The following is a 57,671-nucleotide window of genomic DNA, read 5'->3' as shown; positions in this document are numbered from 1 at the left end:
ACGCCGATATATCACAAAAGCAATGTCCTTTACGGTATTCATTTAGCCAAAAACAGCATCATCAGCCAGAATGAGTGCTATCTGGTGGAAGGCTACATGGATGTGATTGCCATGGTTTCGGCGGGTATAAACAATGTGGTGGCATCTAGCGGGACCAGCCTCACCGGCGAACAGATCCGCATGATACGCCGCTATTCCACCAATGTGTGTATTTTATACGATGGTGATCTGGCTGGCATCAAGGCCTCTTTCCGCGCTATCGACATGCTGCTGGCCGAAGGGCTGGATGTGCGTGTGATTTTGTTCCCTGATAAGGAAGATCCGGATTCGTATTCACGAAAATATTCCGCCAAAGCGCTGATGGATTTTCTGGCAAACAACAAAAAATCATTCATAGAGTTTAAAGCTGAAATCTTGTTTTCTGAAGCTGGAAATGATCCTTTAAAAAGAGCTAGTGTAAGAAAAGATATTGTTCAAAGCATTTCTCAAATACCGAATAGTTTTGCACGACAAGAATTAGTTGATAGATGTTCTACAATATTAAGTGTTGAAACAAAAGATTTAGTTGGAGAATTGAACTACATTCTAACCAACAAGGAACAACGTGTAAACAAGCAGCTATTAAACAACTTAGAAATTGAAGAAGAAGCTCCTGAAAGGCAACAACCCATTTCAGGAACAGACCGTCAGGAAGAATCGGAAAAAAACATTTTACGAATGATCCTTCTTTTCGGTGATAAAACCCTGCGTTTTCAGGTAGAAGACCCAGACCTGAAGATTACTGAAATTGTTGAAAAAACTGTTGCCCGATATATTTTTGAAGAGCTTGAAGATGATTCCATGAAGCTGACCATTCCAAAGCTCATGCGTATTTATGATATCTGCAAAGTTCAGACACAGACCGATGGAGTGAGCAATACAAGCCGGGTTCTGAACATGCTTGACCCAAACCTGACCAACTCTGCTGCCGATATTATGAATAGTGTTTATTCACTCAGCCCCAACTGGGAGAAAAAACACGGTATTTATATTCAACACGCCGAAAACGACAATAGCATTCTAATCAGCGAAGTTGACAGCACCATTCTGGAATTCAAACATCTGATGCTTATGCGTGAAATGGACGCAATCAGACGTAAGCTTCAGGAAAAAAACAGTGAGGAAGATGAGATTTTACTTGTTCATCAGTTTCAACTCTACAAAATAATTGATATAGAGATCGAGAAACGAATCCGGCAGCGTGTTATCAATAAATAATGAGTGATGGTAAATGAGGAAAAAAGCTTAGTAATGGAAGCCAAGAAAGCGCTTCGTCGTCAGATGCGGGCTGTGAAAGCCACTTTGAGTGATGAAGAAAAGATTTCTAAATCAAAACTGATTTTTGAATACATCGAAAAACAGCCATGGTTCATCGATGCGGGGATTGTGATGTGCTACTGGAGTTTGCCCGACGAAGTCATTACACATGAATTCTGCAAAAAATGGATGAATAAAAAAATCATGTTGCTTCCGCGAATGGTTGGACCCGACATCATTCCGGTAGTCTTCGACGGCAATCTGATTAAAGAACCAATTCTCGGTGTAGAAGAGCCACAAGGTTTAGAATACAGACAGACTGACATGATAAATGTCATTATTGTTCCCGGAGTCGCTTTCGACTCTTTCGGAAACCGCATGGGCAGAGGAAAGGGGTACTATGATAAATTTCTCCGTAAAACTAAGGCGCTAAAAGTTGGCGTATGTTTTGCGGAGCAGGTCGCCGCTGAAATACCAACCGATCATCATGACCTTCCGATGGATCTGGTTATATCGTTTTAGTATATTTACATTTTAAATTGCCAAGCATGAAATCTTTTGCCGGACTATTTTTAATTCTCTTCTTCGTTTTTTCTGTCAATGCTCAGGTTAAAACGAAAATCAGCGGATCTTTTACCGCTGCGACAACAGCAACAACCATAACCCTGGAAAATTTTCTTACACCTGCTTCTTTTTCGTTAAGCGCGGATATCAAAGATGGAAAATTTTCGATGGAATTCGATTGTGAGCGCGAAGATATTTTCAAGCTACAATTCACGCAGAAAAACTATGTCGCCATTATTATTAAACCTGGCGATAAAATATCCCTAAAACTCAATCCTGAAGCACTTGGGAGCAACCCTGAAGTTGAAGGATCCGAACAAACAAAGCGGATATATAACACCGAATCTCAGCTTTCCAAAATTGCAATAAGTCAGGACAGTCTGAACACTGTGTATGGCACATTAAGTCCAACTGATGCCGTTCGAAAAAAAGAAGTTGAAGACCGTTACAACCAACTTGATCTCCAAAAAAACACCTTGCTTTTCAATGTAGTTTCAGCCAACAAGGGCGATCTGGTGAATATGTTTTTTGTTGAACGTTTGAATATTGATCAATACTATGAATTGTATGCCGCAGTTGATTCAGCTGTATATGAAAAGTACAAATACAATCCGGCTGTTGTGGGCCTCCATAGCAAAGTGAACTCAAATAAAATTACTGCCGTTGGCTCGAATGCTCCCGAAATCAAACTCCCCAAACCAGAGGGCGACACGATGAGCTTATATGATGTACAAGGAAAAGTAATTATTATTGATTTCTGGGCATCATGGTGCCGTCCATGCCGCATGGAAAACCCCAACATGACCAGTCTTTATGCAGATTATCATGCTAAAGGTCTCGAAATTTTCGGAGTATCTCTCGACAAGGATAAAGCAGCCTGGATCAAAGCCATCGCCGACGACAAGCTGATCTGGCATCATGTGAGCGATCTGAAATACTGGCAGAGCGAAGCTGCGAAACTCTATGGAGTTGGCTCCATTCCAGCTATGTTTGTGCTCGATGGTGATTTTAAAATCATTGCAAAGAATCTGCGCGGTGATCAGCTGAGAGCTTTTGTAGCATCGAAGCTGAACTAATGTTTGTTCTCGCGCGAAAACAAAACTATAACTAAAAAAGCACGGACAAATCATCCGTGCTTTTTAGTTGCTCAAAGATGTTATCTTATTTGAACAATCCTGTCAAGGCGCTCAGATCAAAACCTGAATTATCGTCTTTATCAACTTTTCCGTTTGGTGTAAGTTTATCTACCACCTGAGGCAGAATTTCCGATATTTTTGAAGATGCCGTTTTCGGATCAATACCTGCTTTTTTTGCAATCTCTGCGATTTTACCATCACCAAGCACACTGCTGATCTGATCGGCCGAAACAGGTTTGTTTTCGCCTTTACCGACCCACGAGCCAACAATATCGCCCAGCCCGCCGGAGGTGAATTTTTCAACCAGCCCACCCAATCCTTTATTGTTTCCGCCAACGAGGCCCATAATTGAGTCCATCAGACCGCCACCCTGCGAATTGCCTTCGCCACCGGTTACGGATTTTAAAAGGTCATCTAATCCCATGATGTAAATTTTTAATGATTAAAAAATAATTGTTCCTAACAAATATACAAAAAAATACTGTGAGATCAAACAACCAAAAACGTCTGTAAATCAAAGATATTGTATTTGAAATTTTCAAATGCAAATTCGTTCATCTAAGCAAATTTGATTTTATGAGCCGACACATTGTCAAAATTCTGATTATCGTTTTGTCTGCAGCTGCATTCACAATATTGTTTTACAGAGCCGGACTGGGACTCAATCTTGTTGTTTTTGAAGCCATAATGGCCTTGATGAGCTGTTTTTTATTTCGCAAATCAACGAAGCGTAATCATGTATGGTATCTCTTTCAGCTGTTGTTGCTGATCTCTGTTGTTTCCGTCCTGATCACACACACCGCTTACGCAATCACAATAAACATATTTCTTTTTCTTCAGTTCATGGCCATGCAATTATGGCCGGCAGCCGCCCGGATACATCTCTTGTCGCTTATTACACCGTTGAATATTTTTCCGTCTTTGTCAAAAGGATTTCTTGCAATCACAAAAATCAGAAAACCAACCATCTTCCAAAAATGGCCGGGAGTGTGGCTTACAGTGGCTTCATTACTGGTTATCTGGCTTTTTATTTCACTGTATTCTGCGTCCAATAATTATTTTTCAAAACTGGTCGGAAAAGTTTCCTCTTTTGTTTCTGATATTTTCAACACACTTTTCAATTTCGAAAATGCCGATATATTAATATATGTTTTAATGGGGTTGATCATCGCAGCAGCATTACTTATCAGAACAGACATTGCAGAGAAACTGAATATTACCAATCATCCTGGAATAAACCTCATCAGAAAAAAAGGAAATATTCTGTTTAAAAGTTCATTCAAAGGGTTTATGAAATGGTTCAGGACCGGCGTTTTTCTAATGTTTGCTCTGAATTTCCTGATTCTCATTTTCAACTATCTTGACCTCCGTCATGTCTGGTTTGGTTTTGAATGGAACGGACAACTGCTTCGCGAATTTGTTCATGAAGGCACATGGACATTGGTCTTCTGCGTGGCTCTGTCGGCAGTTCTTGCACTGCTGTTTTTCAACGGCAAAATTCCTTTTTATTCAAAAAACAAAATTCTGAAATTGCTCGTAAAAATTTGGGTAGCTCAGAATATTTTTATGATTGCTTCCGTATTTATCCGTAATCTGCGTTACGTCGAATACTACAACCTGGCTTCGCTAAGGATTGGTGTATTCATTTTTCTGATAATTGCCGTTTTTGCTCTTATCGCGCTACTGATGAAAATTAATTATGGCAGAAACATGTTCTGGCTTTTAAAAAATGTGTTTGTATTTACTTCCATAATTCTCACTATTTCGTCAGCGCCCGACTGGAACCGCGTGATAATGCGATACAACATCAGCCATAGGAATTCCGCCTACTTTCATCACGATTACATGGTTATGCTCCCTCACTGCATCGACATTCTGCATGAAAACAGAAACCTCTTTGATTATCCATACAACTGCAGTCGTTATCATTCATACACCGGAGACATATATGGATATAATAGTGTTACTAATTATGATGAAATCATTGACCTCAGAATGGAGGCTGTTCACACAGTAATCAGTGATAAAGACTGGCGTGAATGGAATTATGCCGATTTCAGAATCTTGCGATATCTCGAAAATCACTAGAACATACTGCATAAAGCAGCAGACAGCTTCTTAATCGCAGTTATTCGGCCATCCTCATCCAGATTGGCCGGCGGGCCATATGGAGTGTTGTTGACATCAACCACATAAATGCGGCCATCATCGCGGTTGCGCAACACATCCACTTCTCCAAAATCGAGTCCGATGATTCGTGCAAATTCAAGAATTTTCTGCTGTTCATCTGCACTGAGAATTTCATCCGGCTGCTTTAGCAAAACTTTGTTTGCCTTCGTTTCAAACCGGCTCTCCGGACTTTTCAGCTTAATGTACACAAACGGAATTCCGCCTGCAGCAACAGGTACACGAATGTCTTCGAAAAAGCCATCTTCCGTTTTATTGTTGATGACAATCTGATAAATACAATTTTCTTCAACTTTTTCAACCGGACATTGCACAATCTCGCCGCTGTGGGTGGCGTTCCATTCGCTTTTCAACACAGCAGGACCATTGTGCAACACAGGATTGATGCGGGTTTTGAAACCGAACACTTCATATACAAATTCATCAATGTAGGTCTTCATGATGTTGTTTGAATGAAGATTCAACACAGGAATATTTTTTGAATGTTCGATCAAAACCGGAAAATCATCACGCAGGGTGCTGTCCTGCCACGCCACAGCAAAGTCACATCTTTTTTTTGGATTATTAGTTAGTACCCAACGATTGTATTTCGCAATTTTATAAATAATGCTTTTGCTTCCAGGCAACTCAGGATACGTCAGCACACGCGTAACCCGCCCTGAATAAGCGATTCGCGACTTTAATCCTGCTACACAATATCTGAACTCCTTTCCGAGGGCTTCGAAGAAGGAGAGTTTGGTGGGGTAATAATTATTCAACAACTTTTTCATTCAATCACCGGAATAGAATCAATCAATGTTTTTGTGTAGTCCTGCTGCGGGTTTTCGATGACTTCGCGGGTAGCACCCGATTCGACAATTTTTCCTTTGTTCATAACCATAATGCGGTCGGACATGTAGCCAACCACGTTCATATCGTGCGAAATGAAAACATAGGTGAAACCGAATTCATCTTTCAGATCGTTGAACAGATTGAGCACCTGCGCCTGCACACTCACATCGAGGGCAGAGACCGATTCGTCGCAGAAAACTATTTCAGGTTTGAGCACGAGTGCGCGTGCAATCACAATTCGCTGTCGCTGTCCGCCACTGAACTGATGTGGATATTTTTTTAAATCATCGGCCGAAAGTCCGGTTTTTTCAAGAATATTAACCGCATAATCTATCCGCTCACGCTTATTTGAAAAAATGCGATGTTCCTTCATCGGCTCCAGCAGCGCATCTCGAACAGAAAGCGTTGGCGTAAGCGACGAATAGGGGTCCTGAAACACAATCTGCATGCGGGTTCGCAGATGTCGCATTTTGTTACCAGAAAGTTGTGTCAGATCCAGCCCATCAAATAATACTTTTCCCGAAGTGGGTTTGATCAGCTGCAGCATGGCGCGAATCAGAGTCGATTTACCGCATCCCGATTCGCCCACAAGGCCCAGCGTTTCACCTTTAAACAGGGACAAAGAAATATTATCATTGGCGCGGAACCAGGCATCGGAACTGCTTCGGCTGCGCCTTCCCAATGCATAATGCACACTGAGATTTTCAACTTTAAGAATTTCTTCATTGCTAAATAACCGCTCGGGATGCAGCGTTGAAGCGTCAACATCGGATTGCCGGACATAATCGCTCACTGTTGGCAGTCGCACCGGGTTATTTCCAAGCTTAGGCCTGCAGGCGATCAACGCTTTTGTATAATCGTGTGCGGGATTGGAGAAAATATTCTCCACTTCGCCCTGTTCAACGGCAACTCCTTTATTCATCACCAGCACATGATCGGCAATGGTGCGAACCAAAGCAAGGTCATGCGAAATAAAAATGACCGATGTGCCGGACTCACTTTGCAGATCGCGGATCAGTTGAATAATTTCTTTCTGCACCGTTACGTCAAGTGCTGTGGTTGGCTCATCGGCAACAAGAATGCGCGGATGTGTTGACATGGCCATGGCAATCATCACGCGCTGTCGCTGACCGCCCGACAACTGATGCGGATAAGATTCGAATATTTTTTGCGGATCGGGCAATTTTACTTTTTCGAACAGCTGCAGTATTTGTCTGGCAGCTTCACGTTTCCGCAAGCGCAAATGATACCGCAACGGTTCGATGGCTTGCAGTCCGCATTTCATGGACGGGTTAAGAGAACTGAGCGGATCCTGAAAAATCATTGAGATTTCATTTCCGCGGATTTTATTGAGTTGTTTAATATTCAATGCAGCCAGATCGGTTTGCATTGCATTATTTCTGGAATATAAAATCTTCCCTGCCGCTGTAATGTTTTTGACTTCAGGCAGCAGACCAATCAGCGACAGAGCTGTTAAAGACTTTCCCGAGCCACTCTCACCGACAATTCCCAACACCTGGCCTTTTTTGAGATTAAATGAAACGTCATTGACCGCTTTCGCATTTCCGAAAGAAACAGTTAAGTTCCGAACACTGAGCAACGGGATTTCCATGCCTGCAAAAATAAGAAAGGGCTGCGAGCAGCCCTTTTATTTATTATCCTTTATTACGTTCCTGTTTGTAGCCGAACCAATCTCTGAACCAGCGTTTTACGAAGAACTCTTTTTTGTGATCACGATTCCGCTTGGCTGAATGAAGCGCCTGTCGCATAGATTTGCGGGTATCCTTGGTCTGCGACTTCATGTGGTTCTTAAGTGCTTTCTGATACAATACCGTATCATTACGCGAACGCTTTTTCTTCTCGCGCTGAATCTGCCGCTCCCTGTTATTGGTGTTCGAAGTGCGACATGATTGAATTGTTGCAGCCGGAGCCAGCAACAATAACATTAGCACAATATATTTCAGAATTCTCATGTGTGAAAAGATGCTGATGAAAGAACTTCAAAGGGCGAAAATACAACTTTTTTTTCTATTTGACCGGTTATGGGAAAGATTTATGAAAAAGTTTTTCACTATCTTTGGTGTATAAATAATGAACGGAATCCGGGCATGAAATATTTTGTCGCTTTAGTATTAATTGCTTCATTTATTTTTTCTTCGTGTGAAAAAGACGAAGACCGAATTCCGTATGTACCTGTAAATATATATATAGACATTAACAATGCAAACTACAACGACCTGAATGCAATCGGAGGCTATATTTATCTGACAGGCGGCTACAAGGGACTTATCGTCTACCGCGCTTCCTACGAGTCATTTGTTGCCATAGAGCGGGCCTGCCCCTATCACCCAAATGGTGATTGTGAAAGGCTTGTAGTAGAATCCTCCGGGCTGACTATTTCCGATTCTGTTTGCGGGTCACGTTTTATCATCACCGATGGCAGCGTTGTGAATGGTCCGTCAAAAAGACCAGCCCTGACCTACAATACGTTGTATGATGGATTTTACATCCGTATATATAATTGAATCCGGTTTGCATATTGTTTAAAACTATTCAATCCGGTTTTTTTGTGCGGAAAAAATTTGCTGTACTTTTGAACCCTCAATGCTTTACGATTTTGAATTTAATCAGCATCCTGTGTGGATGATCGTTGTGGGAGGAGCTCTGGTTCTATCCCTGCTGGTTTTTTTAATTTACTATTGGATATTTTTTCGCCGTTTTGCTTTTTACAAGCCATCACGCAAAGTAACCGATGATAAGAAACTGCCTCCGGTTTCCATAGTCATTGCTGCAAAAAACGAGTATCTGAATATCCGCGAAAACCTGCCATTTCTGCTGAATCAGGATTATCCCGATTTCGAAATACTTGTGGTAGATGATCATTCACAAGATGACACCTGGGATCTGCTTTGTGCTTTTAAAATTCACAATCCGAATTTAAGAACCATTCGCCTGACTGACTCTGTCGTTGTTTGCGCTGGCAAAAAATTCCCGCTTTCTGTTGGAATCAAGGAAGCCAATAATTCCCTGTTGCTCCTTACCGATGCTGACTGCCGTCCAACTGGTCCATACTGGATTAGAAAAATGGTTGAACAACATAATTCCGGAATAGAAATCGTGGCCGGCTATGGAAAATATTATCGAAGCAAGACATTGTTGAATTTGCTGATCCGCTTCGACACCATGCGTATTGCACTGCAATATTTCTCAGCAGCACTTTCCCATTTCCCATATATGGGTGTCGGCCGCAATCTTTCATATAAAAAAGAGCTTTTCATCAACAGCAACGGGTTCACCAATCATTACGATCTGAGCTCTGGCGACGATGATCTGTTTATTGCAGAGCATGCGAAACGAAACAACACCGCCATCTGTATTGATTCCGATTCCTATACATGGTCGGAGCCCAAACACGGCTTTTCAGCCTGGTGGCATCAGAAAAGAAGACATCTGACAACTGGCAACCGGTATCGTTTTAAACATAAGGTTTATCTTGGATTATATCAGCTGAATCTGTTACTCTTTCCCGCTCTTGCGGCAGTATTACTGGCAGTTCAATATCAGATTCTCGCGGTTGCTTCTATTGTTCTTTTGAAGTGGATAACTCAATGGATAATTTTTTCAGGAGCAACAAAAAAACTGAAAGAAAAAAAATTATTATTAATTTCGCCTGTTCTTGAAACAATAATGGCGGCACTGAATGCGCTAATATACTTATCGAACATCATCAGAAAACCCGGCACATGGAAGTGAGTCCGAATTTTACCGAAAAAGCAAAACGGGACTATGAACTCGTATTACGCGCGTTGAATTCGGGTGACCAGAAGGCCTATACGGAACTGATGAAAAATTATCGCGAGGCCATTTATTTCATGATGCTTAAGATGACCAATGACTCAACCGATGCCGACGATCTCACCATTGAAGCATTCGGAAAGGCATTTCGTAATCTCCCGCAATACACACCTGATTTTGCTTTCAGTACCTGGCTTTTCAAAATCGCATCCAACAACTGCATTGACTTTATCCGCAAGAAACGGCTGGTTATGACGTCCATCGATCAGGGCGTAAACAACGAAGACGGAAGCATGGCTCAAAATATTCCCTGCGAACATCCAGATCCGGAGGAAGCCATCATCAAAAAACAAAAACACATGGCCCTGCGCGAAGTGGTTGAAAAGCTCAAACCGCATTACCGCAAGCTTGTTGAATTACGATATTACAAAGAATACAGCTACGAAGAAATTGCGGAAGAATTAAATCTTCCTTTAGGCACCGTTAAAGCACAGCTGTTTCGCGCACGTGACCTTCTGTGTCAGATATTATCCAAAGATCAGGAAGCAATTTAATGGCAATACAATTACACACTTTTGTTTTCAACGGTTTTGGCGTAAACAACTACATTCTCGAAGCCGGGAATGGCGATTGTATTATTGTTGATGCCGCTTGCTCCAACGATTCCGAAAAATCACAGCTGAAGAATTTTTTCGCTGACGGAAAGCGTAAGCCGGTTATGCTAATCAACACGCATACACATATCGATCATGTGCTGGGCTGCGCATTTGTTCAGAAAGAATTCGATATTCCATGGCTGATGCACAGTGAGGCTCTGTCTACGCTGCGTGAAGCTCCTGTGTTTGCTTCGCTTTTCGGCATAAACAACATGGAAATGTCGAACCCTGATCAATTTCTCGAAGACGGACAGGAACTGACATTTGACAAAAACACAATAAAAATTCTTTTCACTCCCGGCCACGCGCCCGGATCCATCTGCCTGTATATTCCTGCTGAACGGATGGTTATCACCGGCGATGTGCTTTTCAACGGCAGCATCGGCCGCACCGATCTCACCGGAGGCAACTTCGATGTGCTTATGGAATCCATTCATACAAAGCTGCTCACCCTGCCCGACGACACCATCGTGTATCCCGGTCACGGCCCAGCCACCACCATTGGTGACGAGCGCACAGGTAATGCGTATTTGGGCTGATTTGATTGTTTGCTTTAAACAAAACAATTACCTGAATCATATTTATCAATCCACATAGAAATAACTTTTTATTTCAGCAACTCTGCCTTCGCTGAAATAAATCTGCCTAAGTCTGTAATGGGTGCTCGACGGACTTTCACTATATTGAAATCCAACATAATCATTTTTTTCAGGGAAATACTTGTTGTTCCTATAGGGAAGCCACTTGATTATAGGCACACCTAGAATATCACCCACCTCATCCTCTGTCATACCAATCCTAATCGAATTGAATTTTTTATGAGAATATTCCGGCGAGTATTTTGTGTCTGCTCCCCGCATAACACCTAACAACTCACCTTCAATCCCATCCAGACAAACCCGGTTGAAATGACAAGTCAGATATATTATAATCACATTTAATAAAAAAATTATCACTATCCATTTTCTTTTCATTGCAATTGATTTTTTCAATTACTCATATTTCACTGCCAGAAAATATAGTTCTGATGAGTGCATTTGTCAAAAACGAAAGAAAAATTATTTTAGTATTCTCTCAATAAAACCATGAGCAACCATTTCGTTCTACCGTATCCTTAACCTCAACCTTTACCTTAACCTCTACCTCGATCTTGAACTCGACCTTTCACAACAGAAATATTTGTATTTTTGTTTCAACTCTTTCAAATGCTTCAATCCATTCACATACAGAACTACGCACTGATACGTCAGCTTGATGTTGATTTCGCATCGGGGTTCACGGTCATTACCGGAGAAACCGGCGCCGGAAAATCCATTCTGCTTGGAGCCATTGGATTGCTTGTGGGTCATAGGGCCGATCATGGCGTATTGCTGAATGAGCAGCAGAAATGCATTATTGAAGGACATTTCGTTCTTGAAACAAATGCGTTTAAAAAATTCTTTTCGGAAAACGAAATTGATTTTGACGGTGAACTCATCATCCGCCGTGAAATAAGCCCGGGAGGGAAGTCTCGAGCATTTGTAAATGACACACCCGTGCAACTTACAGTGCTGAAAGACCTCGGCGATCAGATCATGAATATTCATTCGCAACACGAAACATTACTGATTTCCGGTAATCGTTTTCAGATGCAAACACTCGATTCGTATTGCGGAAATAGCGCGCTGTTGGCCGAATACGGAGATTATTTCAAAAAATACATTGATTGTCAGCACCGCATAAGTGAGTTGACAGAATTGATAGAACGCCGTCTGTCAGACGCTGATTATTTTGGTTTTCTTTTTAAAGAGTTGGATCAGGCTTCGCTTTCTGCAGAAGAACTGGCATCGCTGGAACAGGAACAGAAAATGCTGATGAACGCCGAAAAAATTGGCGAGGGTGTTTTTGGTTCTTTACAGATTTTATCAGAGAGCGATGATAACGTACAAACCGCATTGCGCCGTGTTGAGCAACATTTGCAGAATGCATCGCAATATTTACCCGAGCTGAGTGAATTGGCTGGGCGCATCAATCAATCACTGATCGAGATTTCAGATATTTCCGACACACTGAATCGCATGAGCGGCAAAGCTGAAATCAATCCGGCGAGACTCGAAAAAGTAAACGAACGTCTGGATGAATACAGCCGGTTGATGCATAAACACAAGGTTTCGGAAATAAAACAATTGCTTTTAATCAAAGACGAAATCGACGCAAAGCTCGAAGACAATTCCAACCTTGAGCAAAAACTGGAAGCTGAGCAAAAAATTCTTGACGGGCTTGACAAACAGCTTCTGCAAATTTCAACTGAACTCGATAAAAAGCGAAGATCGGCTGCACCAGCGTTCCGCGATGCCATACTTGAAATTCTGAACAACCTGGGTATGCCCAATGCCTTATTTGAAGCGGCTCTTGAAAATACTGACACCTACAAGTCCGATGGCACAAACAGCATCCGGTTCATGTTCACCGCCAATAAAGGAGAAAAATTGCAGGATCTCGGCAACGTGGTTTCAGGCGGAGAAATGTCGCGCGTGATGCTGGCCGTCAAATCGATGACTGCACAACGCAATATGCTTCCAACCATCATCTTTGACGAGATTGACAGTGGTGTATCGGGCTTGATTGCAGCAAAGATGGGCAACATTTTGAAAAAGCTTTCAGAGAATCATCAGGTAATTGCCATTACGCATCTGCCACAGATTGCGGCACGCGGCGAAGATCACATTCATGTTGAAAAAAATGATGCCGGCGAAAAAATGCAGACCGTGCTGCGCCAGCTTGACTCAGACGCTAGAGTAGAAGTAATTGCCCGCATGATCTCCGATGAAAAAATGAGTGACTCTGCGCTGGAAATGGCGCGGCAACTGCTTTTCAATTAACAAATCAAAACACATTTATATGCCGTCAAAAAATTACTTTCTGGATAGGGAAAATAAAGAAACGCTTGGATTAAGCTGGAAAGCCGGATTTCGCACAGTGACCGTATCATTCAACGGTGTTCTGCTGTCAACAATGAACCGCGAAGAAGTCTCGGCAGGAAAAGCCGTTGAACTTCCAGACGGACGCAACGTTGATATAAAACTTGAAGGAGGATTTTATGCATCACTCACTGCGAAAATAAATGGCCGACACATTCCCGGCACACAAGGCGATCCAAAATATCAGCTAAAACAGGTGTTCTACCTGACGATTGTGCTTGGCATTCTGAACATCATTATCGGATCGATATTTTCAATTTCAAATATTCAAATCGACGGACTTGAAAGCATCGGATACATCAATGTTGCCATCGGCCTTGTATATATTGCCCTCGGATATGCTGTTATGCAAGGCAGCATGATTGCATTGATTCTGATAACACTGATTCTGTTTGGCGATCTCATTCTGGCAGCTATGTATTCGGCTCAATCGGGTATGACAGCGGGAATAATTATGAAAGTGTTTTTCGTGATTTTTGTCGTTCGCGGATTCAAATACATGAAAGAATTCAGAGCGGAGAAAAACGAGCTTTAGGGTGTATGTGCAAAGTTGAAACTTTGCACAGCTAAAACGACAAAGGGCTGCAAACAATTGCAGCCCTTTGTCGTTGTGGTTTTCCGGAGATTAGTAAACGATGATGTTTTGTTCTTTCGGAAATTTCACGGAGTATTTGATGGTGAGTTTTTTCGTTTCACCCGGCTTCAGTTTTAGATTCCATGTGACTTTTCCGGTGTTTTCGTCAACGGTGCCTCCGCTGAATTCTATCTTCTCGATTTCAATTTCCTTATTGGTAGTAATCGGGAACTGATCATCAATCACAATATCAATTTCCTTGCTTTTATTGTTGCGTACTGTGATCTCCCAGCCTTTGGTGACTTTTCGCGATGTACCAATAAATTTATCGCTGGTGTAATCTTTGACCATTTCACGTTTAATCGAAATTGATTTGTCGCGACCGAGCGAAACCTCGAGTGTATCGAGCGCTGTGAGCGGATTTACATAAGACTTGCCTACATAGGTTTCCTGAAAAAACACATTGGATTCACCAGGTAAAAGATTGTATTTTTCCCAGCCAGTTACACGGGCAAGCAGAAATGCATCGTTGTCGAGTTTCGGTGCCGAATAGTATTGATACAACGCTGCCAGTTCGTATTCCTTCACCTGCACTATGCGCGCCTTTCCGCTTGTTTCAACACTATACGGAAGATCGATAACATATTCAAAATTGATTGGATATTCTGTCACGCTTGTGTAGGCAACTGCACTCTCAAAATTTTTCTCCTCATCATAGGCTCCACCAGCTTCGGCCTTGCTATCAACAGCTGACATCGGCACTGCAGATCTGCTTCCTCTGAAATCTTCCTTAACAACATAATTGTTATAGTAAAGGTACCACGGACTCATGACCGGTTTATCGTTGCTCTGATTCGGATTGGCAGTTGATAATGTGAGCTTCACCTTTTCCCAGTTTTCGCCAGTGCTCTGGTAAATTCCGGCTTTGAAAGTGAGCTTGATCGGATTGCCAAAATCGGTGGCGCGGATATCATACATGGGCGCCCAACCTGCATTCTGCACATTGTAGCGGGTAACAAAAGTTGCATTTCCGGCCGTATTGGCTATAACACGCACAACAATTTCGCCCGACGGTTGATTTTGTTTTGCATTGAGTTCATTGAGTTGCAGCTGTATGCGCGAAATTTCTCTATTAAGTTTTGCAAGCTTGATTCCAATTTCAAGTTGTTTGATTTTAATATCGGTCAGACGAACACGATAGAAGTCAGCATTGGCCTTCAATGCAGCGATATCGACACCATTGTCGTTTCCGCCAATTTCTTTATTGGCCAGAATCATGGCTTCTTCGCTGCTATAAACGGTGAGCATCGCATTCTGATAATTGATCTGTCCACGCAGCAATTCAAGCGAGTCTTCGAGAACCAGAACATTTTTTGGTTTAATCTGCGATTTCAGATAATTGATTCTGTTTTCAACAGAAAGCACGGTGATATTTCCTTTCCCAGATACCTGAATCGTATTCGGGTTTATGGTTATTGGCAAATCCTGAATGACAACATCGTAATTTCCGGCATTCAGATAAATAGTTCCGGTGCGCTCGACCTGAGCACCGCTCAGAAACACAGTAACATTGCTTATGTTGGTTGTCAGAACTTTTTCGTCATCGGCAAAAACTGAAATGGCCGACAACAGCATCGTAAAAAGCAAAACGGTTTTCATGGGCTTATAGTTTAAAAATTAAAAAAGTGCGCTTGTCAAATATCCTGCCATCGGCTGGCAAAATTTTCATAAAGCAAGGAGATGCTTGGCAATGAAAAATTCACAAATCAGCGGATCTATTATTTTTGGAAGCACCGTTCCCCCGATTATTAATAAATCACTTTGACACAAATATAGAAAAATTGCAAATCACTAAATAAAAATATCTGACGAGTTGAACTTTATTTTATTTTTGTTGCAATTGTTTTACTATGAAAAAAATTGCACTGGTTGTTCTCATCATCGTTACTGTTCTAAATACTTATTCACAGAGCGACACATCAAAGCCTGACCCCGGGAAGTTCTTTGCCGATATTCATACATTTTTTGTTTATGACGTGAATGAGAACACTACTCCGCATACTGGCTTTGGTATTAACACTGCGATAATCGGTTACAAAAAATCCCTTTCGCAAAAAGTAAATGCAACCATCATCTATGATGTTACCCGAACCACAAACTTCACTTTTCCAGACACTATCGGAATCTCATCATACTTTGAAGGCAGCAAGTACACCGCATTTCTCAAGATGGCCGAAATTGACTGGAAAGTAAAACCCTGGGCTGAATTGTGTTTCGGGCAACTTTTAAATGAACAGTATCTAACCGTGCAGGACAAACACTGGGGATTGCGCTATGTAAACACAACCATGCAGGAATACTTCCGCTTTGGAAACCCGGCTGACTTCGGAGCCAGAATAAAATTCTTCCCCACTAAAACTTTGATGCTAAGCGCCACTGTCGTGAATGGGGAAGGTCCTTTCCGATATCAGGACAATGAGTCGTTGTTTCAGTATTGCTTCAATGCCGAGTACAGGCCAAAAGAGCATTTGATTTTCAAAGTTTACGCAGACTATCAGCCTCATTCACAGTCAGGCACGCTTGATCGCAGCGCTTTCAGCATTTTTTCCGGATACAAAAAAGGGAAATGGATGGCCGGAGCCGAATATAATCTCGTGAAAAACAATTCATATAATGTCAGTACAGATCTGAACGGCTTCAGCCTGTTTTCCTCCTTTAAGACAGGCGAGAAAACAGCTGTTTTCGCACGCGCAGATTATCTTCTGGAATACGGAAATGTTGAAAACGAAATATATTTTATGGCTGGAGCAGAGTACAGGCCGGTACCCGCACTGGGACTGGCTGTATCAATAAAGCGCAACACCTGGCTCAACACTTTTATGCCCGGTCTGAATGCCGGCATCCGATTATGAGAAAAAAGTATAATTCCTGTTTAGAAAACCCTTGAAGAGTTCGGAACTCTTCGAAGGTTAATTGAACAGTTAACTGTTATGAAAAAATTTTATCTTCAGTCATGCAACATTTTTTTTAAAAATCGCTCTTATTCTGTAAAACAAACAGGGTGATGAAACAAATTATACTAACGGGCTTAGCAATAATCGTTGCCATTGCGGCTTCAGCACAAACAATTCGAATTCCCGTGCAGGGAGAAGAAACAAAAATGAAAATTGAGTCAAACAAGGGTTTGTCTTTTACTGCAGCACTCAATATCAGTGAATTTTCATTAACAAAAGTTGAAACTTCTGCAGGAAATTTCACGGTTGTAGATTTTCCCAAGTTCACCAAACGTTTCGATGACGGACGCCCGGGTATTCCGGTTTTCAGCCAGCTGATTGAAGTGCCAACCAGCGGTCCGGCAAAAATCAGCAATATTTTATTTGATGTCGCAGAATTCGATCTCGACGATCTTGGATTTAGCGACAAGGTAATTCCGGCTCAGCCATCGTGGTCGAAAAGCGCGGATCCGTCAGAAATAGTGTTTCTTTACGATCAGGCATTTTATGGCATTGATGCATACTCGAACAACCCGCTCATCCGCATTGTTGAAGGAGGTGAGATGCGTGGGGTGAATATGGGGACCATTGAAATTGACCCAGTATCCTATAATCCGGTCAGTAATAAAATCGAAATAAAATACAACATCCGCTTCACGGTTAGTTTTGACGCAGCCGGATATTCTGAGTATAACCAAAGAAAAGCCAACTTTTTCAGTCCGGCTCATGATGGCTTTTATAAAGAACTGGCCAATTATACTGAACCGGCAACAAAGGATTTAATCACAACTTATCCGATAAAATTTGTCATTGTTGCTGATCGCATGTTCGAAACGGCCTTGCAGCCATTCATTCAATGGAAAACTGAAAAAGGATTTCATGTTGTAGAGGCTTATACCGATCAGGCCGCGGTTGGTACAACAACAACTACCATCAAAAATTATTTACAGGGATTATACACTGCCGGTACGCCAACCGATCCGGCTCCTACCTATGTTTTGCTTGTCGGAGATGTTGCTCAGATACCTGCATTCAACGGAGCTTCGATGAACGCTCATGTCACAGATTTGTATTACGCATGTTATGGCGGCGCCTCAGACAATATTCCTGACATTTACTACGGCCGTTTTTCAGCACAGACTGTAGCGCAGCTTACACCGCAGATAAACAAAACACTGATGTACGAAAAGTTTACCATGCCTTCTGCTGACTATATGGACACGGTGCTTATGATTGCAGGAGTTGATGGTTCCTATGCCCCGACCTACGGAAACGGACAAATTAGTTATGGAACAGACAATTATTTCAATGCGGCTCATGGCATTTATTCTCACACCTATTTGTATCCGGCCAGCGATGGGGGCACAGTTCCTTCCGAAATAATTTCCATCATTGGTGATGGCGTCGGATACGGCAATTATACAGCGCATTGCGGATCATCCGGATGGTCTGACCCTGCATTTTCAACTACCGGAATTGCCAGTCTGAACAATGCCAACAAATATGGACTTCTTGTTGGGAACTGCTGCCAGAGCGTAAAATTCGAAGACAGCAATTGTTTTGGGGAAGCCCTTCTGAGAGCTGTAAACGAAGGAGCCGTTGGATACATTGGCGCATCGGACTACAGCTATTGGGATGGAGACTATTGGTGGGGCATCGGCAACACATCAAGTATTACCGCTAATCCCACCTATGCAGGATCAGGGCTAGGCGCTTATGATAAAGTTTTTCACGACAATGGTGAAGCAACAACCGACTGGTTCATTACAAACGGGCAAATGGTTGTTGGAGGTAATATTGCCGTACAGGCCTCGACTTACAGTACAACATTCAAAAAATACTACTGGGAAGAATATCACCTTTTGGGCGACCCATCTGTTATGAATTATTTCTCCAAACCGGATCCGCTCACCATTACCTATAACAACCCGGCTCAGATTGGAAATACTTCGCTGGTAGTTAGCACCGAACAATACACCTATGTCGCCATTTCCCTCAATGGAGTTTTGCTTGATGCGCAATACACCGGCACAAACACGTCTGTCACACTGACTTTCCCGGCATTTACTTCAGTGGATACAGCGCTTGTAGTGGCTACCAAGCAGAATAAAATTCCGCACATTGGCAATCTTCCGATAAGTGATTTCGCCAGCACGCTTGATGCTCAATTATTCAGCATTATCACTCCCGGTGGCTCTTATGCGGGTAATGACATTCCGGAAACTCCGGAAGTAGTCATTAAAAATAATGGAACGATCAATCTAACTCAGGTCAATGTTAATTACAGGCTAAATACCGGCACACTGCAAACGACGGCTTGGACCGGAAATCTGGCGACCGGACAAAGCGACACTGTTGTACTTAATGTCATTATCATTTCAAATTCGAACAATACTTTTCTTGCATATACTTCTGAACCCAACAACTCAACAGATATAAATACAGCAAATGACACCGCATCTGTCAATTTCAGTGCCTCCATTACTGCACTTGAGGAAGTTGACAAACTAACAGCCCTTTTCCCGAATCCAGCTCAGAACGTCATAACTGTAACGAGTGCCGAAAAGATTCAGCGGGTTGAAATTCTTGACACCAAGGGTTCAATTGTATTCAGCGAAATTTATAACGATAATGTTTTGAACATAAGTGTTGCTGCGCTTTCCGAAGGACTATACTACATCAGGGTAACCACAAAAAATGGTACGGATATAACTTCGCTTGCCATCGACAAATAAACACTACAACTGCAAAGAAAAAGCTCTGATTTACTCAGGGCTTTTTTTATGATTTTTCAGGTATAGTTTGTGATTACCCAAATGCCCAAAAAGTCGTAACTTTGCAAAAAATAAAAACTATGCGTTTGTTGGTTTTTGTTCTGATAACAATATCCACCTTTACTTTTGCCCATGCACAGGGAAGAGTGACCATCCTCGGCGATAAAGGCGTAGAGACGCTCGTAGCCAAGCATATTGCATTTAATGAAAATGTAAAAGGCTTCCCGGGTTACAGAATCCAGATATATTTTGAATCCGGAAACTACTCGAAAAACAAGGCTTTTGGCGAAAAAGGAAAATTCATGTCGCGCTTTCCCGAAGTATCGGCCTATGTTGTTTTTCAGGAGCCTTATTATAAAGTCAGAGTGGGCAATTTCAGAAATAAGCTCGAGGCAGAAGCATTCAAGCAACGCATAAAAGAGCAGTGGCCCGAAGCATATATTATTAAAGACGATATTGAGCTTCCCGGCATTTTCCCTCCAAAGGAAATTGACTAAAGCAGTTTTATCAAAAACCGCTACAGAAGCGACACACGAATCCATCATGAATTTTCCGGAACTCGACATTAAGGATTACGATTACCATTTACCTGAAGAAAATATTGCGCAATTTCCTCCGGAACAACGAGGCGGTTCAAAGATTTTACTGGCACACCGGAAGCCATTTTCTGTGAGCGACTTTAATGAACTGAAGAATTTCATTCCAAACAATTCGCTGCTCATTTTCAACGAAACAAAAGTGATTCCGGCAAGGCTTGTATTTAGCAAAACAACCGGGGCACGCATTGAAATATTTTTGCTTCAACCCGATGGAGATGCCGATTATCAGCTAACGCTGGCCTCAAAGCACACCTGTCAGTGGACTGTATTGATCGGAAATGCTGCAAAATGGAAGAATGGAAACCTCCGCATTGATTTTCCACTCCCCGACGGAACCAATTCGATATTGACAGCTTCAAGAATAGCCGCCGACACGGTGTCGTTCGAATGGAACAACGATTTAATATTTGCTGAAATACTTGATTTGCTGGCACGCGTTCCGCTCCCACCCTACATTCACAGAGATACGGTGGACGAAGACCGTGATCGGTATCAGACAGTTTTTGCCCGCAACGAAGGATCTGTAGCGGCGCCCACTGCAGGGCTGCACTTTACCGAAAGCCAGTTGCAGGACCTTGACAGGAGTGGAATCACGCAGGTGGCATTAACACTACATGTCGGGCTTGGCACATTCAGACCGGTAAAAGGAAATATTGCAGATCATGAAATGCATACAGAACCTTTGTTTATTTCGAGGCAACAATTGAAAATCCTTGCCGAAAATGCGGGCAAACCCTGGGTCGTGGTTGGTACTACAACTCTTCGGGCGCTTGAAAGCATGTATATTTTTGCAGAAAAAAACAAGTCCGGTATTAGCGCTACTCATTCAACATTTACAATTCATCAGTGGGATAAATGGCATGCTGAAAATTCACTTTCGCGCAGTGAGGCATTTAATAATCTGCATCAAATGGCGGAAAAAAAAGGGTCCGGACTAAGTGGAAACACGTCACTCTTCATTACCAAAGGCAGGCCTGTACGAACCGCCGACTATCTGATTACCAATTTCCATCAGCCCAAAAGCACCTTACTGATGCTGGTCGATGCATTTTCGTCAGAAAACTGGCAGGAAGCCTATGATTTTGCGAAAACAAATCAATTGCGGTTTCTGAGCTATGGCGACGCCTGCCTGTTTAAAAACAAAATTCTGTAAGTCAGACTGTTAATAATTTACTGCCATTAAATCAGTTTTGATTACTTTTGTTCCTTTAAATAATAAGATAAACGATGGATCCGTCCACACTAAAGTTGGAAAAACTGGACCGGCTAATGCCTGCTGATTTCACACCCGGCCAATTGGCTGAAGCTCAAACTATTTTTCTTAAAAAACTTTCAGAACTGGCACACCATCACTATGGTGGTAAAATTCAGACTGTGCCGAAAGCCCCTGTTCCCGGTTTCAACTGGTTCAACGTCTGGTACACGCCTGGTGTTTCTTCTGTTTCAACCGGAATCCGCGACAACAATGATTTGTCGTTCGATCTTTCAAACCGCGGAAACCTGGTTGCTGTTATCAGCGACAGCACCCGCGTTCTGGGCGACGGTGATGTCACTCCTTCAGGTGGACTTGGTGTAATGGAAGGCAAGGCTTACCTTATGAAATATCTGGGGGGCGTTGATGGCGTTGCTCTTTGCATCGACAGTAAAGGCAAAGATGGTAAAAACGATCCTGACAAAATTATTGAATTCGTAAAAATGGTTCAACACAGCTTTGGAGCTGTGAATCTCGAAGATATAAGCCAGCCGAATTGCTTCAAAGTGCTTGATGTTCTGCGCGAGGAATGCGAAATTCCTGTGTGGCACGACGACGCACAAGGCACTGCCAGTGTAACGCTGGCCGGAGTGATAAACGCCCTGAAACTTGCCGGTAAAAAAATGAGCGAAGCAAAATTCGTTCTTTTCGGCGCTGGCGCTTCAAACACAACCATTGCCCGCTTGCTGATTACCGATGGAGCTGATCCGAAAAAAATCATCATTTTCGACAGTAAAGGCTCATTGAATAAGAACCGCAAAGATATTGAAGCGGACACACGTTTTTACCGCAAATGGGAATTATGTTGCAGCACCAATCCGGATTGTACCGGCACCATGGAAGAAGCCATGAACGGCGCTGATGTGCTGATATCGCTTTCAACCCCGGGGCCAGACACCATCAGAAAAGACTGGATCAAACTGATGGCGCCGAAGTCGGTCGTTTTCGTATGCGCCAATCCGGTTCCTGAAATATATCCCTATGCAGCCAAAGAAGCAGGCGCGTTCATTGTTGCCACCGGCCGTGGTGATTTCCCAAATCAGGTGAACAATTCGATTGGTTTTCCGGGCATTCTGAAAGGAGCCTTGATGGTCAGGGCCCGCAAGATAACCGACAACATGGCCATTGCAGCAGCACATTCACTGGCCGGTTACGCCGAAAAACGCGGAATAAATCCCGAAAACATTGTCCCTACCATGGACGAAGCCGATGTTTTTCCGTTCGAAGCAGCCGATGTGGCCATGCAGGCCATCAAGGACGGCGTTGCAAGAAATACACTTTCGCGTGAAAAAGCCTACGAATGGGCAAAGCGTGATATAGACTATTCAAGAAACCTCGTAAAATCAATGTCTGATGGAGGATTTTTACCCGACCCTCCTTCGGAAATTATTGAACAAGCCCTTCAATTCGCAATCAATAAGGTTAAAAGCACGTTATGATTCATTTCCTCCATGGCAAAGTTGCTGAAATAAATCCTGCCTTCGTTGTGGTTGAATGCAACGGAGTCGGTTATTTTGTCAGCATTTCGCTCAATACTTACGAAAAAATTCAGAGCCAGGAAACGGTAAAACTTCTGACTCATCACATATTCAGAGAAGATGGCCAGTTTCTATTTGGCTTTCATTCCGAAGAAGAACGCGTTATTTTCAGACTCTTGATTGGCGTTTCTGGTGTTGGAGCCAATACTGCGCGTGTTATTCTGTCGGCTATGAATCCTTCGGGAGTTGTTGAAGCTGTTAGCAACAACAATGTGGCGCTGCTTCAAAAAGTGAAAGGGATTGGCCAAAAAACAGCCGAAAGAATTATTGTGGATTTGCGAGGCAAATTTGAGAAGGGGAGCTATGTTTCAGAAAATGTTTCGCCGCAACACAATACAATCCGGCAAGAAGCGTTATCTGCATTGGCTCAACTCGGCTTTGCCCGGCAGGCTGCCGAAAAAGCTGTTGATCACGCATTGAAGTCCGGCGAACTGACTACTGTTGAAGATGTTATTCGCTTGGCATTGAAATATTTGTAGAACAAACAAGAAGGATTAGGTGAAAGGTCTTGTATATTTCCCTGTTGTTACAACGATTGCTCTGGTTGCAGTGCAGATGTTTTCGCCTGCCCCGCAAAAACGAGAAACCGTTTTCAAACCCCAGCAAGTAATGACTATGCCTGCGGATACCGACTCTCTGGTCTATCCGTTCTACGACGATCCGTACTACTCTACCGAAGACAAAGATCATCCGCTTTTTCTGAGTGATCCGAAAAACATTAGTGATACGGTAGAATTTGATCCCGAAACCGGAGAATATATATTCAAAAGACAGATTGGCGATATTGATTACAGACCATCGTATCGAATGACTCAGGATGAGTATTTTCAATATGATTTCGACAAGGCAATTAAGGATTATTGGAGCGAACGATCGATGGCATCGGGCAAAAGAAATGGCGCCGGTGGAATTTCATTCAACATTCCAGGCATGGGGGGCGAAGGAATTTTTGGTTCAAACACCATTGATATCCGCCCATCAGGAACGGCTGAACTTATTTTTGGGGTTAATGCCAACCGCCGCGACGATCCGGCCCTTAATGTGAAACAACGACGCACCGCCAATTTTGACTTTCAGGAAAAAATACAGATGAACGTGCAGGCCAAGATCGGCGACAAAGTTGATTTTGGGGTGAAATATAACACTGAATCTTCGTTTGAGTTTGAAAATAAAATGAAGCTTCAGTACGAAGGCAAGGAAGACGAAATCATCAAAAGTATCGAAGCCGGAGATGTCACTTTGCCGTTAAATACTACACTCATCAACGGAAGTCAGAGTTTGTTCGGCATCAAGTCGAAGCTTCAATTCGGCAAGGTGACCGTTACTTCGGTTGTATCACAGCAAAAAAGTCAGACTTCAAACATCACTGTTTCCGGCGGCGCTCAAACAAGTGAATTCGAGCTCTACTGCGATGAGTACGAAGAAAAGAAGCACTTCCTTGTTGCGCATTATTTCAAAGACAATTATAACAAGTGGCTGGAAAATCTCCCCATAGTCGGTTCTCCCATTAATATCACCAAAATGGAGGTCTGGGTAACCAACATCGGAGCTGCCACTCAGGAGAACCGCAACATCGTCGCTTTGATGGATCTTGGTGAAAAAACTCCCTACAATCCCGTCATCCCGACTTATGTAACTCCGGAAGCGGTTTTTCCAGACAACGAATCAAACGGACTTTTCGATATAGTCAACATCAACCAGATCCGTGACATCAACAGCGTGAATTCATATATGAATGGTACCGGACTTGTTGCTGGAACCGACTATGAAAAAATTGAAAACGCGCGTCTGCTCTCACCTACCGAATACACATACAATTCAAAGCTTGGTTTCATCTCGCTGAATTCCACCCTGAATGATGATCAGGTCCTTGCCGTAGCTTTTCAATACACCATTCTCGGCTACGACAGTGTTTTTCAGGTCGGCGAATTTTCCAACGGAGGTATTGCAGCTCCCGGCTGTCTGGTGGTGAAACTATTGAAGGGAACAGCTCAGAACACCAAAGTTCCGCTCTGGGGACTGATGATGAAAAACGTATATTCCATCGGCGGCTATCAAGTCAATCCGGATGATTTTCGCCTTGATGTGCTTTATAAAAGCGATGCCCTCGGCATTCCCGCTGGCTATTTCACCGAAGGTGATCTGCAGGGTATTCCGCTGATACGCGTCATGAATATGGATAACCTGAATGCCAACAGCGATCCTGAACCTGACGGGTTTTTTGACTTTATTGACAATGCTGCTACCAATGGCGGAACAATCAATTCGAAAAACGGACGAGTGTTTTTCCCGCTGCTGGAGCCATTCGGCAAAGATCTCCGTGTCCTTTTAGGAGACCAGGCATTAGCCGATAAATATTGCTACGACTCGTTATACACCATGACAAAAACCGGCGCCAGACAGTTCCCCAATAAGAACCGCTTTACCATTGCCGGAGAATTCAAATCGTCGGTCGGAAATGAGATTTCGCTCAATGCCATGAATATTCCGCAAGGAAGTGTTAAAGTGACTGCCGGTGGCATTTTGCTGGCCGAAAACGTTGATTACACGGTCGATTACACACTTGGACGTTTGAAAATCATTAACGAAGGTATTCTCAACAGCGGTGCTCCCATCAATATCAGTCTTGAAAGCAACTCCCTGTTCTCTATTCAGACCAAAACATTTCTCGGTACCCACATCGATTATGATGTAAACAAAAACTTCCTGGTCGGTGCCACCATTATGAATCTTACTGAAAGACCTTATACCTATAAAGTGAATATTGGTGAAGAGCCAATTTCCAACACCATGTGGGGTCTTAATCTTTCTTATCAGACCGAGTCACGGCTTATCACCAAGTTGGTTGACTTCCTGCCCATGATTGAAACCAAAGCTCCGTCACGTGTGACAATTGATGCCGAAGTAGCCAATCTGATTCCGGGGCACGCCCGGGCAATCGGAAAAACAGGAACAGCCTACATCGACGATTTTGAGGGCAGTAAATCATCGATCGACATAAAGAATATCGGCACATGGTTTCATGCTTCCATTCCGCAGGGACAAGCGTCATTCTTTCCTGAAGCCACCAATGACACTTCGCTTATCAGTGGTTTCAACCGGGCCCGGCTTGCGTGGTATGTCATAGATCCACTATTCTTCCGCGACAACAACCTTACTCCCGATCACATCGCCAATGATCCGGCTATGCTTTCGAATCACTACATGCGCGAAGTGCTCGAGACCGAGGTTTTCCCGAAAAAAGAAAACGTAAACAACATCGTCACCAACATTGCGGTGCTTGATATGGCCTATTATCCAGGGGAAAAAGGTCCATACAACTTCGATGTCAACCCAACTACTGTTTCTGCCGGTATCGATGCCGACGGAAATCTGGCCGATCCTTCGACACGATGGGCAGGCATGATGCGCAAAATAGAAACACCGGACTTTGAGGAAACCAATGTCGAATACATTGAATTCTGGATGATGGATCCTTTCATCTACAATCCGGCTCACACTGGCGGTAAAGTGATTTTCAACCTGGGCGATATTTCCGAGGATCTTCTCCGCGATCACCGTAAAAGTTACGAAAATGGTCTGCCTACATCCAGTGTTATTGAAAACGTCGATACAACCCAATGGGGTCGCGTGCCTTTGATGCAAGCGCTGGTCAATTCTTTCGATAATGACCCCACATCGCGTCAGTATCAGGATATCGGACTCGACGGATTATCGGATGCTGATGAAACCTCGTTTTATGCCACTGCATATCTGAACGCGATTGAAACTATTTTTGGCACATCCTCTCAGGCATACACCAAAGCAATCGACGACCCTTCAAACGACAATTTCCATTATTTCCGTGGCACGGATTACGATGCTGATGAACTTGATATTCTTGAAAGATATAAACGATACAACGGAGTTGAAGGTAACAGCCCAACCAGCGACCAGTCACCCGAAGACTACCCGACATCATCGACCACCCTGCCCAACGTAGAGGACATTAACCGCGACAACACACTCAACGAATCGGAAAGATATTTTCAATATGTAATTGACATGCAGCCATCTAAAATGGTGGTAGGTCAGAACTATATTACCGATGTTTTCAATGCTTCTGCCAACCTGAATGACGGGACTACCGCTTCAGTAAAATGGTACCAGTTTAAAATTCCGGTAAAAGATCCGGACCTGGTGGTTGGCGACATTTACGACTTTAAATCGATCCGATTTATCCGCATCCTGATGCGCGAATTTTCCGAACCCATAGTTTTGCGTTTTGCAACCATGGAGCTTGCCCGCAGCCAGTGGCGAAAATATGAAAACGCCCTGCTCTACCCGGGTGAATACATTCCCGGCGACGATCAGAACGGAACTTCGTTTGATATTTCTGCAGTCAACATCGAAGAAAACGGCAGCCGCACGCCCATTCCTTATGTGCTTCCGCCAAGTATTGAGCGCGAAGTTGGCTGGGGCTCAAACACCATGTATGAAATGAACGAGCAGGCCCTTGTTCTTAAAGCCTGCAACCTGACAGACGGAGATGCGCGCGCGGTGTACAAAACCTGCGAATTTGATATTCGTCAGTACAAAAAAATGAAGATGTTCATTCACTCTGAACTTTCTCAGCCAGAAGCATATACGCTGAATGACGGTGACCTCTCTGTTTTTATCCGTTTAGGTACCGACTTTACAGATAATTTCTACGAATACGAAGTTCCGCTTCATCCAACCGACCTTAATATCAGTGCGCAGGATCCGGATATCAATCACCTGGTCTGGGCCGATTCGCTCGATTTCAATCTCGACAGCCTTGTTGAACTGAAGAAAGCACGGAATGTGGCCATGCGCCAGGATAACTCAGGCGTGACCCTTCTTACTCCGTTTTACAAGTTTGATGGATTGAACAAAATTACCATCGTCGGTATTCCAAATCTCAGCGACGTCAGGACAATCATGATTGGCATACGCAATCCAAAGCGCAGCCCGACTAATCTTTCAGATGATGGTCAGTCTAAATGTGCCGAAATCTGGGTAAATGAATTACGACTAACCGACTTTGACGAAGATGGCGGATGGGCAGCTACCACAAGGGTTACCGCCGATCTGGCCGACATTGGAAACGTTGCCGTTGTTGGAAATATGTCAACCGCCGGATTCGGAAGTATTGAGAAAAAAGTGTCGGAGCGCCAGAAAGAAAACATAATGTCGTATGATCTGGCCACCAATATAGAGCTTGGAAAATTCCTGCCTGAAAAATCCGGAATGAAAATTCCGATGCACTTCGATTTGAGTGAAACCTTCAGTAATCCGCAGTACAACCCATTGAATCCGGATTTGCTGCTTTCTGAAGACCTTGACACCTACAATGATCCGGTAGAAAGAGATTCTATAATGCAATTGGTGCAGAGTTACACGCGACGCAAAAGTCTGAACTTTGTCAATGTACGGAAAGAAAAAACGGGAACAAGCACCAAAAACAGAATTTACGATCTTTCAAACTTTGACCTCACATACGCATACAACGAAATTTTTATGCGGAATATTGATGTGGAATATAATCTGACAAAAACATACCGTGGTGCGCTGGGATACAATTATTCCTCAAATCCGAAAAATTATATCCCGTTTAAAAAAGTGAAGATTTTGAATAAAAAAGCGCTCAGGTTTTTCGGCGATTTCAATTTTTATCTGATGCCAAAATCGCTTTCGTTCCGCACCGATCTTGACCGGGGATATGAGGAAAATCTACTGCGCAATAAATCGGATGCACTCATTCTGATTGAGCCCACTTATCTCAAAACTTTCTCGTGGAACCGTACCTATTCGCTCAAATACGATCTGACCAAAAGTATTAAAATTGATTTTATTGCCAATGCCAATGCCCGTATTGATGAACCACCGGGAAGCATCGACAAGGCCGACAGCGACTACCAGGCAAAAATGGATTCCATCTGGCAGAACGTGAAATCGATGGGTCGCATTACCAATTACAATCAGTCGCTGAAAGTAAACTATGCGTTGCCGATCAATAAACTCCCCATGCTTGACTGGATCAGCTCTTCTCTGCAATATGGCGGCGATTATAAATGGACCGCTGCTGCGCTTTACAAAGATTCGCTGGGCGAATACGCCGATAGCCCATACGGAAACACCATTGAAAATAATCGTTCAATCTCTGCCAATATCAACGGCAATCTGGTGAATCTGTACAATAAAATCCCCTATCTGAAAAAACTCAATCAGACTTCGACTAAACCCAGACAAAATATAAATGCCAGAGTTGAAGCCATGGTCAATGATTCTGCCGGCACCAGCGATAAGGATACCATTTCATTATTTAAAAAAGTTGCAGATAATTTCCTGAAACTGCTGATGATGACTAAAAACGTGTCGCTTTCCTACACGCTGGCCGAAGGCACCTATCTCCCGGGTTACCGTGGAGGCATGGACCTTTTAGGAATGGATCTCAAAAATCAGGCTCCGGGCTGGGGATTTGTTTTTGGAGATCAGCGCGATATCAGGCCATCGCTGGTTCAGAGCAACCTCCTGTCGAAAGACTCACTCTTCAACAACGCATTTGCCAAAAGGAAAAACGAAAACCTGAATGCTAGAGTTTCGCTGGAGCCAATGAAAAACATGAAGATTGAAATCACCGCTATGCGGAATTTCACTGAAAACCACAGCGAGTATTTCAAATATAATGAAGCCACTGATGCCTTCAGATCCTACTCCGGAATTGATAATGGAAGTTTCAGTTTATCAATAGTTACCTGGAGTACTGCATTTATACAAGACTATGATGATTATTCAAATAAAACGTTTGAGTATTTCAAATCCATCAGACCCGACATTGCTGCTCAGGTAGCTCAGGCAAGCACGGTTTGGGATGGAACCTATTTTACAGACTCCATTACCGGTCAGATTTTCCCCAGCGGATATGGCCCCACTTCACAAGAGGTGCTGATTCCGGCATTTCTTGCTGCCTATACCGGAAATAATCCAAAAAAATATATCAGCTCTAAATTTCCGCGTATTCCTTTGCCCAACTGGCGCCTGACTTACAATGGCCTGACTGAAATACCCTGGGTGAAGAAAAGATTCAAAAACGCCACCATTTCTCATGCTTACCGCTGCACCTATAATATTGGCGGATACACCTCCAATGTACTGTTCTCAGATTCAGATGCAGACGGATACACTATAGTGAAAGACGCACTGGGCAACTATTTGCCAAAGTATGAAATTGCTCAGGTAAGTATTACAGAACAGTTCAGCCCACTGTTGAACATTGATCTGACCTGGAAAAACAGTCTGATCAGCAAGGTTGAGTACAAAAAATCGCGGAATCTGGCTGTAAGTTTTGCCAATAATCAAATGACGGAGGTCATTTCCGGCGAAATTACTGTTGGACTTGGCTACAGGTTCAAGGATGTGCGATTCGAGATTTCAGGTAAGGATTTCAAGAGCGACCTGAGTCTGAAAGCCGATTTCTCGATTCGAAACAACAAAACCGTGCTCCGCAAAATTGTTGAAAATGTTGATCAGATCAGTGCCGGACAGAAAGTCGTTTCCATCAACCTTTCAGCAGAATACATGCTGAGTCAGAAATTTACCATCCGCGCATTCTTCGACAAGGTTATAAACAACCCCTATATTTCGTCGCAGTTCCTCAACAGCAACACCAATGCAGGAATCAGCCTCCGCTTCTCGCTGGCACAATAAAATTTCTGTCTGACATTGCCGGATTTAAAAAAATAATGTAATTTTGGGCATTAAAATCAAATTCGCAATGAATATTCCTGAAAATTTACTCTACACCAAAAGTCATGAATGGGTTCGCGTTGAAGGCGAAACTGCATTTATCGGCGTTAGTGATTTCGCTCAATCAGAACTGGGTGATGTCGTTTTTGTAGAAGTTGAAACTGTTGGCGAAACCCTCGATCGCGAAGAAGCGCTTGGAACCATTGAGGCCGTGAAAACCGTAACCGATGTTTACATGCCAGTCGGCGGCGAAGTTCTCGAATTCAACGAAAAAGTGAAAGAAACTCCCGACCTGATCAATAAAGATCCTTACGGCGAAGGCTGGATCGTGAAAATCAAAATTTCTGACCCCGCTCAGCTGAACGACCTTATGAATGCAGCCAGCTATACTGCTCACACAGGTCATTAATACCATCAGAATTTAAGCAAAAAACCCCATTTCGGGCCATAAACTTATCTCTATTGGCCTTTTTCTGAAATAGTGTTTGTGGATTTTTTGTTTTAATTCATCTTTGCTCAGAATCATTAAAATTATTTACCATGGATATCAAGAAAAACCCGAAATACGACCTTGAAAGATTCAAGGGCCTTTTCCTCGAAGCAGGTTTAGTTATTGCGCTGGGTTTAATGCTGATGGCGTTTGAATGGAAAAAATACGACGACAACTCATCTGGCTTTGACCAAATGCAGGTTGTTGATATTCCTGAAGAAATGGTCGAAATCACCCGTCAGGAAGAACCAGAACCTCCTCAACCAGAGCCTCAGACTACGCTTCTCGAAATCGTTGACGATGATGTAGAAGTGCAGGACGATCTCGATATTAATGCCGAAGATGACCAGGATACTGAAGTCGGTGACTTTGTTGCTCCGGTTGATGATGGCGAAGATGTTCAGGTTGTAGAAGCTGAAATTTTCACCATTGTTGAAGAACAGCCTGGCTTCCCGGGAGGTGAATCATCACTGATGGATTATCTGCGCAACAATATTAAATATCCGCAGTTGGCACGTGAAAGCAATATTCAGGGAACTGTGTTTGTGACTTTCGTTGTAGAACCCAATGGCGCAATTTCAAATGTGAAAATTCTTCGCGGTATTGGTGGTGGTTGCGATGAAGAAGCCACTCGCGTTGTAAAAAACATGCCCTCATGGACTCCTGGCAAGCAGCGTGGAAAACCTGTTCGCGTACAGTTTAACCTGCCTATCCGATTCATTCTTGCAGGTTAGATTTAAAATAACTTATTGAAGAAACCGGCCTTTGCCGGTTTTTTTATTGCCTTTTACTTTCCAGAACAGCAACTACACTGATGGCTCATTGCAAAACGGGCTCGGCATCCATAACTTGAATCATTAATCTTAAAAACCAACGTTATGGAAACGAAAAAGAAAAAATCGAAAAACCTGGAACATTACAAAAGTCTGTTTTTCGAAACCGGTCTGGTTGTAGCACTCTTTATTGTACTTGCAGCCTTTGAATGGAAAACCTACCCATCAGAAGATGTCATTCAGAATAAAACTCCATTTGACATTGTTGATACGGATCCGATTATTTGTATTAAGACAAAAGAAATTCCACCGCCGCCCAAAATGGCGACAGAAATCAAAATCACACAGGAAGAAGTTTTGACTACCCCCGAAATATTCAATCCCGAATGGAATGAACAGCCGCAGGGACCTGTTTTCACACCAATTTCTATTCCTGAAGAACAACCCCAGATCGTAGATACCAACATTATCATTGTACCTCCGGTCATGCCTGAATTTCCGGGTGGTGATGCGGCGTTAGCACAATTCATGGGCGAGAACATTCACTATCCGACTCAGGATCGTGAAATTGGTCTTCAAGGAAAAGTCTATATTTCATTTGTAGTCGAAAAAACCGGCGAGGTCACTCATGTTAAACTTGAACGCGGCATAGGCGGCCAGTGCGATGGTGAAGCCATTCGGGTGGTAAAGAGTATGCCTCCATGGATTCCTGGCAAAAACAGTCTTGGCAGACCAGTCAGAGTGAAACTCACGTTACCTGTCCATTTCAGGCTGGTCGATTAATCATTTGCCGGAACGATGCGAAACACCATGTCGCCACGGCGCACCATGCGTGAAACGGCAAAAGCAAACCGGGCCCCCTGAGGCGCCATTGCGGCTTTGCCTTTGTCGAGATGAAGCTCTTCGATTTTTCCCTCATACAGGCCCGTCGTTGGGCCTGTAATTGTTATAAGTGTGTCCGGGTAAACAGCTCCGGTTTCGGCTTTTACTTCGGCAACACCAAGTTTCGAAAAGTAATTGGTCACTTTCCCGATAAATTCACGTCGTTCAGTCGCCGAAGAACCATGTCGATCCGTCCACTCCCCGGTTGATTTTCCCATGTAATAACCTTCCCAGAAGCCACGGTTATAGACTTTCTCAAGCCGCTTCATCCATTCTTCAATAGCTTTGGGAGAATAGGTGTTGTTTTCAATTGCTTCCAGCGCTTCTGAATACACTTTCACTACGGCAGAAACATATTCCGGCGGACGTCCGCGACCTTCAATTTTCAACACCGAAATGCCTGCACCAATCAGCTTGTCAAGGAAACCAACGGTGCAAAGATCGCGGGGCGACATAATATATTTGTTATCGATGAGCAGTTCGGTGCCGCCCTCGATGTCAGTCACCCGGTATGATCTCCGGCAAATCTGCGCACACTGGCCACGGTTGGCACTCCGGTTCAGATTATCAAGACTCAGATAACACTTGCCACTCACGGCCATGCACAAAGCTCCGTGAGCAAAAGCTTCAAGCCTTACAAGATTTCCAGATGGCCCGCAGATATTGCGCTCAACAATTTTATCGTGCAAACTTTTCACTTTTTCGAGCGACATTTCGCGCGACAAAACCATCACATCGGCCCATTGTGAAAAAAATTCAACAGCCTCAACATTGGTGATATTGGATTGGGTTGACATGTGTACATTCAAACCCAGCTTGCGAGCGCGATTTAAGACACTTACATCGGTTGCTATAACAGCGTCGATTCCCGCGGCAGCAGCCGTGTTAAGAATGCTACCAACCTCATCTGTTTCGTCATCAAAAATAACAGTGTTCAATGCAAGATAAGCTTTGGCGCTACTTTCACGACACAAACGTATAATATTCGCAAGATCTTCCTGCTGGAAATTGACTGCGGAAGAAGACCGCATATTCAGATTGCCGATGCCAAAATACACAGAGCCGGCACCAGCATCAAGAGCAGCTCTCAACGACTCATACGATCCAACCGGTGCGGTAATTTCAACTTTCATACAGCAAAGATAGACAAAGAATGCCTTAAATTTTTTGCAAAATAATTACGGTGTTATTTTATTTTAATATCTTTGATAAAACTAAACGTTGTTACAACCAAAACCACACCTATGAAAAAGATTTTTTTACTACTCGGGATTGTTTTTGCAGCTACCATGATCTCATGCGGCCCAACCACGGATGATGCTATCAAACACAACGACAACATCGTTGCAGATCAGAAAGAAATGCTTGATCTCGAAAGCGATTTCGTAAATGCAATTGTTGATGGAGAGGACGAAGCCGCCATCAAAAAATCATTCAAAAAATACAATGAATTTCTGGATGAAATGCAGAAGAAATATGATGAGATGGATGAGTTTGATGAAAAAGATACATTCAGAAAAGCAATGCTTGGCCTCATAAAAGAATTTAAAGACGTGGCTGATAATGAATATGACGAAATGGTAAAAATCTACACAAAAGAAGCTGATGCATTGACTGATGCTGATTTTGAAAAATGGGAAGAGCTTACCAATGTAGTTGATGAAAAAGAAAGCAAAGCCAACGATGATTTTCTGGATGCACAAAAAGAATTTGCAAAAGAATACAACTTTGAGCTGAAAGACTGATTTGTTTTACCACAAGTCAATCTGAATCTCTGAATCAAAAGGCTGTCGAAATACGACAGCCTTTTTTTATTAATTAAAAATGGTTTTAACCAGTCTTTTATCCAGTGAATTTTATACCGTGTTTACTTATAATAGTCCAATGTTAAAACCAGACTGTTGCCCAATTTGAATTTGTTAACGGCATAACCCAAATGTGAATTTGTAGTACGTCTTTGGACTATCTACAATTTCAATTTGGTATTATTCTCTACCTTTGCTGTATAAACGCAACTTTTTTATTAATGAGAAATTTGATAATCATCGCGGCCCTTATGCTCGCAGGTATTTCGGCATGCGGTCCTTCGCAGGAAAAGCGAAACGATGCAAATGTTGTTTACAATACAACGCTGGAAATTGTTGAAAAAGTAAATTTTCACGACAGTGCTTATGTTCAATGTATGCAATACCTGATGCGTGAAATACAATCGCCCGATCTGAAAAAAAACAAGAAGAAAACGAAAAATATTACGGACAGCATTGCATTACTCGACGGGTTTAGCGACTCCCTCATTGCTTCTATTGCTGCTGCAGAAAAAGATATTCAATCATTGCGAGCCGATAAGCCGAACTTCGACTTATTTGATTCAGCCGACAGCCTGCTCAACAAATACAACACAATTGCCCACGATATTTATCCGGACATCAACAGCCGGATGAATGAAATTTCGCTTCCTGTAAAAGATGCCGAATACACCAGCTTACTCAGACTGTCTTACCGGGCAGATTCCGTGCTGAATGCGGCCATAAACAACTTTAACACTGAAAGTGCAGCGTTCTACGAAAAATACGGATTGAAAGAATTCCGGAAATAAAACCGTGAAATTCTACTGAGGTTATTTTTATACAGGTTTTACCAGCCGAATATTGAGTTCGTCCAGCTGCTTCTGATCGACCACCGAAGGAGAATCGGCCATCAGGTCGCGGCCTGAGTTGTTCTTCGGAAATGCAATAAAATCACGAATATTATTTTGCCCGGCAAGAATGGCGGCAAAGCGGTCGAAGCCAAAAGCTATTCCACCATGGGGAGGAGCACCATACTCAAAAGCACCCAACAGAAAACCAAACTGAGCAGCCGCCTCTTCTTCAGTAAATCCAAGTGCCCTAAACATGCGCATCTGCAAATTGCGGTCATGAATTCGTATGCTGCCTCCGCCAATTTCGACTCCGTTAATAACTAAGTCATAAGCATTGGCACGTACAGCACCCGGATCGGATTCCAACATTTCCATGTCTTCGGCTACCGGTGAAGTGAAAGGGTGATGCATGGCAAAATATCGCTTAGCGTCTTCATCCCATTCGAGCAGTGGAAAATCGACCACCCATAATGCAACATATTTTGATGAATCGCGCAATCCAAGCTGATTTCCAAGCTCAAGGCGCAGATCGCCAGCAATACCAAATATTTTCTTTTTATTACCAGCAACAATCAGCATCAAATCACCGTCGGCAGCGCCACAATGATCTTTCCACGCTTTCAGGTCATCGGCTGTGAAAAATTTATCTACCGAAGATTTCGCCGTTCCGTCAGATGCAAACTTGGCCCAGATAAGTCCGGTAGCGCCAATCTGCGGTCTTTTCACCCAGTCGGTGAGCTCATCCAGTTGCTTACGGGTATACTCAGCAGCACCGGGAACCACAAGCGCCAGCACATGATCTGCTGAATCAAAAACACCAAAACCCTTTCCTTTGCCAAATTGTGTGATATCCTGAATCTGCATTCCGAAGCGAAGATCGGGTTTGTCGCTTCCGTAAAGGCGTATAGCTTCGCTGTACGGCATTCTGGTGAATTCGGGAAGCTCAATATTTTTGATTTTTCTGAACAATTGTTTGGTCAGTCCTTCGAAAACGTTCAGCACATCTTCGCGTTCAACAAACGACATTTCGCAGTCAATCTGGGTGAACTCCGGCTGACGGTCGGCGCGCAGGTCTTCGTCGCGGAAGCAACGTACAATTTGGAAATAGCGATCGAAGCCCGACACCATAAGTAGTTGTTTGAAAGTCTGCGGCGATTGCGGAAGTGCATAAAACTGATTGGCATTCATGCGGGACGGCACAATGAAATCGCGCGCTCCTTCTGGTGTTGAGCGAATCAGATATGGCGTTTCGATTTCCATAAAATTCTTTTCGCTCAGATAATTCCTGACTTCGAGCGCCATACGATGTCGCAGCTGGATATTGAACTGAAGCGGAGACCGGCGCAAATCAAGATAGCGGTATTTCATACGGAGTTCCTCGCCTCCATCGGTTTCGGTTTCAATGGTAAAAGGCGGAACCTGTGATTTATTCAGCACTTCCAGTTTTTGAACTTCAATTTCAATATCACCGGTTTGAATATTTTTATTTTTATTGCTCCGTTCGAGAACAATACCTGTTGCTCTGATTACATATTCACGACCCAGGCTGCGCGCGGATTCGCACAAATCCTTGTTTGCGTCAAGGTCAAAAATCAATTGAGTAATACCATATCTGTCTCTGAGATCGATAAAAGTCATTCCGCCCAGATCGCGGATTCGCTGTACCCATCCGCTGAGTACAATAGTTTGTCCTATATTTTCCTGACGTAATTCGCCGCAAGTGTGAGTCCTGTACATGGATAAAAATTTTCGCAAAATTACAATATTCAATCGTTTTAAAAGTTTAATTTTACATCCTTGTGTTACATATGACTACCAGAATCATTCTGCTTTTATTGTTCCAGCTGTCTGTAGCCCTGGCCATCGGTCAGGAAAATCTGATTTATAACGGAGGCTTTGAGACCTACCGGAATTGTCCGGAAGATTACATTCACTATCTCGAAGGGGTGACCGAACTGGCCCCTGGTTGGTTAATTAACAACACTTCAACCCCGGACTATTTCAACCGGTGCAGCATTAAAAGCAAAGTTGGGATTCCAGGCAATTTTGCGGGAACCATGGAGCCTCATTCAGGAAATGCATATGCAGGAATGATCCTTCGGGCCGATTCAAGCCGCTATCCATATTCCCGGGGCTACAATGAGCATCTGCAAACTGTTATCACCATGCCGCTTGAGCGGAACAAACTTTATTGTCTTGAGTTTTACTATGTGCTTTCGAGCAACAGTGGTATTGCCTCCAATGGACTTTCGGTGTATATGAGCAATGGCCGGCCGATATTTGACGAAGCGACGGAGGAATTTCCCTTCACGCCTCAGCTGGAGATAAAACATGACAGTCTTTTGAGTGAGCGCACTCAATGGAATCTGTTTTCCGGTGTGTTCAGATCGAGTGGTGAGGAAAAATATATTACCATCGGAAACTTCACGGATTATCGTGAAACCCGCTACACACCTATTGTTGAGCAGGCAACCGCTGAGATACATTCATTTGCATATTATCTTTTCGATGACTTCAGGCTTTATCAGGTCAAAAAAGTAGAAGATTGCAAATGTAATGTTATCCAAAATCAGACAGATTCCTTTCCTCCTGTTCAATACGCAAAAGAAGATTCTCTGTTCATGGAAGACATTGAGATTGGCGAAACAATAATTCTTCGGAATGTATATTTCGAGTTCGACAAAACCGAGTTGCTGCCCTACTCCTTTGCCGAGCTGAACAAGATCTACAACATTCTGGTGCAGTATCCGAAAATGACCATTGAGATTTCGGGTCATACCGACGTTATTGGCACTGAACGTTACAATCAGGCGCTGAGTGAAGCGCGGGCCAAGTCGGTTCTCGAATATCTGTACAACAAAGGAATCGCGCTTACCCGGATGAAATATATCGGTAATGGGAGCCGGCTTCCAATTGCAGACAACAATCTGCCAGAGGGAAGAAAACTGAATCGTCGTGTAGAAATTAAAATACTCAGCAAATGATGGAAAATATGGATGAAAAATTTATGGCTGAGGCTATGAAAGAAGCACAAAAAGCATTTCAAAGCGATGAAGTCCCGATTGGCGCGGTGCTGGTGCACAACAACCGCATTGTAGCCCGGGCATACAATCAAACAGAGCTTCTGAAAGACGTGACGGCTCATGCCGAAATTCTATTGATAACAGCGTATACAGCTGATTCCGGGATGAAGTATCTGGAAGACTTCACTTTGTATGTTACGCTTGAACCCTGCGCCATGTGTGCCGGAGCACTGAAATGGGCACGCATTGGTCGAATCGTTTATGCCGCAGATGATATAAAATTCGGATATACAACGCTTTCAGAAAAAATTCTTCATCCAAAGACCAGCGTTGTCAAAGGAATCTGTCAGAGAGAGGCTGCTCAATTGCTAAAAGATTTCTTTGGCAAAAAACGCATCTAAACCCAAAATTATTAGCTTTTTGAAGACAATACTTCTATTTGTTCTTAAATATTAGAGATTAATTATTACTTTTGCACATTGATTATAAAATATATAACTCATGAGCAGGTTTACTTTTCTGACTTTTCTTTTTGTCTTTTCAGCATTTTCACTGATTTCTCAACCCCTTGATGAAATTTCAAAAATGCAGACTGACAAGAAATACAGAGATGCTTACGACAAAGCAGAAGCTGCATTATTAGACAACAACTTTGAAGAAGCCCTTGAGATTTACCTCCAATGGGATTCGGTTTACAAGAATAATGCAAACCTGAATTTTAAAATTGGTTACTGCTATGCCAACATGAGCAGTGATAAACCCCGCGCCATTCCATACCTTGAGAAAGCAGCGCTGTCTGTGGTAAGGGAATATCAGGGCGACTATATCGAAAGTAACGCCCCGATTGATGTATTCATGCATCTTGGCATCGTTTATCATATAGACTACAAATTCAACAAGGCAGTTGAAAACTTTGATAAGTTTATTAAATACGCTGAGTACGATGATCCCGAGCTGGTCGACTCTATCAAAGTCCTCAAAGAAAAATCGTTTACTGCCATCAGGGTCATCAATAATCCATTGAGCATAAAAATTGAAAACCTGGGAACCGTTGTAAATACAAACTATCCTGAATACAGCCCTGTAATTACTTCGGACATGAAAACGCTGTATTTTACCAGTCGCAGAGAAGGCAGTACCGGAGACAAGAAGGACCCCAAAGGTCTTTTCTTCGAAGACGTATATTATTCAAATCTGGGTTCCGACAATCGCTGGACCACAGCAAAACACATAGGGGGCAAGATCAATACGGTAGGCCACGAAGCCACTATCAGCATTTCGCCTGATGGAAAAACCATTCTGCTTTACCGCGACGACAAAGGAGATGGCAATATTTATTTCTCAGAATTGCTTGAAAACAACGAATGGAGCAAACCCGAAAAATTTCCGGAACCCATTAATTCAAAAGGTTGGGAAACACATGCTTGTTTTTCGCCTGATATGAATTTCATCTATTTTGTTTCAAACCGTCCAGGTGGATATGGCGGACGTGACATCTGGGTCTCGGAAAAAATCGGAGACAGGTGGACTGAAGCAGAAAATCTTGGATCAACGATTAACACTCCGTTTGACGAAGATTCACCATATATGTTACCAGACGGGATGACGCTGTATTTCTCGTCGCAGGGCCATGAAAACATGGGCGGATTCGATATTTTCATCAGCACAATTTCAGAGGATGGATTCTGGTCGGCTGCTGAAAACATGGGCTATCCTATCAACACCACCGAAGACGATGTGTTTTATATACCGACTCCTGACGAGAAACACGCCTATTATTCATCCTCCAAAAACTACGGAATCGGGGGACAGGATTTGTATTATATGACCATTGTAAAGGCCAAGAAAAAGACCATCACTTTGCGTGGCCGTGTGGCTGATGCCAATTCCTACAAAGCACTGGAAGCCAGTATTGAATTCCACTCAAAAAACAAAGAACAGGTTGTAGCCAATCTCACATCTGATAAAGAAGAAGGCACCTACAAGACAACCCTGATGTTTGGTGACGAATACGAAATAAAAGTAAAAGCCGACGGATACAAAATGGGTACTTATCACATCGCTGTTGCTGATGATGAAAAACGCGAGGAGCTGGTACTTGATATGTTTCTGAGCAAACTATTGCTTGCCGGTGATACAGCCAAAGCGAAACTTGAAGATGTTCGCGTCGGTGAGAAAATCACGCTGAATAATATTTTCTATGATTTCGACCGCGCAACACTGCGTCCCGAATCGGTTGAAGAACTGAACCGGCTTGTGAAACTCATGACAGATCTGCCAACCTTAAAAATTGAAATCATGAGTCATACCGACAATGTTGGATCCGATGCCTATAATATGGATCTATCCGATCGCCGGGCAGAATCGGTTGTGACTTTTTTAATAAAATCCGGCATTTCTAAAGATCGTCTGGTTTCGAATGGCTATGGAGAATCACAGCCAGTAGCCACTAATACCAACGATCAGGGACGTCAGGCCAACCGCCGGACCGAATTCCGGATTCTGAGCAAATAAGCGATTTGCTAAAAAAATGTAATTTTGTCAAACGAAAGAAATATCAAGCTGTTATGAAAAAGTTGTTTTTTATCCTTTTGGTCGTCACAATGTCCATCTCAAAGGTTTCCGCCGATGAAGGAATGTGGCTTCCGCTACTGGTGGAACGTCTGAACTATACCGACATGCAAAAAATGGGACTCCAGCTCACTGCAGAAGAAATCTACAGCATAAACCACGCAAGTCTCAAAGATGCCATTGTTTCGATGAACGACGGCATGTGCACAGCTTTCATGGTTTCGAAAGAAGGGCTGATGATGACCAATCACCATTGCGGACTTGAGTACATCACAGAGAACTCAATTAAGTATAATTCAGACTATGTGCAGAATGGATTCTGGGCTTTGGATAAAAAACAGGAGCTTTATAATCCCAACCTCAAAGCCACGTTTCTGGTTCGCATTGAAGATGTCAGTCAAAAAGTTTTGCCGCTGCTCAAGGAATCAATGACTCCTGCTGAACGCGATGCAAAAATCAAGGAAATTTCGGCAAAGTTGGTTGGTGAAGCTGTTAGCGGATCACATTACGAAGGCGAAGTAAAATCTTTCTTCAAAGGCAACGAATTTTATCTTTTCATTTATGAAGTATTTCGCGATGTGCGTTTGGTAGGCGCTCCACCTTTGGCATTGGGAAATTTTGGAGCTGATGCTGACAACTGGCTCTGGCCGCGTCACACAGCAGATTTTTCTTTCTTCCGCATTTATATGGGACCAGATGGGAAGCCCTCTCCGTATGATAAAAGAAAAAATATTCCTTACGTTCCAAAGTATTACATTCCAATTTCGACCCAAGGTGTGAACGAAGGCGACTTCACCATGGTGCTTGGTTATCCGGGAACTACAGACCGCACCATGACTTCAGGCGGGCTGGATCTTACCCTTGAGACCATTAATCCTTCCATCATTAAAATTCGCGACACCAAGCTGCGACTGATGAAAGAAGACATGGACCGCGACCCTTCCATTAAGCTCATGTATCGCTCAAAATACAATCGTTCTTCAAATTACTGGAAATATTACATTGGGCAGATTGAAGTTCTGAAGCGCCTGAAAGCGATTGACAAAAAGAAGCAGATGGAAAGTGATTTCACCAAATGGGTGAGCGCTGATGCATCGAGAAAAACAAAATATGGCAATGCGCTGACAACAATAAACGAAGCTACTTCGGAAATAGCTAAGTATCGCAAAGCCATTATTTATTACAAAGAATGCGTTTTCAGAGGTCCTGAAATTATTTCTTTCGCCAATAAATTCGACTCACTGTATTTCTATCTGAATAAAACAGATATTCCCGAAGAACAGAAAGCTGCCAAGGTTGCTGACCTTAGTACAAAGCTCAAATACTACGCCTCTAACTACTATTTCAATGGTTACAATGTTGATGTAGATAAGAGGATATTCATCGCTTTGTTGCGCTTTATGAAAGATGACATCAATGCGGAATTTTATCCAACCGTTTTTGACGAAGTTGATAAAAAATTCAAGGATAATTTTTCATTATATGCAACCTATTTGTATGAAAAATCAATTTTTTCAAGCAAGGAAATGGTGTATGAATTTCTAAGAGAACCCAATGCTAAAGTGCTTGAAAAAGATCCTGGTTTTTTGGCAATGATGTCTTTCAACGAAAAACACAATCAAATAAAAGATCAAACTGTTGCTATGGAGCAAAAACTTGAAAACGGTGAACGGCTCTATATGAATGGTCTGATGAAAATGCTTGAAGGCAAGAAAAAATTCTACCCGGACGCCAACAGCACGATGCGTATTTCTTATGGAAAAGTGACCAACTATACACCAACCGATGGTGTTGAAAAGCCCTTCTATACTACCCTTTCAGAGCTTATGGCACGCGAAGACGCCAACAATCCGGACTTCATCGTTCCCGAAAAACTGAAAGATCTTTATAACAAAAAAGAATATACAAACTACGCCAATGCTGCCGGCGATGTTCCGGTTTGTTTCCTTACAGATTGCGATGTGACCGGTGGAAACTCTGGCGCACCCATCCTCAATGGCAAAGGAGAACTGGTTGGCATCGTGTTCGACATCAACTGGGAAGCTACAGCATCGAGTCTGAGTTATGTACCAGATCAGACCAGGACTATTTCGACAGACATCCGCTACATTCTTTTCCTGATTGAAAAATATGCCGAAGCTCCGAATATTATTCAGGAACTTGATATCAGAAAATAAAACAATATTTCTTCCGAATAGCTGCACATTGTTGCAGCTATTTTTTTGCAACATTGCCATGATCCGCAACAAGAAACGCTTTCAGCCAAGCGCCGAACGGACCGTGTTCATCGTTTGATCGCAACTCAAGTGCTGAATATATTTCATTTTTTAAATCAGGATATCGAACGCAAAGTTTACCGATAACCAGCAGCGCATTGTGGCGCACGGCCACTGGCTGTGCAGGATCGCAGGCAAATTCAAAACAAGCATCATACAGGATTCCTGTATAATCTTCATCGATTTCGTGAACATATCTGGCAAGCATACGAAGAAACTGTCGTCTGGGCCCGTCGCTTTTAAACAGCGTGAGATGCTGCACAATGCGGGGTATCATATCAGCAGCGAATCCATGCTTGATTTCATCGGCCTTTTCTATAACATTTGAAGAACGCATATCGAACGGATAATTATCCGAGAATGCAAGTGTTTCGAAACCGGCAAGCAGTTCAGGTTTTTTCAGTAATAAATCAACAGCATAATCAGCCGTTGCTCTGCAGCTATCGAAAAGTAATTTCTTTATGGCGTCGAGCTGCTCTTTCATTTTACAGCGGATCAACATCGACTATTACGCGCACACCTTTATTGTCGGGATGTGCCAGAAGAGCAATCAGCTGATCAGAAATCCAGGTCTTGTATGTGCCAAGATCTTTATTGCGGGGAAGCTTGATCAGAATGTTTTTGATGTAATAATTTTTTATCCTGCCTACCGGAGGATATTCGGGGCCGAGCAATTGCTTGTCGCTAAAACTCTTCTTTAAAAGCGATTTCAACATCGCTGAGGCCTTTTCCGCAACCGGCTTATCCTTGTGCATGACCGAAAGACGAATGAGACGTACAAAGGGCGGATACTGAAAGTTTATGCGCGATTGTGTTTCAAGCTCCATGAATTCAACATAGTTGCCTTCGGCGACATATTTCACAATCGGATTTTCTTTATCATATACCTGAATAAAAACCTGACCGCCGGCATCTCTGCGGCCCGCTCTGCCAGCCACCTGCATCATAGTCTGAAATGCATGTTCGTGCGATCTGAAATCAGGAAAAGCATGCAAATTGTCGGCGTTCATAATTCCAACCACATCGACACGACTGAAGTCCAGGCCCTTTGTAATCATCTGCGTGCCTACAAGAATACTGAACCGGCCTTCATCAAATCCTTTAAAAATTTCCGACATGGCTCTCTTTCCCCGGGTGGTATCCATGTCCATTCTGGCTATTTTGTAATCGGGAAACAAAATTTGCAATTCATCTTCGATGCGTTGAGTGCCCATTCCCTTCATGAGTATCTGCGAGCTTTTGCACGAAGGGCATTTTGTCGGTGTTCGATCGGTGTAACCACAATAATGACATTTGAGCAACTCAATATTTTTGTGATACGTCATCGACACATCGCAGTTGCGGCAAACCGGGGTCCAGCCACAGTCGCTGCATTCGATGTATGTGCTGTAGCCACGACGGTTCTGAAAAAGAATGACCTGCCGTTTGTGCATCACGGCTTTTTTTACGGCTTCGTACAACTCGGGACTCAATGGTCCGAGCATTTTCTTGCGAAAAGTTGCCTGACGAATATCGATAATGTGAACATCGGGATGCACTGCCACTCCGAAGCGCTCAGCCAAATCAACGCGGGCATAGACGCCATTGCTGGCATTCACCCATGTTTCGAGCGAGGGAGTAGCTGATCCGAGAATAATTCCCGCACCGGTTATCCGCGAAAGCATAACTGCGCTATCACGTGCATGGTAGCGCGGTGCAGGATCCTGTTGCTTATAACTTGAGTCGTGCTCTTCATCAACGATGATGAGTCCCAGATTGCTGAATGGCATAAACAATGCGGAACGCGCTCCCAGAATGAGTTTTGGCTCACCTTTCTCAAGCACCTCGTTCCATATTTCGACCTTTTCCTGCGCGTTGAAACGCGAATGATAGACCAGCAAATCTTTTCCAAAATATGCACGCAAACGGTCAACCATAAAATCAGTAAGTGCAATTTCCGGAAGCAGGTACAACACTTGTTTTCCCGAGGCCAGCATTTCGCTGATGAAGCGAATGTATATCTCTGTTTTACCACTACCAGTGACTCCAAACAAAAGAACTGGCTTGTTCTCAAGCAATTTATCCCTGATTTCGGAGTATGAATTCTCCTGAGCATCAGAAAGCTGAAACGTAGGTGCAGGGCTGTCTGACGACCATTCTTCAAGACGCGAAACGATGCGTTCTGCGGGTAATAGAATTTCTTTTCTAATTAATGCAGCAACCCCCGAAGTTCCTGCAACCTTGTTTAATTCTGTAAATGAGACTTCTTTTGTTCCGCGTGCAAGATTAAAATAAGTGAGTAATGCTCTGAACTGAACCGGCGATTTTTTCTCCAGTTTTACCATCAGAGCATTGAGTATCCCTTCGTTTTCGTAATCGGCTGCAATGGAAAGAAACTTTTGTTTCTTCGGTGTATACCGCTCTTCAAGCTCTTCGACAGGATGAAGAACTTTTTTCTCTATCAGCGATTTTATCAGATGATGAACTGCTTGCCGACCGGTGATGGATTGAATATCTACCGGTGTTAGCTTTTCCGCTTTCAGCGCGGCTTCTGCAATCATGTATTCATCATCGGACAGCTGACTGAAATCGTCATTGAAATCAGGATTGACTACATAAATGGTGTTGCTTTCAATCTTGAGTCCGGCCGGGATAGCCGCATTCATCACGTCGCCCTGCGGGCACATGTAATAGGAGGACATCCACTCCCAAAACTGCAGCTGGAGCTGATTTACAATCGGAAACACATCAAGTACATCCGAAATTTCCTTGAGGTTCATATCCTCATCTGGTTTCTGATCTGTGATTCGGGCAATGATTCCCGTAAAAAACTTCTTCGCGCCAAAATTAACAACCACACGCATACCAGTCTCCACCTGATCACGGAGATGTTCAGGGACACTATAAGTAAAATAACCTTTTAGTGGTAGCGGTAAAATAATTTGGGCAAACACATTGAAGATTTAAACAGATAAGGTCCGGATCATTTCCTTCAAATCCGTACGCACTTTATTGGTGTGTTTTACGGCCTCGCCAAAGGGTGTTTCGACCACTTCCCTTTTAATAATGCCGACCATAATGCCCGATTTGCCCGACAGCAGCGCTTTTACAGCATGATAGCCGTACTGACTGGCATACACACGATCCATACACGAAGGCGAACCGCCGCGCTGGATGTGACCGAGCACAGTTACACGAACATCATATTGAGGCAGTCTTTTCTTCACTTGCTCGGCCACGGCAAAGGCCCCACCGCTCTCATCGCCTTCAGCAATCATGATGATGCCGCTGGTTTTATTTCTGCGACGACCATTCTCAAGCTTATCTATAAGTTCATCAATAGAAGATGAAGTTTCAGGAATTAAAATATCTTCGGCGCCAACGGCAATACCACTGCGCAAAGCAATGAATCCGGCATCGCGGCCCATGACTTCAATAAAGAAAAGTCGTTCGTGCGAATCGGCAGTGTCGCGGATTTTATCAACAGCTTCAACAACTGTATTCAACGCTGTATCATACCCAATGCAATTGTCGGTGCCGGCCAGATCATTGTCGATCGTGCCGGCAATTCCAACAACTTTCACATCCTTATAAATCGAAGTGAATTCATGAGCGCCACGGAATGTACCGTCACCACCAATGACCACCAGAGCATCAATACCAGCCATCTTTATACTATTGTATGCTCTGTTCATGCCTTCCTTTGTCATAAAATCCTTGCTGCGCGCAGTTTTCAGAATAGTACCACCTCGCTGAATGATGTTGGCAACACTTTTCGTTTCAAGTTCAATAAAATCACCTTCTACCATTCCCTGATAACCGCGCCGAATGCCGGTTACCTGAAGTCCGTGAAAAATAGCAGTACGTGTTACCGCACGGATAGCGGCGTTCATGCCCGGTGCATCGCCACCTGAAGTAAGCACACCAATACGTTTTATTGAATTCATTTCTTTTCTGTTTTGCTAACTACAAAGGTAGCAAAAGCGGAGGGAATAATGAAATCTGGTCGTCTGATTTTAAAGAATACGTTTTGATCCCGCTGGTCGTGCTTCGATTTAGTTTATCCTGCTGTTGACTCTCCGACGAAGTTCCCCCCGCTGCCTCCTTCGATACTTTTCTACGCTTCGCTTCGAAAAACTCAGGATGACAGCGGGGCTGCTTATAACGCACTTTCGTAAAACCACTAAATATCAAACATAAAAGCAAAGACGATATTCCATTCACGCCACGGCGCGATAAACTCCCGGAGAGAATCGTAGAATATGGAATCGTCGGTGTTGCTGCAAACATAACGATTCCATATCCTCTGACTCCTACGTCGCCATCAGACGATGGAATATTATGTTTGCTACTGAGCAGATTTCAAAAACTAATAACTCGTCACAAACTCATCAGATACTCCGCCACAGTAGTAGCAGAAATTTCGCGCATACACGCACACTGAGCGGTTTTGCGACAGGATGAACATTCGTTTGCGGCGACAAAAACTTTTGTCTTTTTCCCAATGGGCGCCCAGCGACCGGGATGCATGGGGCGTATGGGCGGAAACAGGCCGATGGCATGAATACCGATTGCTGCTGCAATGTGCAGCGGTCCTGTACTGGCAGCTACAAGTCCATCGCAGTGTTGAATAAACAAAATGAGTTCGCTTAAAGTCAGCGTACCGGAAAGATCAGTCACATTCGAAAGCAGCATTGCAAGCTCATTTCGGAACAATGCGCCTTCCTTTTCTGTGCCGGTTAAAAATATTTTGAATTTGTCTGAAGGCAGCAATTTTATCAGCTCCGCGAAACGATCGATGCCCCACTCGCGCGCGCTGCCTCTGGAGCCCGGATGCAGTATCAGATTGAATTTTCCGTTATCAATGAGCGCGTTCAAATCAGCTTTCAGTGCTGTTTTCGGCGACAGCAATTCCATTCCAGCCAACTCTCCCATCGAAGGAACGTGAGTAATACCAATGCCTTTGAGCAATTCAAAATTCAATTGCGCTTCGTGAAGGTCGGAATTCTTGCGGGTGAAATTCACTTTCCTGTTGCAATTCAGCCAATGAAACGATCGGTGCGATGTTCCTACGCGTAGCTGAATTCCAGCTCTGCGGGCGGCCTTCGCGATTTCCTTGCGCGGAAAGACATGAATGATGGCATCGGCTTTCAGCTTCACTAATTCTTCAACAGAATTGTTTGAAATCTCGTCCCAGCTGATGAAGGAATCAATGGCCGGGCAGGTCTCCGCAATAGCTTTGGTGTAATTTCTTCCAAGAAAAATAATCTCGCATGCAGGATTTTGCTGTTTGATATAAACAGCCATTGGCAATGTCAGAATAACATCGCCAATGGCGTCGGTACGGCTTATAATAATTCTTTTCAGGTTCATAAACAGAAACTCAAAAGTAATCAAATAACTTAAATTCAGAAACGTCTTTTGTTGATGGATGCTTATAAACTCATTATGACTTCAAAAATTGCAGTTTCAAAATTCCTGGTTGTTCCGACATTCCACCGTCCGCCATGCTTCCCTTCGTCGGGCTCAGGGCAGGCTTCAGCTCAGCACATGGCTGGCGGACATGGAACCGTCGAAACAACCAGCAAAAACAACGGTTCCATGACCCGCAGCTCCTTCGTCGCTTCCGGACGATGGAATGTTGTTTTTGCACCTTGTGTTTTTAAAACACACCGCCGATCTCTCTGCGTCGATGAAATCGACCTGAGTGCATCGGCTCAACAACAACCCCGCAACGCAGAGAGGTCGCTGCGCAACGCACTCAGGTTGCGGAAAGTTAATCGTTGAACTCATCTTCTGAAAAATCATCGATGCTCAGCTCAGAGTCACGCTCAATACGTTGCTGTGTAGGAAACATGCTGAGATAAACCAGAATCAGAAATGACAGTATAAGCGCATAAATCCAGGCTTTGTCAACGAGAAAAAACACAATGCACATGGTGATGGCTGCATCGAGAAGCGCCATTCTGACAATAGCAGCAAAATAATATGCTTTCAACCGTTCTTCTTTTGGCTCTTTTGAACGGACACTATTCAGCATAAAGCGGTAAACAATGAATGCGCTCATAGCAGATCCAATAATTGCAACTAATCCGATCAGAAATAAACCCGGATTTTCACTATTCATCCAGACAAGCTCTGTGTCTTTGTTTAGGAAAAACGCAATGGCGAAAAAAATGAGCGCTTCAACCAGAAGAGCAATGTGAATAATCCTCAGCGTCTTCAGCTGTTTCATAAAAATCAGATTATGGTACCAGAACTTCGTAAGTATAGGTCAGCACCTTTTTTTCTCCGCCCTTGACATTCAAATCCCATTTGATTTCAGAGAGCGGATTTACTCCATAATACGATCCGGTTTTTTTGTTCGTGCCGGCTTCGGAAGTTTCTGTTACAGCCGCATAAATGGTTTTGTCAACTTTCAGATTGATGGCTTTTTCCTGCAGATTTTCAATTTTGATTTCACCTTTAATCACCACTTTCGCATAGCGTGTGCGGTTGATTGTTGTGTAGTTGTCCGTTCTCGATATTTCTTCTTCTGTGTAAGTGACAACTACATCGCTTGAGCGGGCAAGCTGTACACTGGTTTCGCCTTTCACAGGCGTGTATTTCAGCTGATCCTGTGCCAGCGGCATCAGGTTTTCATCGAGCACAAAAACAGGTCCTGTTGTGAATGGCTGTGTTGTCGCATTAGTCAGGCGAAGGCTGTGAAACACAGTCTGACGATTTTTCTCTGTATCCATGATGTAGCGGTTGCCCTGATAATTCACCAGATCGCCGATGGCCACTTCGTAGATGTCTTTATAAGTCGTATTCTGCGAAAAAATCATCACCGACGTCTTTGTGTTTTTTGGTAAAGTAACTTTTCCGCATTTGTAGAAATACAAATCGTTCGATTTCTCGCCACCCGTGTTGTAGTTGTAATAATTATTGTAATCGATTACGCCAGCGGTTGATTCTGACATAGACATGTCATCGGCCTGTACCTGATAGTTATCGAAGCGTGCATTCGAAAACTGATTGTAAGCAGCTCCGCCAATTGCGCCCCAGCCAAAGCCGGTCAGATAAGAAGTTGCAATCGGATCGAGCTGAGTGCCATAATAAAAGTTCGGACTACCTACAGTCAGCACCAGATCGGTGTTTGCAATATCATCCTCCATGTTGTTTTCAACGGTCGCTTTTAATTCAAGCTGAACTTCTTTGTCGTTCAGAATTTTTATATTATAACATGGAGTCCACTGAATACCGCTCTGCATGTACGACACACGCACGGGAATGGTACCAGATTGTTTATTGAAAGTTACAAATCCGCGACGCACAATACTGTCAACTTCGGCTTTTTCGATTGGATTTTCATCGAAGGAAATTTCTTTAATAAAAGTCGACGAAATAAATGTAGTGCGGTTGTCGGCGCCTTTCACTTTCAGTGTTGATGCTGAAGAATTAAAGTCGGACAGTGTGCCAGACAACTCGCGGATATTTTTTTCATCGAGCATGTACACTACGCGGAGTTTCTTGCCAATATTGGCTTTGAGCAATTCGTTGTATGAGAAAAAATTTCGTTTGTTTTTCAAAGTATCATTCAAAATACGGATCTGTTCGATTTTCACATCCTTGGTGGTTGAAAGCCAGTAGGTGCTCAGGAGTGGTGAAGGCGGCACCATGACCGAAGCCTGGTAGTTTGAAATATTGGCATTGCCTTCACGCATGATAAAGTAGGTGCCGTTTTTAAACACATTAAGCTGTGTGGGAACCGTGGTTTGAGCAGTTGCTGCAATGGCTGCAAAAACACATAAAACAAAAAGGCGGGTTTTCATAGATTTTTATTTTGTGCTAAGATAATAAATACGAAGATTTCCATAAAATGAAATTCATAATTAATTCCGAAAAGATTGTTGCGGTTAATGGTTAATGGTTATTGGTTAATGGTTATTGGTGAATGGAGGGATTTGTCTGATTGAACTATGTCGCGTATTACATTACCGCGCAATGAGCAAAAAGATTTTGTATTGTTCTTCTCCAACGCTTGCGATAGCTATCGCAACAGGTCGCTTACAGCGACGCAGAGAGGTTGGAGAAAATGCGGATTAAAAAATCATGAAATTATTCCAGGACAGAATTCTTAACAATTCTTTTCCCTGTAAATCTTGAGTTCAGTAAGCGTGCAACGCCCATGTAGTCAGGCTTAAAGAGAATAGTGTCGCCAACATGATATTTTTTTGAGCCGTTTTTTGCCCGATTCGAACCAACATCAACAACCGTCATATCCGAAGTTATGCCAACAAATTTCACTGTTTTATCCAAGGCTTTCAAGCTGCTCAAATCCACATCAATAAGTCCGAAATCGAGGATTGCCTTAATTGTTTTGCGGCCTCTCCGGGCCGAATCAAACTCAATCGTATGACCAACATTCCCGTCCGAAATAATACCATCCGGAACCATGTCTTTTTCGGCGAGTTCAATAATATTGGCATAGTATTCAAAAGTGCGTCCATCCAAATCGCGAAACAATTCATTATTCAGGGGACTTGTGCCAAAAAAGGCAGCCTCTCCAATTCTCAAATGATTTATGTCTGCCGGCATTTTGCCTGCATCGACCAGCGGCAAAGTGATAGAGCTACCGCCCGAAAGGATGGGCAAATTTCGGTTGAAACGCAACTCCAAAACCTGCTTATAAAGCGACAACTGTAAAAGCTTATCGTATGTGGGTTCTACACCGTACATACATCCCAGATTAGCGCCAAGACCAATCACTTCAATATTATCGAGATTAAAAACGCGGTTATAAAAATCGACCAGGTTATCGCGCAGGACCCCTTCTCGCAGCTCACCCAGTTCAACCATAATTACAACCTGATGCCGTCTCTTCATTTTTTTTGCAAAATCATTCAGCTTCACAATGGTCCTAAGCGAAGAATTCAAACTAATATCGGCATAACGAACTACATCTTCAGCATAAGCAGTTGCCGGTGGTTTTATATAAACAGTTATTGCCTCAGAACACACATCTTTAATATTTCGCAGCGATGAAATTCTTGAATCTCCGAAAGAATGAATCCCTTGCATCCGCTCGCGAGTCAGAATGTGTTCAAGCAATTCCCTTTCGCCCGACAACACTTTTGTAACAAGGCTCCAGGTAATATTTGCCTTTGCAAGAAAATTACTGATGGAAATAATATTTCCTGCAATTCGGTCAATGTTTATATTCAGCTCAGCCATTTCAATTTTTTTTAAAACGCATTTCTGCATATTTGTTTTTAAACCCGATTCTTTCGTACAAACGTTTTGCAGGGTTTTCATATTCAACATGAAGTTTTATATCTCCATCACACATTGAAATTGCCTTTTCAATCATCATTTTTCCTATTCCTTTTCCGCGCATATTTGAATCAACAGCAACATAAACAATTATGTTTTCTGGTATATAACCTTTCATACCGGTATGATTGACAATAAGTCCACCCACGATTTTTTCCCGATCAATAACGGCAATGATGAAACCGCCAGCCAGAACATTTTCAAGCAAGGCATAATCAATGCATTCTTCGATATCATTTATTGGATCTCCGTATGGCTGCAGATGAACAAAAAGAAAATTGCTGAAGTCTTTTCTCGAAACAGGCTCGACAAAATCGGACATTTGTTTGATAATTCTTGTTTCCATATCGCAAAAATTTATTGAACACGTGTTAAATGTGCACACATATTCATGGTTAATAAAAATCAAGGATCTGAAAGCCGTGATGGCAAAAAAATGACCCCTGTGCAAAAAACGGACGCGAAAACACATCACATTTTAAAAAACGGCAAAATCACCGCAATTACAAATATGAGAAATTTTTTGGAATTACACAAATTTTTAACACTTGTCTAACAAGTTGCAATCAAGCTTTTCTCTTTGATTATGCAGGGACAATTCGCGAATCTGAAAGGTTAAAAGCGATTATCAGCGCGCCTGTAAAACTTAACAATCATAAATCATTCGTCCCGGCGAACAAAAATCTAAAATCACGAATCTAAAATCACAAATCTAATATCAGATATCGTAAATCTATTCCTCTTCCATCCAGTCGTCCAGTTCGCGGCGATCTTTTTTGGTGGGGCGGCCTGTGCCTTTTGGACGTTGCATTACAAGCCGTTCGCGAACCAGGTCGAGTTTTTTGAATTCTTCTTCGGGGGTTAATTCCAAAATGTAATTCGGCAGCAACTTGGCTCCCACTCGCGATTTCGGAAAGTCGACAACCTGAATCGTTCGGGTAAATGCATGAAGCTTTATCACCACAACATCCCCCACAACCACGTCGCGTGCGGGTTTCACTTCCTGATTCTTAATGCTCACGCGACCGTTGCGACAGGCCTCGGTAGCCACTGTGCGGGTTTTGTACACCCTTACATCCCAGAGAAATTTGTCGATACGCATAGGAAAGATAAAAGACAAAAGTAAAAAGATAAAAGTTATCTTGAAAGCATTGAGAAATCGCATTTGCAAAAAACTTTCCTGCTGTCACACTGAGTGATGAAACATTCAGCTTTTTATATCACAGGTCTTCATTGTATCGAAGTGCTGCAGCAGGTTCCAGCTGTCTCCTTCGATACTTCGAAGCTGGTTCGCTAAAAAAGCTATAGGAGCGAAACTGCTAATGACACACATGCTTAAAACTCTGAAAATCAACAAAAGAAGTCGTACATAATTCCCGGTCGCCGCGTGTCCACAAGCTCTGCCAGTGGAAGCCGGGATCTCTTTTTATACCGCGGACTTTTCTTCTGTTGATTTTCGCTGTCTCCTTCGATACTTCGCAAGCTATTTCACAAGAAGCGCTACAGGAGCGAAACTCAGGATGACAGCAACTTAAAGTGTCATTTTTCATTTAGGTTGTAAAACGTGTTTTGCTGGCAGTCTCAGGATGACAGCGAGGGCGTGGTTGCAAGGCACGCATCGCTGAAGATCTTTGAATCACAGCGAGTGCGCCATATTAAGAGTAAAAACAGCTCTTACAAAAAGTTACTTCTCTCTGAAGAACAGTTGTATCTGGCAACCTTTGAGGTCGAAGTTTTCGCGTAGCTTTCTTTCAACAAATCTCCGGTATGGTTCCTTGATATACTGAGGCAGGTTGCAGAAAAACACAAATGTAGGATAGGCCAGCTGCAGCTGTGTGATGTATTTAATTTTCACACGCTTTCCCTTGTATATCGGCACCGGAGTTTCCTGCAGAATAGGCAGCATCACATCATTGAGCTTCGATGTCGAAATATGTCTGCCGCGGTTTTCGTGCACCATCTGCAAGGCTTCAAGCATTTTTATCACGCGCGTTTTTTCAGTAGCACTGGTAAAAATCACCGGAACATCGGTTTGTGGCACCAATCGCGCAACCAGATTTTCCTTGTATTCTTCCATGGTCTTATGATCCTTCGGCACCAAATCCCATTTGTTCATGGCCACCACAATTCCTTTGTGATTTTCATTAATAATACTCAGGATGTGCAGATCCTGCGCTTCGAAACCTCGTGTTGCATCAACCACCAGCAAACAGATGTCGCTGTTTTCAATCGAACGGATAGCACGCACGGTCGAATAAAATTCAACATTGTCGCTCACCTTTGATTTCTTGCGGATTCCAGCGGTGTCAACCAGCATGAAATGAAATCCGAATTTCTCGTATTCTGTAAAAATGCTGTCACGTGTAGTGCCTGCAAGTGGCGTTACAATTGATCTTTCCTCACCGATAAGGGTGTTGAGAATAGAACTTTTACCTGCATTGGGGCGGCCAACAATGGCTATACGAGCAACACCCGGGTCCGGTTCTTCTTCCATCGGATTGAAATGTTTTACAATCTCATCAAGCAATTCGCCGGTGCCAGAGCCATTCACAGCGCTGACGGCAAAAATTTCGCTCAGTCCACTTGAATAAAACTCGCCAATGTTCAAAGCCTGGGCATTGTTGTCGGCTTTGTTCACCGCCAGCACTACGGGTTTTTTGCATTTACGCAGCATGTCGGCTACATCTTCATCCATAGGCGTGAATCCTTCGCGCACATCGGTCAGAAAAAGAATTACATCGGCTTCGGAAATGGCCAGGTGGACCTGTTTCTTGATTTCTTCTTCGAAAATATCTTCGCTGTTATTGACGTATCCGCCGGTGTCGATCACCGAAAAATGTACGCCGTTCCAGTCGCTTTTTCCATAATGACGGTCGCGTGTCACGCCACTTGTCGCATCTTCGATGGCAGCACGTTCGCCTACCAATCGGTTAAATAAAGTCGATTTGCCCACATTCGGGCGTCCAACGATAGCAAGTATATTGCTCATATTAATATCCCAGTTGTTTTAAAGTTGTTTCATTATCTCGCCAGTCCTTCACTTTCACATTCAAATCGAGGAACACATGTTGTCCAAGAAATTCCTCAATATGTTTGCGCGAAAGTGTTCCAAGTTTTTTCACAGCACTTCCGCCCTGCCCGATCAGAATCCGCTTCTGACTTTCGCGGCTTACAAAAATCGTGGCGCCGATTTTCGGAATGTTTTCGTCTTCCTTATAGTAATCAATGATTACCTCGCAGTGATACGGAATTTCCTTATCGAAAATATAAAAAATTTGTTCCCGCACCATTTCCGAGACAAAGAACCGGAGGTTTCGGTCACTCAGCACATCCTTCGGATAATAGGCCGGATGCTCGGGCAATTTTTCCAAAACACGACCAAGCAAAACATCTACGTTGAAATTGTGCAGTGCCGAAATCAGCATTACGTCAGCTTTTGGGAAGACCACTTCGTATAGATTCATCAGCTCCATCATCTTTTCCTGCTGACTCAAGTCGACTTTATTAATGCAGACAATGAGCGGAACTGTGAGGTTTTGCAGGCGCAACAACAGATTTGGATTGAGTTCGCGAGTTTCAGGTTCAATAATAAGAATCACAATATCGGCATCCTCAAACGCGGCATTGATATAACCCAGCATCTTGCGATGAAGCTCATAAGAGGGATTTTCGACATAGCCCGGCGTATCAGAAAATACAATCTGATAATCGTCGGTACTTAGAAAACCGAGCACACGCTGGCGGGTTGTCTGCGCCTTAGGCGAGACAATAGATATTTTTTCACCCGTCAAAGCGTTGATCAGCGTTGACTTACCGACGTTAGGGTTTCCGATTATGTTGACAAATCCGCTTTTATGCGACATTTTTGTTGTGGGTATTAAAATTGTTGTATCTTTGCAGTCCCGAATTGCAAAGGTAAGCAAAAAAAGGCATTCAAAGATATATTGCGGGGTGGAGCAGTGGCAGCTCGTCGGGCTCATAACCCGAAGGCCAGAGGTTCGAGTCCTCTCCCCGCTACACAGAAAAAACCGGCTTTCAGCCGGTTTTTTTATTTAAGGCATGCGCCATGCTCACATGAGCGCAAGCCTTAAATAAAAAACGATGCAATCCAAAGGATTGCAGTTTTTTCTGTGTTAAGCTCCCCCACCAAGGTCCGGCGGCCGATAGGCCGTCATTCCTCTCCAGACAAAATCTTCAGCCCCATTTGTCATACTTGCATGACTGAAATAAAAAAATATTTAATTTTGACTGGCTCTCAGGAGTTGATGATCCCCCCTGAAAACGCTCAATTTACAAGTCAATAGTAATAATTAAACAATTCATGAAAAACTCTTTTCAAATTATAATAGGCAGTCCGGTAAATTACAAGAAAATAGTTGCTTACATTGTAATTGATGGGAATCACGTCGCTTTACTAAGTCAAGAAGAAGGAATAGAGAAAATTAAAATCGAGTTTTTTGATGAACCCAAAATCAAAGAATTGAATTTTGAAGTTTTTCTTGAAGCTCTTAATAAGGCAAAAGCTGAATTGCTAAAATAAGTATTTCACCTCCCTTACAAAAACAACATCTGTTATCGTAATAATTGTTGACGACAAAATATTAGCACGCATATCTGTGAAAATGGCTTCAGTCGCAAACTGAAAGGTATTTCATCCGCTGAAATACAAAGACCTGCTGAGGGTATATAATCTGTGGACAAAAGAGAGGGCAGGCTTCGAAGATTTTCCAGGAGTATCCATGTAATAAAAAAGGTCTTTGAAGAAGTTGCAACAAGTAGTCAAATTATATTTGCTACAAATTTTTAAATGTTCAACTTAA

Annotated in this window: 47 protein-coding genes and 1 tRNA gene (1 of these 48 running past the window's edge); 29 read left to right on the top strand and 19 right to left on the bottom strand. The window is 43.1% G+C overall.

Going from position 1 to position 57,671, the window contains the following annotated elements; all coding sequences use genetic code 11:
• The 3 genes in view from A2W93_05130 to A2W93_05120 are tightly spaced (at most 33 nt apart) and all read left to right on the top strand, a layout consistent with a single transcriptional unit that may run on beyond the window.
• Positions 1–1,257: the 3' portion of a DNA primase gene (locus A2W93_05130; GenBank protein OFY56258.1), read on the top strand. It extends 699 nt beyond the left edge of the window; the window shows 1,257 of its 1,956 coding nt (coding positions 700–1,956); its start codon lies beyond the left edge, outside the window; it ends in the stop codon at positions 1,255–1,257.
• Positions 1,258–1,290: 33 nt separating this feature from the next.
• Positions 1,291–1,818, top strand: coding sequence for a 5-formyltetrahydrofolate cyclo-ligase (locus A2W93_05125; protein OFY56329.1), 528 nt, complete (start codon positions 1,291–1,293; stop codon positions 1,816–1,818).
• Between the two features lie 26 nt (positions 1,819–1,844).
• Entirely contained in the window at positions 1,845–2,936 is a 1,092-nt protein-coding gene (locus A2W93_05120) for a hypothetical protein (protein OFY56257.1), read from the top strand.
• Between the two features lie 85 nt (positions 2,937–3,021).
• Here the strand turns inward: A2W93_05120 and A2W93_05115 are convergent, their stop codons facing one another.
• Positions 3,022–3,420: a hypothetical protein gene (locus A2W93_05115; protein ID OFY56256.1), complete on the bottom strand. Its 399-nt coding sequence runs from the start codon at positions 3,418–3,420 to the stop codon at positions 3,022–3,024.
• Between the two features lie 152 nt (positions 3,421–3,572).
• On the opposite strand from A2W93_05115, the gene A2W93_05110 reads away from it, so the two are divergent.
• Positions 3,573–5,084, top strand: a complete 1,512-nt coding sequence (locus A2W93_05110) for a hypothetical protein (GenBank protein ID OFY56255.1) — start codon at positions 3,573–3,575, stop codon at positions 5,082–5,084.
• Here A2W93_05110 and A2W93_05105 read toward each other — a convergent pair.
• From A2W93_05105 to A2W93_05095, 3 genes are read right to left on the bottom strand one after another with little or no spacing between them, the layout of a single operon-like run.
• Positions 5,081–5,953: a hypothetical protein gene (locus tag A2W93_05105; protein OFY56254.1), complete on the bottom strand. Its 873-nt coding sequence runs from the start codon at positions 5,951–5,953 to the stop codon at positions 5,081–5,083. The genes A2W93_05110 and A2W93_05105 overlap by 4 nt on opposite strands.
• Complete coding sequence (locus A2W93_05100) at positions 5,950–7,626, bottom strand: ABC transporter ATP-binding protein (protein OFY56253.1); 1,677 nt, start codon at positions 7,624–7,626, stop codon at positions 5,950–5,952. Before A2W93_05100 ends, A2W93_05105 begins: the two co-directional genes overlap by 4 nt.
• Positions 7,627–7,669: 43 nt before the next feature.
• Positions 7,670–7,987 carry a hypothetical protein gene (locus A2W93_05095; GenBank protein ID OFY56252.1) on the bottom strand — a complete coding sequence of 106 codons (318 nt, stop codon included), beginning with the start codon at positions 7,985–7,987 and terminating at the stop codon, positions 7,670–7,672.
• Between the two features lie 162 nt (positions 7,988–8,149).
• On the opposite strand from A2W93_05095, the gene A2W93_05090 reads away from it, so the two are divergent.
• The 4 genes from A2W93_05090 to A2W93_05075 all read left to right on the top strand — a co-directional run bounded on the left by A2W93_05090 (position 8,150) and on the right by A2W93_05075 (position 11,004).
• Complete coding sequence (locus tag A2W93_05090) at positions 8,150–8,539, top strand: hypothetical protein (protein ID OFY56328.1); 390 nt, start codon at positions 8,150–8,152, stop codon at positions 8,537–8,539.
• 118 nt (positions 8,540–8,657) lie between these two features.
• On the top strand, positions 8,658–9,767 hold the full coding sequence (locus A2W93_05085; protein ID OFY56327.1) for a hypothetical protein: 1,110 nt from the start codon (positions 8,658–8,660) through the stop codon (positions 9,765–9,767).
• The gene (locus A2W93_05080; GenBank protein ID OFY56251.1) at positions 9,758–10,363 is read left to right on the top strand and encodes an RNA polymerase subunit sigma-24; all 606 of its coding nucleotides are present in this window, start codon (positions 9,758–9,760) and stop codon (positions 10,361–10,363) included. The genes A2W93_05085 and A2W93_05080 overlap by 10 nt, the downstream gene beginning before the upstream one ends.
• The gene (locus A2W93_05075; protein OFY56250.1) at positions 10,363–11,004 is read left to right on the top strand and encodes a hypothetical protein; all 642 of its coding nucleotides are present in this window, start codon (positions 10,363–10,365) and stop codon (positions 11,002–11,004) included. Before A2W93_05080 ends, A2W93_05075 begins: the two co-directional genes overlap by 1 nt.
• 45 nt (positions 11,005–11,049) lie before the next feature.
• Here A2W93_05075 and A2W93_05070 read toward each other — a convergent pair whose 3' ends face one another.
• Positions 11,050–11,457, bottom strand: coding sequence for a hypothetical protein (locus A2W93_05070; GenBank protein ID OFY56249.1), 408 nt, complete (start codon positions 11,455–11,457; stop codon positions 11,050–11,052).
• A gap of 213 nt (positions 11,458–11,670) precedes the next feature.
• Here A2W93_05070 and A2W93_05065 point away from each other — a divergent pair, with 213 nt between their 5' ends.
• Both A2W93_05065 and A2W93_05060 read left to right on the top strand, forming a co-directional pair.
• A complete protein-coding gene (locus A2W93_05065) occupies positions 11,671–13,326 on the top strand; it encodes a DNA repair protein RecN (GenBank protein ID OFY56248.1) in 1,656 nt (551 codons plus the stop codon).
• Positions 13,327–13,345: 19 nt separating this feature from the next.
• Positions 13,346–13,960 carry a hypothetical protein gene (locus tag A2W93_05060; GenBank protein OFY56247.1) on the top strand — a complete coding sequence of 205 codons (615 nt, stop codon included), beginning with the start codon at positions 13,346–13,348 and terminating at the stop codon, positions 13,958–13,960.
• Between the two features lie 90 nt (positions 13,961–14,050).
• On the opposite strand, the gene A2W93_05055 is transcribed toward A2W93_05060, so the two are convergent.
• A complete protein-coding gene (locus A2W93_05055) occupies positions 14,051–15,658 on the bottom strand; it encodes a hypothetical protein (protein OFY56246.1) in 1,608 nt (535 codons plus the stop codon).
• Positions 15,659–15,909: 251 nt separating this feature from the next.
• Here A2W93_05055 and A2W93_05050 point away from each other — a divergent pair, with 251 nt between their 5' ends.
• The 10 genes from A2W93_05050 (at position 15,910) to A2W93_05005 (ending at position 32,950) form a co-directional block, all read left to right on the top strand.
• Positions 15,910–16,911: a hypothetical protein gene (locus A2W93_05050; protein OFY56245.1), complete on the top strand. Its 1,002-nt coding sequence runs from the start codon at positions 15,910–15,912 to the stop codon at positions 16,909–16,911.
• 152 nt (positions 16,912–17,063) lie between these two features.
• Positions 17,064–19,727, top strand: coding sequence for a hypothetical protein (locus tag A2W93_05045; GenBank protein ID OFY56244.1), 2,664 nt, complete (start codon positions 17,064–17,066; stop codon positions 19,725–19,727).
• A 119-nt stretch (positions 19,728–19,846) separates the two neighbouring features.
• Positions 19,847–20,263, top strand: coding sequence for a hypothetical protein (locus A2W93_05040; protein OFY56243.1), 417 nt, complete (start codon positions 19,847–19,849; stop codon positions 20,261–20,263).
• A 46-nt stretch (positions 20,264–20,309) separates the two neighbouring features.
• A complete protein-coding gene (locus A2W93_05035) occupies positions 20,310–21,518 on the top strand; it encodes a hypothetical protein (protein OFY56326.1) in 1,209 nt (402 codons plus the stop codon).
• 74 nt (positions 21,519–21,592) lie between these two features.
• Positions 21,593–23,056: a malate dehydrogenase gene (locus A2W93_05030; GenBank protein ID OFY56242.1), complete on the top strand. Its 1,464-nt coding sequence runs from the start codon at positions 21,593–21,595 to the stop codon at positions 23,054–23,056.
• Positions 23,053–23,634 carry a Holliday junction DNA helicase RuvA gene (locus A2W93_05025; GenBank protein OFY56241.1) on the top strand — a complete coding sequence of 194 codons (582 nt, stop codon included), beginning with the start codon at positions 23,053–23,055 and terminating at the stop codon, positions 23,632–23,634. Before A2W93_05030 ends, A2W93_05025 begins: the two co-directional genes overlap by 4 nt.
• Positions 23,635–23,653: 19 nt before the next feature.
• Positions 23,654–30,865, top strand: coding sequence for a cell surface protein SprA (locus A2W93_05020; protein ID OFY56240.1), 7,212 nt, complete (start codon positions 23,654–23,656; stop codon positions 30,863–30,865).
• A 67-nt stretch (positions 30,866–30,932) separates the two neighbouring features.
• Positions 30,933–31,313 carry a glycine cleavage system protein H gene (locus tag A2W93_05015; protein ID OFY56325.1) on the top strand — a complete coding sequence of 127 codons (381 nt, stop codon included), beginning with the start codon at positions 30,933–30,935 and terminating at the stop codon, positions 31,311–31,313.
• 131 nt (positions 31,314–31,444) lie between these two features.
• On the top strand, positions 31,445–32,128 hold the full coding sequence (locus A2W93_05010) for a hypothetical protein (protein OFY56239.1): 684 nt from the start codon (positions 31,445–31,447) through the stop codon (positions 32,126–32,128).
• A gap of 144 nt (positions 32,129–32,272) precedes the next feature.
• Positions 32,273–32,950: a hypothetical protein gene (locus A2W93_05005; GenBank protein ID OFY56238.1), complete on the top strand. Its 678-nt coding sequence runs from the start codon at positions 32,273–32,275 to the stop codon at positions 32,948–32,950.
• On the opposite strand, the gene A2W93_05000 is transcribed toward A2W93_05005, so the two are convergent.
• On the bottom strand, positions 32,947–34,182 hold the full coding sequence (locus A2W93_05000; GenBank protein ID OFY56237.1) for a collagenase: 1,236 nt from the start codon (positions 34,180–34,182) through the stop codon (positions 32,947–32,949). The two genes, A2W93_05005 and A2W93_05000, sit on opposite strands and share 4 nt — an antisense overlap.
• Positions 34,183–34,254: 72 nt before the next feature.
• On the opposite strand from A2W93_05000, the gene A2W93_04995 reads away from it, so the two are divergent.
• A complete protein-coding gene (locus tag A2W93_04995) occupies positions 34,255–34,794 on the top strand; it encodes a hypothetical protein (protein OFY56236.1) in 540 nt (179 codons plus the stop codon).
• A 281-nt stretch (positions 34,795–35,075) separates the two neighbouring features.
• Positions 35,076–35,645 (top strand): hypothetical protein, encoded by a 570-nt coding sequence (locus A2W93_04990; protein ID OFY56235.1) that lies wholly within the window; start codon positions 35,076–35,078, stop codon positions 35,643–35,645.
• A 27-nt stretch (positions 35,646–35,672) separates the two neighbouring features.
• Here the strand turns inward: A2W93_04990 and A2W93_04985 are convergent, their stop codons facing one another.
• Complete coding sequence (locus tag A2W93_04985) at positions 35,673–37,424, bottom strand: aspartate--tRNA ligase (GenBank protein OFY56234.1); 1,752 nt, start codon at positions 37,422–37,424, stop codon at positions 35,673–35,675.
• A 71-nt stretch (positions 37,425–37,495) separates the two neighbouring features.
• On the opposite strand from A2W93_04985, the gene A2W93_04980 reads away from it, so the two are divergent.
• The 4 genes from A2W93_04980 to A2W93_04965 all read left to right on the top strand — a co-directional run bounded on the left by A2W93_04980 (position 37,496) and on the right by A2W93_04965 (position 43,458).
• Positions 37,496–38,671 carry a hypothetical protein gene (locus A2W93_04980; protein ID OFY56233.1) on the top strand — a complete coding sequence of 392 codons (1,176 nt, stop codon included), beginning with the start codon at positions 37,496–37,498 and terminating at the stop codon, positions 38,669–38,671.
• A complete protein-coding gene (locus A2W93_04975; GenBank protein OFY56232.1) occupies positions 38,668–39,111 on the top strand; it encodes a tRNA-specific adenosine deaminase in 444 nt (147 codons plus the stop codon). Before A2W93_04980 ends, A2W93_04975 begins: the two co-directional genes overlap by 4 nt.
• 100 nt (positions 39,112–39,211) lie before the next feature.
• Positions 39,212–41,224: a hypothetical protein gene (locus A2W93_04970; GenBank protein OFY56231.1), complete on the top strand. Its 2,013-nt coding sequence runs from the start codon at positions 39,212–39,214 to the stop codon at positions 41,222–41,224.
• 53 nt (positions 41,225–41,277) lie between these two features.
• Positions 41,278–43,458 (top strand): hypothetical protein, encoded by a 2,181-nt coding sequence (locus A2W93_04965; GenBank protein ID OFY56230.1) that lies wholly within the window; start codon positions 41,278–41,280, stop codon positions 43,456–43,458.
• Positions 43,459–43,495: 37 nt separating this feature from the next.
• On the opposite strand, the gene A2W93_04960 is transcribed toward A2W93_04965, so the two are convergent.
• The 4 genes from A2W93_04960 to A2W93_04945 all read right to left on the bottom strand — a co-directional run bounded on the left by A2W93_04960 (position 43,496) and on the right by A2W93_04945 (position 48,909).
• Positions 43,496–44,041 (bottom strand): hypothetical protein, encoded by a 546-nt coding sequence (locus A2W93_04960; GenBank protein OFY56229.1) that lies wholly within the window; start codon positions 44,039–44,041, stop codon positions 43,496–43,498.
• Between the two features lies 1 nt (position 44,042).
• Positions 44,043–46,499, bottom strand: coding sequence for a primosomal protein N' (locus A2W93_04955; GenBank protein ID OFY56228.1), 2,457 nt, complete (start codon positions 46,497–46,499; stop codon positions 44,043–44,045).
• The gene (locus A2W93_04950; GenBank protein OFY56227.1) at positions 46,500–47,483 is read right to left on the bottom strand and encodes a 6-phosphofructokinase; all 984 of its coding nucleotides are present in this window, start codon (positions 47,481–47,483) and stop codon (positions 46,500–46,502) included.
• Between the two features lie 433 nt (positions 47,484–47,916).
• Positions 47,917–48,909, bottom strand: coding sequence for a hypothetical protein (locus tag A2W93_04945; GenBank protein ID OFY56226.1), 993 nt, complete (start codon positions 48,907–48,909; stop codon positions 47,917–47,919).
• Positions 48,910–48,963: 54 nt separating this feature from the next.
• Here A2W93_04945 and A2W93_04940 point away from each other — a divergent pair, with 54 nt between their 5' ends.
• Positions 48,964–49,323: a hypothetical protein gene (locus A2W93_04940; GenBank protein OFY56225.1), complete on the top strand. Its 360-nt coding sequence runs from the start codon at positions 48,964–48,966 to the stop codon at positions 49,321–49,323.
• Here A2W93_04940 and A2W93_04935 read toward each other — a convergent pair.
• From A2W93_04935 to A2W93_04905, 7 genes are all read right to left on the bottom strand, one after another.
• Positions 49,313–49,771, bottom strand: a complete 459-nt coding sequence (locus tag A2W93_04935) for a hypothetical protein (GenBank protein ID OFY56224.1) — start codon at positions 49,769–49,771, stop codon at positions 49,313–49,315. The genes A2W93_04940 and A2W93_04935 overlap by 11 nt on opposite strands.
• Before the next feature lie 10 nt (positions 49,772–49,781).
• Positions 49,782–51,350 (bottom strand): hypothetical protein, encoded by a 1,569-nt coding sequence (locus tag A2W93_04930; protein ID OFY56223.1) that lies wholly within the window; start codon positions 51,348–51,350, stop codon positions 49,782–49,784.
• A gap of 286 nt (positions 51,351–51,636) precedes the next feature.
• Complete coding sequence (locus tag A2W93_04925; protein OFY56324.1) at positions 51,637–52,752, bottom strand: hypothetical protein; 1,116 nt, start codon at positions 52,750–52,752, stop codon at positions 51,637–51,639.
• A gap of 1 nt (position 52,753) precedes the next feature.
• A complete protein-coding gene (locus A2W93_04920; protein ID OFY56222.1) occupies positions 52,754–53,197 on the bottom strand; it encodes a GNAT family N-acetyltransferase in 444 nt (147 codons plus the stop codon).
• Between the two features lie 387 nt (positions 53,198–53,584).
• A complete protein-coding gene (locus A2W93_04915; GenBank protein ID OFY56323.1) occupies positions 53,585–53,953 on the bottom strand; it encodes an RNA-binding protein in 369 nt (122 codons plus the stop codon).
• 582 nt (positions 53,954–54,535) lie between these two features.
• On the bottom strand, positions 54,536–55,840 hold the full coding sequence (locus A2W93_04910; GenBank protein OFY56221.1) for a ribosome biogenesis GTPase Der: 1,305 nt from the start codon (positions 55,838–55,840) through the stop codon (positions 54,536–54,538).
• 1 nt (position 55,841) lies between these two features.
• Complete coding sequence (locus A2W93_04905; protein ID OFY56220.1) at positions 55,842–56,714, bottom strand: GTPase Era; 873 nt, start codon at positions 56,712–56,714, stop codon at positions 55,842–55,844.
• Between the two features lie 82 nt (positions 56,715–56,796).
• Here A2W93_04905 and A2W93_04900 point away from each other — a divergent pair.
• Positions 56,797–56,868 (top strand) — tRNA-Met (locus tag A2W93_04900).
• Between the two features lie 304 nt (positions 56,869–57,172).
• The gene (locus A2W93_04895; GenBank protein OFY56219.1) at positions 57,173–57,391 is read left to right on the top strand and encodes a hypothetical protein; all 219 of its coding nucleotides are present in this window, start codon (positions 57,173–57,175) and stop codon (positions 57,389–57,391) included.
• The last annotated feature ends 280 nt before the right edge of the window (positions 57,392–57,671 follow it).

The sequence above is a fragment of the Bacteroidetes bacterium GWF2_43_63 genome, assembly GCA_001769275.1.
Classification (GTDB): Bacteria; Bacteroidota; Bacteroidia; order Bacteroidales; family DTU049; genus GWF2-43-63.
The sequence above is the reverse complement of the archived record's forward strand: the minus strand, read 5'-3'. Positions and strand labels throughout refer to the sequence as shown.

Coding starts and splice junctions, on each gene's coding strand:
- A2W93_04965 (OFY56230.1), top strand. CDS start 41,278: ATGAAAAAGTTGTTTTTTATCCTTTTGGTCGTCACAATGTCCATCTCA.
- A2W93_05065 (OFY56248.1), top strand. CDS start 11,671: ATGCTTCAATCCATTCACATACAGAACTACGCACTGATACGTCAGCTT.
- A2W93_05060 (OFY56247.1), top strand. CDS start 13,346: ATGCCGTCAAAAAATTACTTTCTGGATAGGGAAAATAAAGAAACGCTT.
- A2W93_05110 (OFY56255.1), top strand. CDS start 3,573: ATGAGCCGACACATTGTCAAAATTCTGATTATCGTTTTGTCTGCAGCT.
- A2W93_05050 (OFY56245.1), top strand. CDS start 15,910: ATGAAAAAAATTGCACTGGTTGTTCTCATCATCGTTACTGTTCTAAAT.
- A2W93_04935 (OFY56224.1), bottom strand. CDS start 49,771: ATGAAACAGCTGAAGACGCTGAGGATTATTCACATTGCTCTTCTGGTT.
- A2W93_05035 (OFY56326.1), top strand. CDS start 20,310: ATGAATTTTCCGGAACTCGACATTAAGGATTACGATTACCATTTACCT.
- A2W93_05015 (OFY56325.1), top strand. CDS start 30,933: ATGAATATTCCTGAAAATTTACTCTACACCAAAAGTCATGAATGGGTT.
- A2W93_04925 (OFY56324.1), bottom strand. CDS start 52,752: ATGGCTGAGCTGAATATAAACATTGACCGAATTGCAGGAAATATTATT.
- A2W93_04945 (OFY56226.1), bottom strand. CDS start 48,909: ATGAACCTGAAAAGAATTATTATAAGCCGTACCGACGCCATTGGCGAT.
- A2W93_05125 (OFY56329.1), top strand. CDS start 1,291: ATGGAAGCCAAGAAAGCGCTTCGTCGTCAGATGCGGGCTGTGAAAGCC.
- A2W93_05075 (OFY56250.1), top strand. CDS start 10,363: ATGGCAATACAATTACACACTTTTGTTTTCAACGGTTTTGGCGTAAAC.
- A2W93_04910 (OFY56221.1), bottom strand. CDS start 55,840: ATGAGCAATATACTTGCTATCGTTGGACGCCCGAATGTGGGCAAATCG.
- A2W93_04960 (OFY56229.1), bottom strand. CDS start 44,041: ATGAAAGAGCAGCTCGACGCCATAAAGAAATTACTTTTCGATAGCTGC.
- A2W93_05120 (OFY56257.1), top strand. CDS start 1,845: ATGAAATCTTTTGCCGGACTATTTTTAATTCTCTTCTTCGTTTTTTCT.
- A2W93_04905 (OFY56220.1), bottom strand. CDS start 56,714: ATGTCGCATAAAAGCGGATTTGTCAACATAATCGGAAACCCTAACGTC.
- A2W93_05115 (OFY56256.1), bottom strand. CDS start 3,420: ATGGGATTAGATGACCTTTTAAAATCCGTAACCGGTGGCGAAGGCAAT.
- A2W93_04990 (OFY56235.1), top strand. CDS start 35,076: ATGAGAAATTTGATAATCATCGCGGCCCTTATGCTCGCAGGTATTTCG.
- A2W93_04985 (OFY56234.1), bottom strand. CDS start 37,424: ATGTACAGGACTCACACTTGCGGCGAATTACGTCAGGAAAATATAGGA.
- A2W93_04915 (OFY56323.1), bottom strand. CDS start 53,953: ATGCGTATCGACAAATTTCTCTGGGATGTAAGGGTGTACAAAACCCGC.
- A2W93_04975 (OFY56232.1), top strand. CDS start 38,668: ATGATGGAAAATATGGATGAAAAATTTATGGCTGAGGCTATGAAAGAA.
- A2W93_05030 (OFY56242.1), top strand. CDS start 21,593: ATGGATCCGTCCACACTAAAGTTGGAAAAACTGGACCGGCTAATGCCT.
- A2W93_05055 (OFY56246.1), bottom strand. CDS start 15,658: ATGAAAACCGTTTTGCTTTTTACGATGCTGTTGTCGGCCATTTCAGTT.
- A2W93_05005 (OFY56238.1), top strand. CDS start 32,273: ATGGAAACGAAAAAGAAAAAATCGAAAAACCTGGAACATTACAAAAGT.
- A2W93_05100 (OFY56253.1), bottom strand. CDS start 7,626: ATGGAAATCCCGTTGCTCAGTGTTCGGAACTTAACTGTTTCTTTCGGA.
- A2W93_05010 (OFY56239.1), top strand. CDS start 31,445: ATGGATATCAAGAAAAACCCGAAATACGACCTTGAAAGATTCAAGGGC.
- A2W93_04980 (OFY56233.1), top strand. CDS start 37,496: ATGACTACCAGAATCATTCTGCTTTTATTGTTCCAGCTGTCTGTAGCC.
- A2W93_05025 (OFY56241.1), top strand. CDS start 23,053: ATGATTCATTTCCTCCATGGCAAAGTTGCTGAAATAAATCCTGCCTTC.
- A2W93_04895 (OFY56219.1), top strand. CDS start 57,173: ATGAAAAACTCTTTTCAAATTATAATAGGCAGTCCGGTAAATTACAAG.
- A2W93_04940 (OFY56225.1), top strand. CDS start 48,964: ATGGATGCTTATAAACTCATTATGACTTCAAAAATTGCAGTTTCAAAA.
- A2W93_04970 (OFY56231.1), top strand. CDS start 39,212: ATGAGCAGGTTTACTTTTCTGACTTTTCTTTTTGTCTTTTCAGCATTT.
- A2W93_05105 (OFY56254.1), bottom strand. CDS start 5,953: ATGAAAAAGTTGTTGAATAATTATTACCCCACCAAACTCTCCTTCTTC.
- A2W93_04930 (OFY56223.1), bottom strand. CDS start 51,350: ATGAAAACCCGCCTTTTTGTTTTATGTGTTTTTGCAGCCATTGCAGCA.
- A2W93_05080 (OFY56251.1), top strand. CDS start 9,758: ATGGAAGTGAGTCCGAATTTTACCGAAAAAGCAAAACGGGACTATGAA.
- A2W93_04920 (OFY56222.1), bottom strand. CDS start 53,197: ATGGAAACAAGAATTATCAAACAAATGTCCGATTTTGTCGAGCCTGTT.
- A2W93_05045 (OFY56244.1), top strand. CDS start 17,064: ATGAAACAAATTATACTAACGGGCTTAGCAATAATCGTTGCCATTGCG.
- A2W93_05000 (OFY56237.1), bottom strand. CDS start 34,182: ATGAAAGTTGAAATTACCGCACCGGTTGGATCGTATGAGTCGTTGAGA.
- A2W93_05040 (OFY56243.1), top strand. CDS start 19,847: ATGCGTTTGTTGGTTTTTGTTCTGATAACAATATCCACCTTTACTTTT.
- A2W93_05085 (OFY56327.1), top strand. CDS start 8,658: ATGATCGTTGTGGGAGGAGCTCTGGTTCTATCCCTGCTGGTTTTTTTA.
- A2W93_04950 (OFY56227.1), bottom strand. CDS start 47,483: ATGAATTCAATAAAACGTATTGGTGTGCTTACTTCAGGTGGCGATGCA.
- A2W93_05095 (OFY56252.1), bottom strand. CDS start 7,987: ATGAGAATTCTGAAATATATTGTGCTAATGTTATTGTTGCTGGCTCCG.